This window comes from Rhodococcus wratislaviensis (assembly GCF_041228765.1).
Classification (GTDB): domain Bacteria; phylum Actinomycetota; class Actinomycetes; order Mycobacteriales; family Mycobacteriaceae; genus Rhodococcus_F; species Rhodococcus_F wratislaviensis.
Genome location: NZ_CP150488.1, coordinates 3,342,322 through 3,398,952, shown reverse-complemented (window position 1 = coordinate 3,398,952; position 56,631 = coordinate 3,342,322). Strand labels below are relative to the sequence as shown.

At 68.1% G+C, this 56,631-nt stretch carries 53 protein-coding genes and 2 tRNA genes (2 of these 55 cut by a window edge); 18 read left to right on the top strand and 37 right to left on the bottom strand.

Going from position 1 to position 56,631, the window contains the following annotated elements; translation table 11 throughout:
- The 9 genes from prmC to argS all read right to left on the bottom strand — a co-directional run.
- On the bottom strand, positions 1-474 hold the 5' portion of the coding sequence (gene prmC, locus WKC72_RS15545) for a peptide chain release factor N(5)-glutamine methyltransferase (protein ID WP_005571059.1). Its footprint begins 456 nt before the window's first position; the window shows 474 of its 930 coding nt (coding positions 1-474); the start codon lies at positions 472-474; its stop codon lies beyond the left edge, outside the window.
- A 53-nt stretch (positions 475-527) separates the two neighbouring features.
- Entirely contained in the window at positions 528-1,607 is a 1,080-nt protein-coding gene (gene prfA, locus WKC72_RS15540) for a peptide chain release factor 1 (RefSeq protein WP_037238871.1), read from the bottom strand.
- A gap of 91 nt (positions 1,608-1,698) precedes the next feature.
- Entirely contained in the window at positions 1,699-1,941 is a 243-nt protein-coding gene (gene rpmE / locus WKC72_RS15535) for a 50S ribosomal protein L31 (RefSeq protein ID WP_005252948.1), read from the bottom strand.
- 229 nt (positions 1,942-2,170) lie between these two features.
- Entirely contained in the window at positions 2,171-4,288 is a 2,118-nt protein-coding gene (gene rho / locus WKC72_RS15530) for a transcription termination factor Rho (protein WP_268789991.1), read from the bottom strand.
- A 328-nt stretch (positions 4,289-4,616) separates the two neighbouring features.
- The gene (thrB, locus tag WKC72_RS15525; RefSeq protein WP_037238901.1) at positions 4,617-5,561 is read right to left on the bottom strand and encodes a homoserine kinase; all 945 of its coding nucleotides are present in this window, start codon (positions 5,559-5,561) and stop codon (positions 4,617-4,619) included.
- A 44-nt stretch (positions 5,562-5,605) separates the two neighbouring features.
- Entirely contained in the window at positions 5,606-6,688 is a 1,083-nt protein-coding gene (gene thrC / locus WKC72_RS15520; protein WP_037238866.1) for a threonine synthase, read from the bottom strand.
- Positions 6,685-7,998: a homoserine dehydrogenase gene (locus WKC72_RS15515; protein ID WP_005252944.1), complete on the bottom strand. Its 1,314-nt coding sequence runs from the start codon at positions 7,996-7,998 to the stop codon at positions 6,685-6,687. Before WKC72_RS15515 ends, thrC begins: the two co-directional genes overlap by 4 nt.
- A complete protein-coding gene (gene lysA / locus WKC72_RS15510; protein ID WP_370183235.1) occupies positions 7,995-9,416 on the bottom strand; it encodes a diaminopimelate decarboxylase in 1,422 nt (473 codons plus the stop codon). Before lysA ends, WKC72_RS15515 begins: the two co-directional genes overlap by 4 nt.
- Entirely contained in the window at positions 9,413-11,065 is a 1,653-nt protein-coding gene (gene argS, locus WKC72_RS15505) for an arginine--tRNA ligase (RefSeq protein WP_370183233.1), read from the bottom strand. Before argS ends, lysA begins: the two co-directional genes overlap by 4 nt.
- 218 nt (positions 11,066-11,283) lie before the next feature.
- Here argS and WKC72_RS15500 point away from each other — a divergent pair, with 218 nt between their 5' ends.
- Complete coding sequence (locus WKC72_RS15500; protein ID WP_037238855.1) at positions 11,284-12,204, top strand: DUF3105 domain-containing protein; 921 nt, start codon at positions 11,284-11,286, stop codon at positions 12,202-12,204.
- On the top strand, positions 12,197-12,931 hold the full coding sequence (locus WKC72_RS15495) for a DUF305 domain-containing protein (protein ID WP_370183230.1): 735 nt from the start codon (positions 12,197-12,199) through the stop codon (positions 12,929-12,931). The genes WKC72_RS15500 and WKC72_RS15495 overlap by 8 nt, the downstream gene beginning before the upstream one ends.
- Positions 12,932-12,940: 9 nt before the next feature.
- Here WKC72_RS15495 and WKC72_RS15490 read toward each other — a convergent pair whose 3' ends face one another.
- Complete coding sequence (locus WKC72_RS15490) at positions 12,941-15,343, bottom strand: phosphoketolase (RefSeq protein ID WP_370183228.1); 2,403 nt, start codon at positions 15,341-15,343, stop codon at positions 12,941-12,943.
- Positions 15,344-15,509: 166 nt separating this feature from the next.
- Here WKC72_RS15490 and WKC72_RS15485 point away from each other — a divergent pair.
- Positions 15,510-15,585 (top strand) — tRNA-Arg (locus tag WKC72_RS15485).
- A 211-nt stretch (positions 15,586-15,796) separates the two neighbouring features.
- Positions 15,797-16,957: a N(5)-(carboxyethyl)ornithine synthase gene (locus tag WKC72_RS15480; protein ID WP_037238847.1), complete on the top strand. Its 1,161-nt coding sequence runs from the start codon at positions 15,797-15,799 to the stop codon at positions 16,955-16,957.
- Positions 16,958-17,029: 72 nt separating this feature from the next.
- Here WKC72_RS15480 and WKC72_RS15475 read toward each other — a convergent pair whose 3' ends face one another.
- The 11 genes from WKC72_RS15475 to WKC72_RS15425 are packed head-to-tail and all read right to left on the bottom strand — an operon-like array spanning position 17,030 to position 28,304.
- The gene (locus tag WKC72_RS15475) at positions 17,030-18,688 is read right to left on the bottom strand and encodes an AMP-binding protein (protein ID WP_370183225.1); all 1,659 of its coding nucleotides are present in this window, start codon (positions 18,686-18,688) and stop codon (positions 17,030-17,032) included.
- A 53-nt stretch (positions 18,689-18,741) separates the two neighbouring features.
- Entirely contained in the window at positions 18,742-19,530 is a 789-nt protein-coding gene (locus WKC72_RS15470; RefSeq protein WP_112298652.1) for a RhlG family 3-oxoacyl-ACP reductase, read from the bottom strand.
- A gap of 11 nt (positions 19,531-19,541) precedes the next feature.
- Positions 19,542-20,525 (bottom strand): NADPH:quinone oxidoreductase family protein, encoded by a 984-nt coding sequence (locus WKC72_RS15465; RefSeq protein WP_112298653.1) that lies wholly within the window; start codon positions 20,523-20,525, stop codon positions 19,542-19,544.
- 35 nt (positions 20,526-20,560) lie between these two features.
- Entirely contained in the window at positions 20,561-21,661 is a 1,101-nt protein-coding gene (locus WKC72_RS15460; protein ID WP_370183222.1) for an acyl-CoA dehydrogenase family protein, read from the bottom strand.
- Positions 21,658-22,848: an acyl-CoA dehydrogenase family protein gene (locus WKC72_RS15455; protein WP_128641818.1), complete on the bottom strand. Its 1,191-nt coding sequence runs from the start codon at positions 22,846-22,848 to the stop codon at positions 21,658-21,660. The genes WKC72_RS15460 and WKC72_RS15455 overlap by 4 nt, the downstream gene beginning before the upstream one ends.
- A 5-nt stretch (positions 22,849-22,853) precedes the next feature.
- Positions 22,854-23,615: a 3-oxoacyl-ACP reductase FabG gene (gene fabG, locus WKC72_RS15450; RefSeq protein WP_370183220.1), complete on the bottom strand. Its 762-nt coding sequence runs from the start codon at positions 23,613-23,615 to the stop codon at positions 22,854-22,856.
- A gap of 10 nt (positions 23,616-23,625) precedes the next feature.
- Complete coding sequence (locus tag WKC72_RS15445; protein WP_370183219.1) at positions 23,626-24,660, bottom strand: phosphotransferase family protein; 1,035 nt, start codon at positions 24,658-24,660, stop codon at positions 23,626-23,628.
- Positions 24,653-25,435, bottom strand: coding sequence for an SDR family oxidoreductase (locus WKC72_RS15440; RefSeq protein ID WP_370183217.1), 783 nt, complete (start codon positions 25,433-25,435; stop codon positions 24,653-24,655). The genes WKC72_RS15445 and WKC72_RS15440 overlap by 8 nt, the downstream gene beginning before the upstream one ends.
- A 1-nt stretch (position 25,436) precedes the next feature.
- The gene (locus WKC72_RS15435) at positions 25,437-26,690 is read right to left on the bottom strand and encodes an acyl-CoA dehydrogenase family protein (protein ID WP_370183216.1); all 1,254 of its coding nucleotides are present in this window, start codon (positions 26,688-26,690) and stop codon (positions 25,437-25,439) included.
- Complete coding sequence (locus WKC72_RS15430) at positions 26,677-27,489, bottom strand: enoyl-CoA hydratase-related protein (protein ID WP_370183214.1); 813 nt, start codon at positions 27,487-27,489, stop codon at positions 26,677-26,679. Before WKC72_RS15430 ends, WKC72_RS15435 begins: the two co-directional genes overlap by 14 nt.
- A complete protein-coding gene (locus WKC72_RS15425; RefSeq protein ID WP_370183213.1) occupies positions 27,486-28,304 on the bottom strand; it encodes an SDR family oxidoreductase in 819 nt (272 codons plus the stop codon). The genes WKC72_RS15430 and WKC72_RS15425 overlap by 4 nt, the downstream gene beginning before the upstream one ends.
- Before the next feature lie 162 nt (positions 28,305-28,466).
- Here WKC72_RS15425 and WKC72_RS15420 point away from each other — a divergent pair, with 162 nt between their 5' ends.
- From WKC72_RS15420 to WKC72_RS15405, 4 genes are all read left to right on the top strand, one after another.
- Complete coding sequence (locus WKC72_RS15420) at positions 28,467-28,946, top strand: MaoC family dehydratase (RefSeq protein ID WP_037238816.1); 480 nt, start codon at positions 28,467-28,469, stop codon at positions 28,944-28,946.
- Positions 28,947-28,999: 53 nt separating this feature from the next.
- Positions 29,000-30,520 carry an AMP-binding protein gene (locus WKC72_RS15415; protein WP_112298660.1) on the top strand — a complete coding sequence of 507 codons (1,521 nt, stop codon included), beginning with the start codon at positions 29,000-29,002 and terminating at the stop codon, positions 30,518-30,520.
- Positions 30,521-30,525: 5 nt separating this feature from the next.
- Complete coding sequence (locus WKC72_RS15410; protein ID WP_370183211.1) at positions 30,526-31,539, top strand: NADP-dependent oxidoreductase; 1,014 nt, start codon at positions 30,526-30,528, stop codon at positions 31,537-31,539.
- Between the two features lie 85 nt (positions 31,540-31,624).
- A complete protein-coding gene (locus WKC72_RS15405; RefSeq protein ID WP_370183210.1) occupies positions 31,625-32,608 on the top strand; it encodes a zinc-binding alcohol dehydrogenase family protein in 984 nt (327 codons plus the stop codon).
- A 53-nt stretch (positions 32,609-32,661) separates the two neighbouring features.
- Here WKC72_RS15405 and WKC72_RS15400 read toward each other — a convergent pair whose 3' ends face one another.
- Positions 32,662-34,038: an MFS transporter gene (locus tag WKC72_RS15400; protein ID WP_128641814.1), complete on the bottom strand. Its 1,377-nt coding sequence runs from the start codon at positions 34,036-34,038 to the stop codon at positions 32,662-32,664.
- A gap of 192 nt (positions 34,039-34,230) precedes the next feature.
- Here WKC72_RS15400 and WKC72_RS15395 point away from each other — a divergent pair, with 192 nt between their 5' ends.
- On the top strand, positions 34,231-34,857 hold the full coding sequence (locus WKC72_RS15395) for a TetR/AcrR family transcriptional regulator (RefSeq protein ID WP_370183208.1): 627 nt from the start codon (positions 34,231-34,233) through the stop codon (positions 34,855-34,857).
- Between the two features lie 7 nt (positions 34,858-34,864).
- Here WKC72_RS15395 and WKC72_RS15390 read toward each other — a convergent pair whose 3' ends face one another.
- The 8 genes from WKC72_RS15390 to WKC72_RS15355 form a co-directional block, all read right to left on the bottom strand.
- On the bottom strand, positions 34,865-35,503 hold the full coding sequence (locus WKC72_RS15390) for a TetR/AcrR family transcriptional regulator (RefSeq protein ID WP_009474203.1): 639 nt from the start codon (positions 35,501-35,503) through the stop codon (positions 34,865-34,867).
- 1 nt (position 35,504) lies between these two features.
- The gene (locus tag WKC72_RS15385) at positions 35,505-36,497 is read right to left on the bottom strand and encodes a phosphotriesterase (RefSeq protein ID WP_037238801.1); all 993 of its coding nucleotides are present in this window, start codon (positions 36,495-36,497) and stop codon (positions 35,505-35,507) included.
- 80 nt (positions 36,498-36,577) lie between these two features.
- Entirely contained in the window at positions 36,578-37,228 is a 651-nt protein-coding gene (locus WKC72_RS15380) for an SUMF1/EgtB/PvdO family nonheme iron enzyme (RefSeq protein ID WP_128641812.1), read from the bottom strand.
- A gap of 7 nt (positions 37,229-37,235) precedes the next feature.
- Positions 37,236-37,637, bottom strand: a complete 402-nt coding sequence (locus tag WKC72_RS15375) for a limonene-1,2-epoxide hydrolase family protein (protein WP_037238795.1) — start codon at positions 37,635-37,637, stop codon at positions 37,236-37,238.
- A complete protein-coding gene (locus WKC72_RS15370; protein WP_037238792.1) occupies positions 37,634-38,764 on the bottom strand; it encodes a 3'(2'),5'-bisphosphate nucleotidase CysQ in 1,131 nt (376 codons plus the stop codon). The genes WKC72_RS15375 and WKC72_RS15370 overlap by 4 nt, the downstream gene beginning before the upstream one ends.
- The gene (gene cysC, locus WKC72_RS15365; protein WP_370183205.1) at positions 38,754-40,604 is read right to left on the bottom strand and encodes an adenylyl-sulfate kinase; all 1,851 of its coding nucleotides are present in this window, start codon (positions 40,602-40,604) and stop codon (positions 38,754-38,756) included. The genes WKC72_RS15370 and cysC overlap by 11 nt, the downstream gene beginning before the upstream one ends.
- Positions 40,604-41,521: a sulfate adenylyltransferase subunit CysD gene (cysD, locus tag WKC72_RS15360; RefSeq protein ID WP_037238785.1), complete on the bottom strand. Its 918-nt coding sequence runs from the start codon at positions 41,519-41,521 to the stop codon at positions 40,604-40,606. Before cysD ends, cysC begins: the two co-directional genes overlap by 1 nt.
- A gap of 121 nt (positions 41,522-41,642) precedes the next feature.
- Positions 41,643-42,566, bottom strand: a complete 924-nt coding sequence (locus WKC72_RS15355) for a helix-turn-helix domain-containing protein (protein ID WP_370183203.1) — start codon at positions 42,564-42,566, stop codon at positions 41,643-41,645.
- A gap of 93 nt (positions 42,567-42,659) precedes the next feature.
- On the opposite strand from WKC72_RS15355, the gene WKC72_RS15350 reads away from it, so the two are divergent.
- From WKC72_RS15350 to WKC72_RS15340, 3 genes are read left to right on the top strand one after another with little or no spacing between them, the layout of a single operon-like run.
- Positions 42,660-43,826, top strand: a complete 1,167-nt coding sequence (locus WKC72_RS15350; RefSeq protein ID WP_370183202.1) for a hypothetical protein — start codon at positions 42,660-42,662, stop codon at positions 43,824-43,826.
- A 5-nt stretch (positions 43,827-43,831) separates the two neighbouring features.
- Positions 43,832-44,620: an SDR family oxidoreductase gene (locus tag WKC72_RS15345; protein ID WP_037238896.1), complete on the top strand. Its 789-nt coding sequence runs from the start codon at positions 43,832-43,834 to the stop codon at positions 44,618-44,620.
- Between the two features lie 19 nt (positions 44,621-44,639).
- Complete coding sequence (locus tag WKC72_RS15340; RefSeq protein WP_112298667.1) at positions 44,640-45,797, top strand: sulfotransferase; 1,158 nt, start codon at positions 44,640-44,642, stop codon at positions 45,795-45,797.
- On the opposite strand, the gene WKC72_RS15335 is transcribed toward WKC72_RS15340, so the two are convergent.
- Positions 45,781-46,467, bottom strand: coding sequence for a low molecular weight phosphatase family protein (locus WKC72_RS15335; RefSeq protein WP_370183200.1), 687 nt, complete (start codon positions 46,465-46,467; stop codon positions 45,781-45,783). The two genes, WKC72_RS15340 and WKC72_RS15335, sit on opposite strands and share 17 nt — an antisense overlap.
- A gap of 280 nt (positions 46,468-46,747) precedes the next feature.
- Between WKC72_RS15335 and WKC72_RS15330 the strand changes: the two genes are divergently transcribed.
- Together WKC72_RS15330 and WKC72_RS15325 are read left to right on the top strand one after the other, a co-directional pair.
- The gene (locus WKC72_RS15330) at positions 46,748-47,356 is read left to right on the top strand and encodes a ClpP family protease (RefSeq protein ID WP_005568279.1); all 609 of its coding nucleotides are present in this window, start codon (positions 46,748-46,750) and stop codon (positions 47,354-47,356) included.
- 4 nt (positions 47,357-47,360) lie between these two features.
- A complete protein-coding gene (locus tag WKC72_RS15325; protein ID WP_005252895.1) occupies positions 47,361-47,945 on the top strand; it encodes an ATP-dependent Clp protease proteolytic subunit in 585 nt (194 codons plus the stop codon).
- A 10-nt stretch (positions 47,946-47,955) separates the two neighbouring features.
- Here the strand turns inward: WKC72_RS15325 and WKC72_RS15320 are convergent, their stop codons facing one another.
- The 3 genes from WKC72_RS15320 to WKC72_RS15310 all read right to left on the bottom strand — a co-directional run bounded on the left by WKC72_RS15320 (position 47,956) and on the right by WKC72_RS15310 (position 51,041).
- Complete coding sequence (locus WKC72_RS15320) at positions 47,956-48,303, bottom strand: helix-turn-helix domain-containing protein (protein WP_037238771.1); 348 nt, start codon at positions 48,301-48,303, stop codon at positions 47,956-47,958.
- Between the two features lie 105 nt (positions 48,304-48,408).
- A complete protein-coding gene (locus WKC72_RS15315; protein WP_370183199.1) occupies positions 48,409-49,257 on the bottom strand; it encodes an alpha/beta fold hydrolase in 849 nt (282 codons plus the stop codon).
- Positions 49,254-51,041 carry an amidohydrolase family protein gene (locus WKC72_RS15310; RefSeq protein ID WP_370183198.1) on the bottom strand — a complete coding sequence of 596 codons (1,788 nt, stop codon included), beginning with the start codon at positions 51,039-51,041 and terminating at the stop codon, positions 49,254-49,256. The genes WKC72_RS15315 and WKC72_RS15310 overlap by 4 nt, the downstream gene beginning before the upstream one ends.
- Before the next feature lie 99 nt (positions 51,042-51,140).
- On the opposite strand from WKC72_RS15310, the gene WKC72_RS15305 reads away from it, so the two are divergent.
- Complete coding sequence (locus WKC72_RS15305) at positions 51,141-51,749, top strand: TetR/AcrR family transcriptional regulator (RefSeq protein ID WP_037238762.1); 609 nt, start codon at positions 51,141-51,143, stop codon at positions 51,747-51,749.
- Positions 51,750-51,837: 88 nt separating this feature from the next.
- Here WKC72_RS15305 and WKC72_RS15300 read toward each other — a convergent pair whose 3' ends face one another.
- Positions 51,838-52,356, bottom strand: a complete 519-nt coding sequence (locus WKC72_RS15300) for an SRPBCC domain-containing protein (RefSeq protein ID WP_037238761.1) — start codon at positions 52,354-52,356, stop codon at positions 51,838-51,840.
- Positions 52,353-52,655, bottom strand: coding sequence for a helix-turn-helix transcriptional regulator (locus WKC72_RS15295; RefSeq protein WP_037238759.1), 303 nt, complete (start codon positions 52,653-52,655; stop codon positions 52,353-52,355). The genes WKC72_RS15300 and WKC72_RS15295 overlap by 4 nt, the downstream gene beginning before the upstream one ends.
- 205 nt (positions 52,656-52,860) lie before the next feature.
- On the opposite strand from WKC72_RS15295, the gene WKC72_RS15290 reads away from it, so the two are divergent.
- Positions 52,861-54,474: a class I adenylate-forming enzyme family protein gene (locus tag WKC72_RS15290; protein WP_370184376.1), complete on the top strand. Its 1,614-nt coding sequence runs from the start codon at positions 52,861-52,863 to the stop codon at positions 54,472-54,474.
- A gap of 52 nt (positions 54,475-54,526) precedes the next feature.
- Positions 54,527-55,831 carry an MFS transporter gene (locus tag WKC72_RS15285; RefSeq protein ID WP_370183196.1) on the top strand — a complete coding sequence of 435 codons (1,305 nt, stop codon included), beginning with the start codon at positions 54,527-54,529 and terminating at the stop codon, positions 55,829-55,831.
- A gap of 47 nt (positions 55,832-55,878) precedes the next feature.
- Here WKC72_RS15285 and WKC72_RS15280 read toward each other — a convergent pair.
- A tRNA-Cys gene (locus tag WKC72_RS15280) sits at positions 55,879-55,950 on the bottom strand.
- Positions 55,951-56,044: 94 nt separating this feature from the next.
- On the opposite strand from WKC72_RS15280, the gene WKC72_RS15275 reads away from it, so the two are divergent.
- Positions 56,045-56,631 carry the 5' end (the start) of a multidrug effflux MFS transporter gene (locus WKC72_RS15275; protein WP_370183194.1) on the top strand. Its footprint extends 664 nt past the window's final position, so only the first 587 of its 1,251 coding nucleotides appear in the window; it begins with the start codon at positions 56,045-56,047; its stop codon lies beyond the right edge, outside the window.

Below are 56,631 nucleotides of genomic sequence, written 5' to 3'. Positions count from 1 at the left end.
GTTGCGCCGGGCCCATGCGAGCGCGTGCGGTTCGAGTTCGACGGCGTGCACGACGGCGTCGGGCCGGGCGTTGGCGATCGCGAGCGCGAGCGCGCCCGACCCGGTGCACAGGTCGAGCACCACCGGCGGATGCTGATCGCAGCTTCCGAGGAACGCGAGCGCCCACCCGAGCAGCAGTTCCGTCTCGGGACGCGGCACGAAGACCCCGGGGCCGACCTCGATGTCGATGTCCCCCATCGCGGCGGTACCGAGGATGTACTGCAACGGAATCCGCTTGGCGCGCTGGTCGACCATCTTCTTGTAGGCGTCGATCACCGACTCGTCGACCAGCGGGACGAGGCCGAGCCGGGTCCGTTCCACCCCCAGCAGGTGGGCCGCGAGCAGTTCGGCATCCGCACGGGAGCTACGCACCCCGGCCTCGTCGAGTTGCGCGGTTGCGTCGATCAGGGCCAGGCGAAGAGGAAGGCGACTCACAGGTACAGACTGCCACGCGGCCCGCCGTCCGGTGGCGCGGTCCCGCTTCGCGGTTACTCCGCGGCGAGCCTCGCCTCACGGTCCGACTTGCCCAGGGCGTCGAGGAGGGCGTCGAGTTCGCCGTCCAGGACCGCATCCAGGTTGTGGGACTTGAAGCCGATCCGGTGATCGGTGATGCGATTCTCCGGGAAGTTGTAGGTGCGGATGCGCTCGGAACGGTCGACGGTGCGCACCTGACTCTGCCTGCCTGCCGACGCCTCCGCATCCGCGGCTTCCTCGGCCGCCGCCTGCAGCCGCGCGGCGAGCACCTGCATGGCGCGGGCCTTGTTCTGCAGCTGAGAGCGCTCGTTCTGGCAGGTCACGACGATTCCGGTGGGCAGGTGCGTGATACGGACCGCGGAGTCGGTGGTGTTGACGCCCTGACCACCCTTGCCCGAGGAGCGGTAGACGTCGATGCGCAGATCGGTTTCATCGATCTGCACCTCCTCGACCTCTTCCGGTTCCGGGTAGATGAGGACACCGGCGGCGGACGTGTGGACGCGTCCCTGCGATTCCGTGACGGGTACGCGCTGCACGCGGTGGACACCGCCCTCGAACTTCAGTCGCGCCCAGACCCCGTCACGCACATCGCCCTTCGACTTGATCGACAGCGTCGCGTCCTTGTATCCACCGAGATCGGACACGGTCGCGTCGAGGATCTCGACACGCCAGCCGTGACGCTCGGCGTACCGGACGTACATTCGCGCCAGGTCGGAGGCGAACAGCGCGGATTCCTCGCCGCCCTCCCCCGACTTGACCTCGAGCACCACGTCGTCACCGTCGTGCGGGTCGCGGGGGGCCAGGAGGTCGGTGAGGGTCTTGTCGAGTTCGAGGACCTGCGCCTCGAGGTCGGGCACCTCGGCGGCGAAGCTGGAGTCGTCGGCGGCGAGCTCACGCGCGGCATCCAGATCGTCCTGCGCCGACTTGAGCTTGGTGTACGTCGCCATGATCGGCGCGAGCTCGGCGAATCGCTTGCCCGCCTTGCGGGCCGCGGAAGCGTCGTTGTGCAGGGCCGGGTCCGCCAACTGCTGCTCCAGGCCGGCATGTTCGGCCAGGATGTCGTCGATGGCCGAAGGCTGGGTGGTCCCTGCCATGATTCGCTCCGCTCTGCGTTCTTTCGGGAATAGGCACAAAAAAGCCGACGCCCGGCCTGCAATTATCGCAGGACGGGCGTCGGCGGAACAGCTAGGACTCTGCAGATTCCTTGGCTGCGCCCTTGCCGGCGCGCTTGCCGTAGCGAGCCTCGAAGCGGGCGACACGTCCACCGGTGTCGAGGATCTTCTGCTTGCCGGTGTAGAACGGGTGGCACTGCGAGCAGACCTCGACGTTGATACGTCCGGTCTCCTTGGTGCTGTGGGTCTCGAAGGTGTTTCCGCAACCACAGACCACGGTGGTGGCCACGTAATTGGGGTGAATGCCTGACTTCATGGTGTCCCTTTCAATGGTCGCCGGGTCGCCTTCGCCGTTCGAAGACGTGAACCGGAACCGGACTCAGCCGCTCAGTATGCCAGATCGCAGGTTCGCGATCCCAATCGGCATTTGTGCTTGCGGTGTGGTCAACGCGGGTGGTCCGCGTTTTGTTCCACGGGGGTTCCCGAGGGAAAAACAGCGGGGCCCGGCGACCGAAAAGTCGCCGGGCCCCGCTTCGGGTCGATGATCAGTCGTCGATCGCGCCCGGAGCAGTCTTCGACACCTGCATGAGGAATTCGATGTTGCTCTTGCTCTTCTTGAGGCGGTCGATCAGGAGATCGATGGCCTGGTGCGAGTCGAGACCCGAGAGCACGCGCCGGAGCTTGTGCAGCACCGCGGCCTCGTCCGGGCTGAGCAGCAGCTCGTCCTTACGTGTACCCGAGGGGTTCACGTCCACGGCCGGGAACACACGACGTTCCGCGATCTTGCGGTCGAGCTTCAGCTCGGCGTTACCGGTGCCCTTGAACTCCTCGAAGATCACGGTGTCGCCGGTGGAACCGGTCTCGACCATGGCCGTCGCGATGATCGTGAGCGAACCGCCGTTCTCGATGTTGCGCGCAGCACCGAGGAAACGCTTCGGCGGGTAGAGCGCGGTCGAGTCGACACCACCGGAGAGGATGCGTCCCGAGGCAGGCGACGAGTTGTTGTACGCACGGCCGAGGCGGGTGATCGAGTCGAGGAGGACGACGACGTCCTTGCCCGCCTCCACCAGACGCTTCGCACGCTCGATGGCCAGCTCGGCGACCGAGGTGTGGTCTCCCGGCGGACGGTCGAAGGTCGAGGAGATGACCTCGCCCTTCACCGAACGCTGCATGTCGGTGACCTCTTCGGGACGCTCGTCGACCAGCACGACCATGAGGTAGCACTCGGGGTTGTTGGTCGCGATGGCGTTGGCGATGGCCTGCAGAACGCTGGTCTTACCGGCCTTCGGCGGGCTCACGATCAGCGCACGCTGTCCCTTGCCGATCGGCATCACCAGGTCGATGACACGGGTCGTCAGGATGTTGGGCGTCGTCTCCAGACGCAGCCGCTGATTCGGGTACAGCGGCGTGAGCTTGCCGAACTCGGGGCGCTTCTTGGCCGCTTCCACGTCGCCACCGTTGACGGTGTCGATGCGGACCAGCGGGTTGAATTTCTGGCGCTGGCTGCCCTGCTCGCCCTCACGTCCGACCCGGACGGCGCCGGTGATGGCGTCGCCGCGACGGAGACCGTTCTTGCGGATCAGGTTCATCGACACGTAGACGTCGTTCGGTCCGGCCAGGTAGCCGGAGGTCCGCACGAACGCGTAGTTGTCGAGGACGTCCAGGATGCCGGCGACCGGCTGCAGGACGTCGTCCTCGCGGATCTCGGTCTCGCGGGCGTCACCGCCGCCGCCTTCGCCGCGGTCGCGTCCACGACGACGTTCGCGGAAGCGGCGTCCGCGGCGTCCGCGACCGCCTTCCTCGTCGTCGCCCGGACGGTTGTCGTTGTTGCGCGGGCCGTTGTTGCCCTGGCTGCGGTCGCCCCGGTTGTCCCGATCGCCCCGGTCACCGCGGTCACCACGGGTGTCGCCGCGGTCACCACGGGTGTCGCCGCGGTCACCACGGGTGTCGCCACGGTCACCGCGGTCGCCGCCCCGCTCACGTCGGTTGCGGTCGCCGCCCTGTTCGCCGGAGCCGTCCTGCTTGGCCGGCTTCTCGGCGGAATCCTGACGATCGTCGGCCTGCTTGCGCTCGGCCTGCTGCGTGTCCGCGGCATTCGCCGAGACGGTGTCCTGAGCGTTGCCGCCCTGGTCACCCTGCTCGGGTGCGCCTGCCCGACGCGCGGATCCGCGGCGCTGACGCCCGCGACGGCCGCCTTCGGCGGTGTCGGTGTCGGCGGCTGCGCCGTCGCCCGTCGGGGGTTCGGCCGTCTTGGGCTCGGCGGCCTTCTCGGTGGTCTCCGCCTGGGGAGTCACTTCGAGTTCGGTCTGAGCGGACTGTTCGCGCTTTGCGCGCGTCGCCCGGGTCCGGGGAGCGGCTTCGGTCGCCGCAGCGGCCGGAGCGGAAGAGCCGCCCTGACGCTCCTTGATCGCGGCGATCAGGTCGCCCTTGCGCATCCCCGAGATGCCCTTGATGCCCAGCTCACCTGCGAGAGTGCGGAGCTCGGTGAGCACCATTCCGGACAGCCCGGCACCCCGGCGCGCCTCGGCGCGCTTGGTGGAGGCTGTCACGGCACCGGTGCCGGGTGCGGTCGATGACGCCTGTGAAGAGTCGCCTGCCTGCGCGCCAACGGTATCCACCGAGGAGGCGCGCACAGGAGCGGCGATGAGGTCCGTATCGGTCACGGAGGTCCTTTCCTTCCCTCACTCGCGCTGCGCAGAGTCGAGGGTTCGTCCCGTAATTCGGTTTCGAATACCGAATTCGGATGTGCCGTACGTAGTTGCATGTGAAGAACTGCCGGCTTGCCCGCCATCACATCACCTTTGAAACAGGCGCGTACTCGCAATCCCTACACGACAGATAGTGCGGAGGATCGTGCCAGGAGCCGTCAACCCCGATTGACCTGGAGTAATTGCCCTGGTGAAGCACCGGCGTCTGATGCGCACGATGTACGGACATTGCCCAGGATAGCTGTGAACGACCGTAGGGGCAAGGAGAAGCCCCTACGGCGTGTCAGCTGGTCCGGACGCCGTCCGCCACGTCCAGTTCGAGAACCTGCAACCCCTCGGCCTCGGCCTGCGTTCGAAGATCCACGGGGAAAGGCTCCGTGGTCAATGCGAGGACGGTCGGTCCGGCTCCGGAGACGGTGGCGGCGATACCCGCCTTGCGGAGGACGGCGATCCATCGCGTCGTGAGCGGAAGCGCCGGAGCGCGCTGCGTCTGATGCAGTCGGTCCTCGGTGGCCGCCATCAGGAGGTCGGGACGCTCTGTGAGCGCCACCACAGCGAGGGCTCCGCGACTGACGTTGAAGGCCGCGTCCCGGTGGGGAACCGTCTCGGGCAACAGACCCCGTGTGTGGGCGGTCGACGAGCGCTCCCCCGGCACCAGCGCGACGACGCGGATCGCGGGATGGACCTTCAACGCGACGGCCGAGTAGATGTCGGTGGCCGCGGGAGCTCCGTCGGTCTGCTCGCCCGCGCAACTCCACGACACCACGGCGCCGCCGAGCACGCTCGCCGACGCGTTGTCGGGGTGCCCTTCGAATTCGGACGACAGCTGGACGAGCTGATCGAGCGACAGCCCGAGTTCGGGGTCGAGCTTGATCGCCAGACCGTTGGCGGCCGCCAGTCCCCCGACGACGGCGGAGGCCGACGAACCCAGGCCCCGCGAATGGGGTATCGCGTTGCGGCACACCACATCCAGGCCGTCGGCCCACACACCCGCCGATTCCAGTCCACGTTCGATGGCCCGGACCACGAGATGGGACGGACCCCACGGCACGTCGTCGGCACCCTCGCCCTCGACCCGGATCTTCAGCCCCGAACCCGTGGTGGTCACGGTGATCTCGTCGTACAGTCCGAGCGCGATGCCCAGCGTGTCGAAGCCGGGACCGAGGTTGGCGCTCGACGCAGGCACGCGGGCGGTCACGGTGAGGCCCGTGGGGAGGGTCTGTGTCATGGCAGCGGTGTGGTCCTGCGGCGTGGTGGGCGTGGGCGCCACCACTACGCCAGCTCGAGGGCCGACGCGACAGCGACAGGATCGACCGGGATCGGTTGAACCTCAGGCATACCCGCCAACGCCGTGTCGGGGTCCTTGAGACCGTTTCCGGTGACCGTGCAGACGACGGTCAGCCCCGAGTCCAGCCAGCCCTCCTTGCGGGCGGCGAGCAGACCGGCGACGCTCGCGGCCGAGGCGGGCTCGACGAACACCCCTTCGGTCCTGGCGATCAGCCGGTACGCCTCGAGGATCTCGTCGTCGGTCGCCGCCCGGAAGGCGCCGTGCGACTCTTCCTTGGCGTTGACGGCACCGTTCCAGGACGCGGGCGAGCCGATGCGGATCGCGGTGGCGATCGTCTCCGGGTCCTTCACCGGTGCGCCGTGGACGAGCGGTGCGGCGCCGGCGGCCTGGACGCCGAGCATACGGGGCTTCACGCTGGTGAGTCCGTCGGCGTAGTACTCGGAGTACCCGCGCCAGTACGCGGTGATGTTGCCTGCGTTGCCGACCGGGAGCGCGTGCACGTCGGGGGCCTTGCCCAGCGCGTCGCAGATCTCGAATGCCGCGGTCTTCTGGCCCTCGATGCGGACCGGGTTGACCGAGTTCACGAGCCCGATCGTCGGGAACTCCGCAGTGGTCTTGCGGGCCAGTTCGAGGCAGTCGTCGAAGTTGCCCTGCACCTGGATGATCCGCGCGCCGTGCATGACGGCCTGCGCGAGCTTGCCCATCGCGATCTTGCCCTGCGGAACCAGCACGGCGCAGGTCATCTTCGCCTTGGCGGCGTACGCGGCGGCGGAAGCGGACGTGTTGCCCGTGGACGCGCACAGGACGGCCTGCTGACCGCGGGCCAGCGCGTCGGTGACGGCCATCGTCATGCCGCGGTCCTTGAACGAACCGGTCGGGTTGAGCCCCTCGACCTTCAGGTAGACGTCGCATCCGGTGAGCTCCGAGAGGTGCCCGGCGGGCAGCAGCGGGGTGCCGCCCTCGCGCAAGGTGACCGTCTTCCAGTTCGGTCCGATGGCGAGGCGGTCGCGGTAAGCCTCGATCAGCCCCGGCCAGGGGGTGTGAACGGGGTTACGGGTGCCGGTCATTGTTCGGTGCCTTCCAGTCGCAGCACGCTGGTCACAGCGGTGACGAATTCGAGTTTGCTCAGTGCCTCAACGGTTTCCGACAGAGCAGAATCCGTCGCGACGTGGGTGACGACGACGAGGCGGGCACCGTCGCCGGCGCCTTCCTGCCGCACGGTGGAGATGCTGACGCCGTGCTGCGAGAATTCGGCAGCCACTGCCGACAGGACCCCGGCCTTGTCCGTCACCTGCATGTTGACGTAGTAGCGCGTGGGGATGTCGCCGATCGGCGCGATCTTCAGTTTGGCGTACTTGGACTCGCGGGGTCCGCGGCCACCGTTCACCTTGTTGCGCGCGGCCATCACCAGGTCGCCCATCACGGCCGACGCGGTGGGGGCGCCGCCTGCGCCCTGCCCGTAGAACATCAGGCGTCCGGCGTTCTCCGCCTCGACGACGACGGCGTTGAACGCACCGTTGACCGAGGCCAGCGGATGTTCCAGCGGCACGAGCGCCGGGTAGACCCGCGCGGAGATCCGCTCCTTGCCCTCGGGGGTGGTGATCCGCTCGCAGATGGACAGCAGCTTGATCGTGCAGTCGAGTGCGCGGGCCGACGTCAGGTCGGCGGCGGTGATCTTGGAGATCCCCTCGCGGTACACGTCGGCGGCCGTGACCCGGGTGTGGAACGCGATCGACGCGAGGATGGCCGCCTTGGCCGCGGCGTCGTAGCCCTCCACGTCGGCGGTCGGATCGGCCTCGGCGTATCCCAGGCGTCCGGCCTCGGCGAGGGTCGCGGCGTAGTCCGCGCCGGTCTCGTCCATCGCCGACAGGATGAAGTTGGTGGTTCCGTTCACGATTCCGGCGACCTTGTTCACCCGGTCACCCGCGAGGGACTGGATCAGCGGGCGGATCACGGGGATTGCGCCGGCGACGGCGGCCTCGAAGTAGAGGTCGACGTTGTGCAGTTCCGCGGCCTCGGCCAGTTCACCGGTGTGATCGGCGAGCAGCGCCTTGTTGGCGGTGACGACGGACTTGCCGGAGTTGAGGGCCGAGAGGATCAGCTTGCGGGGCAGGTCCATGCCGCCGATCACCTCGACGACGAGGTCGACGTCGTCGCGGGCCACGAGTGACTCCGCGTCGGTGGTCTGCAACTCCTCGGGAATTCCGCGGTCCTTGCCGGGGCGGCGCACGGCCACTCCACGCAGTTCCAGCGGGGCACCGACGCGAGCCTCGAGGTCTTCGCTGTGCTCCCGCAGGATGCGCACGACCTCGCTCCCGACGTTGCCGAGGCCGAGGACGGCCACACCGATAGCGCGATGCGCCGATTCGCTCGTCACTCCTGTACCTCCAAGCTCAGCAGGTCTTCCACGGTTTCCCTCCGGAGGATCACGCGCGACTGTCCGTCGCGCACCGCCACCACGGCAGGGCGGGCGAGCAGGTTGTACCTGCTCGACATCGAATAGCAGTATGCACCTGTGGCCGCGACGGCGAGCAAATCGCCGGCGTCGATGTCCTCGGGCATCCAGGTGTCGCGGATCACGACGTCGCCGGACTCGCAGTGCTTGCCGACGACGCGGGACACCACCGGCGCCGCGTCGCTGACCCGCGAGACCAGTTTGGCCTCGTACTCCGCCTGGTACAGCGCGGTACGGATGTTGTCGCTCATTCCGCCGTCGACGCTGACGTACCGGCGGGTGAGGTTGCTGCCGACGGTGACGTCCTTGATGGTGCCGACCTCGTACAGCGTCACCGTGCCGGGTCCGGCGATCGCGCGTCCGGGTTCGACGGCCAGCGTCGGCTCCGGCAGACCGGCGAGCGCCGACTCGTTGCGTACGATGTCGCCGAGTTTGGCGGCGAGCTGGTCGACCGGCGGCGGGTCGTCGGTGGGGACGTAGGAGATTCCCATGCCGCCTCCGAGGTCGACGATCGAGATCTGGGCGGTCTTCTCCACACCGAACTCCACGACGACGTCCCGCAGGAGCCCGATCACGCGGTGCGCGGCCAACTCGAAGCCGTCGACGTCGAAGATCTGCGAGCCGATGTGGCTGTGGAGTCCCACCAGCCGCAGGTTGCCGGCGGCGAAGACCCGGCGGACCGCGTCGATAGCCTTTCCGCCCGCGAGCGAGAACCCGAACTTCTGGTCCTCGTGGGCCGTGGAGATGAACTCGTGGGTGTGCGCCTCGACTCCGACCGTCACGCGGATCAGAACGTCCTGCACCACACCGGCTTCGGCGGCAACCTTGTCGAGGCGGTCGATCTCCGTGGCAGAGTCGAGCACGATGTGCCCGACCCCGGCCGACACGGCGGCGTTCAGCTCGGCGACCGATTTGTTGTTGCCGTGCATGGCAATTCGCTCCGCCGGGAATCCGGCGTGCAGGGCGACCGCCAGTTCGCCGCCCGATGCGACGTCCAGGGACAGGCCCTCGTCGGCGACCCAGCGGGCGATCTCGCCGCACAGGAACGCCTTGGACGCGTAGTGCACCTTGGCGGTGGGCCCGAACGCACGAGCCATGTCGCGGCACCGGGACCGGAAATCGTCCTCGTCGACCACGAACAGTGGGGTGCCGTACTTCTCGGCCAGTTCGGTGACCGGGATGCCTGCCAGGCTCACGACTCCGTCCGCGCCGCGGTGGGCGTTGCGGGGCCACACCTCGGGAGAGAGTGCGGCGAACGCGGCCGCGTCGGCGGGACGTTCGGGCAGACCGGGTGCGTGCAGCTGTTCGGCGTGCTTGGGACCTGCGGGGTGCGCGTTCACATCTGCTCCGGTGCGCTGACGCCGAGCAGGACGAGCCCGTTGGACAGGACCTGACGGGACGCGTCGCACAACGCCAGTCGCGCGATGTGCAGCGGGCCGACCTCCTCGTCGCCCTGGGGCAGGATCCGGCAGGCGCCGTAGAACCGGTGGTAGGCACCGGCCAGCTCCTCGAGATACCGCGCAATGCGGTGCGGCTCACGCAGATTCGCGGCACTGGTGACGACGCGCGGGTACTCGCCGAGGGTGCGGATGAGATCGCCCTCCTGCTCCGAGACGAGCAGCGAGAAGTCGGGATCCGTGACGGCGATGCCGAGGTCGGCGGCGTTGCGGGCGATCGCCGACAGTCGGGCGTGCGCGTATTGCACGTAGTACACCGGGTTCTCGTTGCCGGTGCTCGTCCACAGTTCGAGGTCGATGTCGATGCTCGAATCCACCGACGACCGGATCATCGCGTACCGCGACGCGTCGACGCCGATCGCCTCGACCAGGTCGTCGAGGGTGATGACCGTACCGGCGCGCTTGCTCATCTTCACGGCCACACCGTCTCGAACCAGATTCACCATCTGGCCGATCAGCACCTCGACGGTGTCGGGGTCGTCGCCGAATGCGGCCGCGGCCGCCTTGAGCCGGCCGATGTACCCGTGGTGGTCGGCACCGAGCATGTAGATGCACAGGTCGAAGCCGCGGGAACGCTTGTCCTGGAAGTAAGCGATGTCACCGGCGATGTACGCCGCGTTGCCGTCGCTCTTGATGACGACGCGGTCCTTGTCGTCGCCGAAGTCGGTGCTCTTGAGCCACCAGGCGCCGTCTTCCTGGAAGAGGTTGCCGGAATCCTTGAGCGTCTCGACGGCCTTCTCCACCGCACCGGACTCGAACAGCGAGTTCTCGTGGAAGTAGACGTCGAAATCCACGCCGAACTCGTGCAGGGTGCGCTTGATGTGGGCGAACATCAGGTCGACGCCGATGGCGCGGAAGACTTCCTGCTGCTCGCCCGCGGGCAGTTCCAGGACGTCGGGGCGCTGCTGCTGCACCTGGGCCGCGATGTCGGCGATGTAAGCGCCCGCGTAGCCGTCCTCGGGGGCGGGGTCGCCCTTGGCGGCCGCGATCAGCGAGCGGGAGAACCGGTCGATCTGGGCGCCGTGGTCGTTGAAGTAGTACTCGCGGGTGACCGCCGCGCCCTGGGTGGACAGGATCCGGCCCAGTGCGTCGCCCACGGCGGCCCAGCGCGTTCCACCGAGGTGGATGGGTCCGGTCGGGTTGGCGGAGACGAACTCGAGGTTGATCTTCTTGCCGTCGAGCGTGTGGCCGGACCCGAAGGCGGCACCCTCGTCGAGAATCTTCGCGACGATCGCGCCCTGCGCGTCGGCGGCGAGGCGGATGTTGAGGAAGCCCGGGCCCGCGATGTCGGCGCTGTCGATGCCCTCGGCCGCGGTCAGCGCCTCGGCGAGCCAGCCGGCCAGCTCACGCGGGTTGGTACCGACCTTCTTGGCCACCTGCATCGCGACGTTGGTGGCGTAATCGCCGTGCTCGGGATTGCGCGGACGCTCGACCGTGAGAGTTTCGGGAAGCACGGACACGTCGAGTCCGCGTTCGACGAGCACTTTCGCGGCGGTTCCGCGGAGCAGTTCGGCAAGGTCAGCTGGAGTCACAGGTATCTATCCTATGGCCAACGCGTCCCGAGCGGTGATCCGCCTTGCCGCGAGTGCCGCCGCGGGCCCGGCGACCGCCGGCGAGCGTGGCCGCGGCCACTCTCCCAGGTTGCGCTCAGGGTGGGAAAGTACAGTGGTATCGCCCTGAGTCCCGGCCCTCAGCTTCCGGTTTCCGGGGGTCGAGCGCCCGTAACCCACACACCGAAAGATCACAATCGATGCCAAGCGGTTCGGAAAGTCGCGGTCCCGATAAGAACTCGGGCGCGAAGTCGGCGAAGGCCATCAAGGCCGCCAAGAAGAAGAGCGGCGGCGCGAAAGTCAAGGGTGGCGCGTCCGCTCCGCGGAACATCCCCTGGCTGACGATCGGCGCCGGAGCTGTCGTTCTCGCACTCGTGGCGATCCTCGCGATCAACCTGGTCCCCAAGTACCAGGCCAAGGAAGAAGCCGCGAAGTACGCGCCGAGCGCCGAGAATCCCGACCCGTCGGTCAACATCGACGGCGTCGTCAAGGTCGACTACCCGGCCGGCATCCACATCCAGCCGACGCAGCGCGTCGCGTACGACCAGTCGCCCCCGTTCGGCGGCCCGCACGACGCCATCTGGGCGACGTGCACCGGCACGGTCTACCCGAACGCGATCCGCACCGAGAACGCCGTGCATTCGCTCGAGCACGGCGCCGTATGGATCGCCTACAACCCGGACGAGCTGTCCGCCGACCAGGTCGAGACGCTGAAGGACAAGGTGGACGGCGAGACGTACACGCTGCTGTCGCCGTACCCGGGCCTCGACAGCCCGGTCTCGCTGCAGTCGTGGGGCCACCAGCTGAAGCTGGACAGCGTCGACGACGAGCGCATCGACCAGTTCATCACCGCGCTGCGGATCAACAAGAACACCTACCCGGAGGTCGGCGCGAGCTGCTCGTCCATCCCGGGCTCCGGTTTCGACCCGGACAACCCGCCGCCGTTCGACCCGAGCGCGCCGGGCGCGGACGCGGTCCCGATGGACGGCGGCGGCATCAGCCCCGACCAGTCGGAATCCGGTGGCGCGGGAGCGCAGCTGCCCAGCGGCATGCAGCTCCCGAGCGACCTGCAGCTGCCGTCCGATCTGCAGCAGGCTCCGGCCGAGGGCAGCAATGGCTAGTTCTGCCGAACCCGGGTACGGACCCGAGACCGACTCCGCCGACGATCCGGCCCCGTCCCGACCCAGTCAGCGCACAGCGCTCCTGGTCATCGGGTTGATCGGCGCCATCGCCCTCGGATTCGCGCTCGGGTTCCTCGCCCGGCTTCCGCTCGAGGACTCCGGTGCCCCGGTTCCGGAGGCCGGTTCCGTCGATGTCGGATTCGCGCAGGACATGAGCGTGCATCACAGCCAGGCGGTGGAGATGTCGGCGATCGCGCTGGCGGGCGCCACCGACCCGGCGGTGCGCGGGCTCGCGTACGACATCCTCACCACACAGCAGAACCAGCTCGGGCAGATGCAGGGCTGGCTCGCCCTGTGGGATCAGCCGGCGCTGCCGTCCGGCGGCTACATGGGCTGGATGGAATCCGAGCACTCCGACGGTCACGACCACGGAACCGCCGACAGCGGGCACATGGGTTCGATGTCGAAGATGCCGGGCATGGCGTCGTCGGAGGACATGGCCGCGTTGCGTCAGGCCACCGGTCCGGCCGAGGACGTCCTGTACCTCCAGCTGATGCTGCGTCACCACCAGGGCGGACTCCCGATGATGGAATATGCGGCTCAGCACGCGTCGGAAGACGCGGTGCGCTCTCTCGCGCAGACGATGGTGGACACGCAGCAGAGCGAGGCGACGGTGATGACGAACATGCTCACCGCGAAGGGCGCCGCTCCCCTCCCGATGAACTGACCTCCGGCTTCACGACCACGTCCAGTCGCGCACCTCGGGCATGTCCTCGAGGTGCGCGACGACGTATTCGCCGTGCCGTTCGAGTTGCCGGAGGCAGAAGTCGGCCAGTTCGACGGCACCGGCCGGTTCTCTCCGCGTACGTCGCAATGCCTCGAGGACCAGGTGATAGCGGCTCATCCTGTTCAGCACGACCATGTCGAACGGTGTGGTCGTGGTGCCCTGTTCGCTGAAGCCGCGGACATGGAACCGGTCCGGGGCAGGGCGCCCGTGGATCAGCTCGTGGATGGCGCGCGAGTATCCGTGGAACGCGAACACCACGTCCGTGTCCGCGGTGAACAGGTCCAGGAACATCCGTGCGTCGAATCCGTGCGGGTGCTCGGTGGGTGTGAGCAACCCCATCAGGTCGACGACGTTGACCACCCGGGTGACCAGGTCCGGCGTGTGTTCGCGCAGCAACTGCGCCGCGGCGAGGATCTCCTGGGTCGGTACGTCCCCGGCGGCCGCGAGCACGACGTCCGGGTCGGCGCCCGCCGCGGCCTCCGTCCCCGCCCACTCCCACACCGAGGCCCCGGCGGCGCAGTGCGCGTGGGCGTCCTCGAGGGTCAGGTACTGCAGGTGCGGCTGCTTGTCGACGACGATGAGATTGACGTGGTCGGTGCTGCGGAGACAGTGGTCGGAGATGGACAGCAGGGTGTTCGAGTCCGGTGGCAGCCAGATCCGGACGACGTCCGGCGCCAGCGGGATGACGGCGTCGATCATGCCCGGCCCCTGATGACTGAAACCGTTGTGATCGTTGCGCCAGCAGGTGCTGGTCAACAGGACGTTCAGCGACGCCACCGGCGCCCGCCACGGCAGGTCCACCGCATGCTGCAGCCACTTCGTGTGCTGGACGAGCATCGACACGCTCACCATCGCGAACGCCTCGTAGCTGGCGAACAGCCCGTGCCGGCCCGACAGCAGATACCCCTCGAGCCATCCCTCGCAGAGGTGCTCGCTGAGCACTTCCATCACCCGGCCGCGGGCCGACAGCCCGTCGTCGTAGTCGGTGACCGGCAGCTGCCAGCAGCGGTCGGTCACCTCGAACACGGCGCCCAACCGGTTGCTGGACGTTTCGTCCGGGCAGAACAGCCGGAAGTATCCACCGCCGTCGGGTGTGGTGGTGGCGGCGTACAGGTCGCGGAGCAGTTCCCCGAGCACCCGAGTGGTTTCGTGGTGGGTGGTGCCGGGTTTCTCGATGGTGAGCGCGTACTTCTCCAGCGGCGGCACGGGAAGATCCGCACGCAGGCGGCCGCCGTTCGCGTACGGCGACGAACCCATCCGCTTGTCACCCTGCGGCGCCAGTCGCTCGAGGTCCGGGACGAGTGCGCCGGCAGAGTCGAACAGTTCGCCCGGGCCGTACGACCGCATCCACTCCTCCAGCTGAAGCAGGTGCGCCTCGTTGGTCCGCACGCCCGACAGCGGAACCTGATGGGCCCGGTGGGTGCCCTCGACGAGCACGCCGTCGACGGTGCGCGGACCGGTCCAGCCCTTCGGGGTCCGCAGGACGATCGCCGGCCACTTCGCGGCGCCACGCCGGCCGGCCCGTGCCTCCCGCTGTAGGTCGGAGATCGCGGTGTGCGCTTCGGTGAGGGCTCGATGCAGCGCCGGGAAGACCTGCCGCGGGTCGTCGCCGGAGACGACGGTCGGCGCCCACCCCTGACCGCCGAGGAACGCCTCGACGTCCGCGTCGCTGCTGCGGCCGTAGACGGTCGGCCCGGCGATCTTCGCTCCGTTGACGTGCAGGATCGGCAGCACCGCTCCGTCGCGTTCCGGGTTGAGGAAGGCGGGGAGTTTCCACGAACCGGACAGGGGCCCCGTCTCGGCCTCACCATCTCCGATCACGCACGCCACCAACAGATTCGGGTGATCGAACGCCGCCCCGGCGGCATGCGCGAGAGCGTAGCCGAGCTCGCCGCCCTCGTGGATGCTGCCCGGCGTCTGCACACTGACGTGACTCGGGATGCCACCCGGCGTCGAGAACTGCCGGCACAGCCGGTGGATACCCGCGGCATCGCGGGACACGCCCGGATACACCTCCGAGTACGTCCCCTCCAGGTACGTGGCGGCGACGAGCGCGGGACCACCGTGCCCGGGACCCGTCACATAGAGACAGTCGGTGTCGGTCCGGCGGATGAGACGGTTCAGCAGGGCGTAGATCATCGACAGACCCGGGCTCGTTCCCCAGTGCCCGAGCAGCCGGGGTTTGATGTGTTCGGGGCGCAGCGGCTCCCGCAGAAGCGTGTTGTCCTGCAGGTAGATCTGCGCGACCGTCAGATAGTTGGCCGCCGCCCACCACCGCAGGTCCAGCTCGAGGTCGGAATCGGAATAGTGCCCGTCGGGGTCCTTCGACCCCACCTGCCGTCCATCGGTCATCCTCGACCCCTCCCCGAGAGTTCGCGAGCGTCCACGTCCTCCCGACACTAGGCGTGTTCGGGCCGCTACCGGGGCGAGTCCACGAAGAAGGGGGACCGATTTGGTCGATCCCACTACCCATGCGCTACGATTGGCCAGCCCAATCGGCACACCGGTTTTCCGGTGCGCCCCCGTAGCTCAGGGGATAGAGCGTTCGCCTCCGGAGCGAAAGGTCGCAGGTTCGAATCCTGCCGGGGGCACCACGAGAAACTGCGTCGCCTGTCGCGGCGCAGCCTTTCTCTCTGGTGCTACCAGTCTTCCCCGAGTGATCTCCTCGGGCTTTGTCGAGAGCTGCAGCCGCGCCGGCAGATGCCGCGCCCATCGATCGAACGCTGGCCTCCTCCAATGCGGGTTCCGCGGCAACAACTCTCTGCCGAAGACTCTCTCCGGCAGTGTCGACCAAGGGACGCCCCTGTGCAGCAACACCGCTCTCATCCACTCACCCTCGGCGTCGTCGCGCGTTCGAGTAAGACCGACGAACGCCGGCTCCCGATCCATCCGCTCCACTTCGACCGGATCGACCCCGATCTCCGTGGCCGCATCCATCTCGAGTACGGCTACGGCGAGCCATTCGGTGTCTCCGACGAGCAGCTGGCCCTGTCGGTGGGCGGTCTGCGCACCCGGGAGCAGCTGATCGAGCAGTCCGACGTCCTGCTGCTGCCCAAACCTCTCGCGAAGGATCTGGCGGATCTGCGTGACGGCCAGATCCTGTGGGGGTGGCCGCACTGCGTCCAGGACACGGAGCTCACCCAGGTGGCCGTCGATCGCCACCTCACGTTGATCGCGTTCGAGGCCATGAACCACTGGAGCGTCGAGGGGTCGTTCCAGCTGCATGTCTTCCACAAGAACAACGAGCTCGCCGGATACAGCTCGGTGCTGCACGCCCTGTCGATCGCGGGTTCGACCGGCGACTACGGCCGCCGCCTCCGCGCCGTGGTCCTCGGCTTCGGTGCCACCGCCCGCGGCGCCGTCACCGCGCTGAACGCCCTGGGCATCCACGACGTCCACGTCGTCACCCAGCGCGGGGTCACCGCGGTGAGCTCCCCGATCCACTCCGCGGAGATCGTGCAGTTCGATCACGACGACGCCGATCCGCGCCGCAGCCACGTCACCACGGACGAGGGCCGGGTGCCGCTGGCCGGGTTCCTCGCCCGGCACGACATCATCGTCAACTGCGTCCTGCAGGACACGGAATCGCCGCTGACATTCCTGATCGACTCGGACGTCGAGACCCTCCTGCCCGGCAGCCTCGTCGTCGACGTGTCCTGCGACGAGGGAATGGGCTTCAGCTGGGCCCGGCCCACGTCGTTCGCCGATCCGACGTTCATGATCGGCGAGAACGTCCGCTACTACGCGGTCGATCACAGCCCGTCCTACCTGTGGAATTCGGCGACCTGGGAGATCAGCGAGGCCCTGCTCCCCCATCTGGGGACGGTCCTGGACGGACCCGCGGCCTGGGACCGCAGCGACACGATCCGGCGGGCCGTGGAGATCCGCGACGGAGTCGTGCAGAACCCCCGGATCCTGTCGTTCCAGCACCGCGCGGCGGACTACCCGCACCCGGTCGTCGCCTGATTGTCGGAACGAACGGGACGCTCGTTCGATCTGACGGAACGAGCGTCCCGTTCGTCCGGGACGGTGGCGGGTTCAGGCCGGGGTGCTGCGGCGCATTTCGCGTCGGAGGATCTTCCCGCTGGCCGTCTTGGGCAGTTCGTCGACGATCACGACCCGCCTCGGGGCCTTGTAGCTGGCCAGCCGCTCCCGGCAGTAGTCGACGAGGTCGTCCGTCTCGACCGTCTGCCCGGGCCGGAGGCTGACGAACGCGGCGACGGTCTCGCCGCGGTAGCTGTCCGGCTCGCCGACGACGGCGGCCTCCCGGACCGCCGGGTGCCGGTAGAGCACGTCCTCGACCTCGCGGGGCCAGACCTTGAACCCGGACGCGTTGATCATGTCCTTCTTGCGATCGACGACGTACACCCAGCCCTGGGCGTCCATGAATCCCACGTCGCCGGTGAGCAACGTGCCGCCGGGCAGCGACTGTGCCGTGGCGTCCGGCTTGTTCCAGTAGGCGGGCACGACCATCGGTCCGTCGACGGCGATCTCCCCGACCTCGAGGGCGTCCAGGTCGTGCCCGTCCTCGCCGACGATCCGGATCACGGCGGAGGGAAGGGGCAGGCCGATCGCCAGCGTGCCCGACGACGGGTCGACCGGCGCTTCCAGGTTCGGCGGGACGACGACGCACGGCGCGCTGGTCTCGGTGAGCCCGTAGCCGTTGCGGATGTACTTTCCGGTCAGCTCCCGGAACCGTTCGACGATGGCGGGGGGCAGCGGGGCGCCACCGGACATCACGGCCTCCAGCGAGGCGAAGCGCTCACCGGAGAAGTCGGGGTGGGCCATCAGCGCCATGTAGGCGGTGGACGGGCCGACCATGAACACCGGCCGCTCCCGTTCGAGGGCGTCGAGCACGACCCCTGCGTCGAAGCGGTACGCGAGGATCAGCGGCGATGCCAGGTCGATCGCGGTGAGCAACTGGCACACCATGCCCGTGATGTGGAACAGCGGTGCGAGCGCGAAGATCGGCGAACCGGCGGGCTTGCTCTCGTACAGGCGCAGGATGGAACTGTTGACGGTGAGATTCCGGTGGGTGTTGGTCGCTCCCTTGGGGACTCCACTCGTTCCGGACGTGTAGGACACGAGCGCGATGTCGTCGGGGACCAGACCGGGATCGGGCACGTCGGCGCCCGCGCGCGCCCGGGCCACCTCGAGCAGGTCCGGCACGCCCTCGGCGCGCACCCGGGTCACTCCCCCGAACACCCGTGCGTCGTCCGACGTCTGGATGTCGAGTTCACTCGCGGTCAGCGCGATCCGCACACCCGCGGCGGATGCCCGCTCCGCCACCCGATCGGCCCACGCGTTCTCGCTGCACACGATCGCGGTGACTCCGGCGTCGGTGAGGATGTGGGAGAGCTCGCCCCGGTACATCGGGTTCAGCGGGACGACGACACCGCCCGCCTTCCACGTGCCGAGCAACGCCAGCACGAACTGCGGGATGTTCTGCAGGTAGATCGCGAGCCGGTCGCCCTTCCTGAATCCGTTCTCCGCGAGGTAGGCGGCCACACCGTCGCTGAGTTCGTCGACCTCGCGGTAGTCGAGGGTGCCGCCGAGGTAGCGGATGGCCGGCCCGTCCGGGGCGGATTCGACCGCGGTCGAGAACATGTCGAGCGCTGTCCGCGCCGGAATCTCCCCTACGGAACGCGTGCTCTCGTCGTACCGGTCCATCCAGGGCCTGTCGTCGTACCAGCTCATCGCCGCCGTACCGCCTCTCGCTCGTTCGGTGTCCCGACTGTCTGACGTGTTGTTCAGCGTGTTCCCGAGATCCCGCCGTCGACGGGAACGACGGTGCCGGTGAGGTAGGCCCCGGCACGCGAGGAGAGGAAGATGGCGGTGCCCGCGACATCTTCCGGTGTGCCGACCCGGCCGAGCGGCACCGATCCCTCGACCGCATCCTTGCGCTCCGGGTCGTCGAGGATGAATGCCATCATCTTGCTCGGAAACGGTCCGGGGGCAATGGCATTGACGGTGATCCGCTCGGCGGCCAGCGTCGCTGCGAGCTTGCGGGTGAGCATGTGGACCGCGGCCTTGCTCGCCCCGTACGAGAAGTTCTCGCTACCCGACACCACGAGTCCGTCGATCGATCCGATGTTGATCACCCGGGCGGGGTCATCGTCCGTCGCCGCGGCCCGCAGACTCGGCAGCAACGCCTGCGTGAGCATGAACACGCCCTTGACGTTGATGTCGAAGATCTTGTCGAAACCGGCTGCGGGGAAATCGTCGACCGGCGCACCCCACGTCGCTCCGGCGTTGTTCACCAGGACGTCCAGCCGGGGCGATACCTCGGCGACCCGCGCCACGAGGCTCTCGATCCCCTCGTCGGTGGACAGGTCGGCGGGGTGTGCGTGACACGTCCCCGGCCCGGTGGCGGACAGTTCGGCCGCGGCCTTCTCGCACGCCTCGGCCTTGCGGGCTGAGATGATCACGGTCGCCCCGGCCTCGACGAATCCCTGCGCGATCATCCGGCCGATTCCCCGCGAACCTCCGGTGACCACCACGGTCTTGCCTGCGACGTCGAACAGTGAACCCATGTCCATGTGCGTTCCCTTCAGGGTTGGAAGACGAGGCGGCCGACGGTGCTGCCGTCACCGAGCCGGCCGATGCCGTCGGCCACGTCCGCGAGCGAGAGCCGCTCGCTGATGAGCGGTTTGATCGCACCGGAGTCGGCGAGGCGGGTCAGCTCCTGGTGGCAGTCGGCGATCGCCTGCTGGTTGTACTGCTTGTACAGACCCCAGTGCAGTCCGATGATCGAGTAGTTCTTGATCAGGGCGTGATTGAGGCCGGGTGTCGGGATGGTGCCGCCTGCGAAGCCGATGATCAGGATCCGGCCTTCGAAAGCGATGCACTTGGTGGACTTCGCGTAGGCGTCGCCGCCGACCGGGTCGTAGACGACGTCCGCGCCGTGTCCGCCGGTGAATTCCTTGACCAGCGGAACGAAATCGTCGGTGTGCCGGTCGATCACCAGATCCGCCCCCAGCCGGCGGCAGTACTCGACCTTGTCGGCGCCTCCGACGACGCCGATCACCTTCGCTCCGGCAGCCTTGCCCAATTGCACTGCGGCGCTGCCCACTCCGCCCGCGGCGGCATGGACGAGCAGCGTCTCCCCCGGCTTCAGCTGGGTGCGCCGGTGCAGTGCGAACCAGCTCGTCTGGTAGCCGATGCTCAACGCCGACGCCTCGGCGTCGTCGAGCGTGGACGGGGCGGCGAACGTGTTGGCCTCGTCCATCACGGCCAGCTGGGCGAATCCGCCGCCGGGCAGGTTGGGGTTGCCGATCACCCGGTCGCCGACGGCGAAGCGGGTCACGCCGTCCCCGGCCGCCACCACTTCGCCGCACAGCTCGACTCCGGGTGTGAACGGCAGCGGCGGCTTGATCTGGTACTCGCCGCGGCACAGCAGCACGTCGGGGAAGTTCGCCGGTGCGGCGAGAACCTTCACCAGCACCTGGCCGGGGCCTGCCGTCGGGTCCGGGACCTCCTCGAGTTGCAGCGCGGTGCGCGGCTCGCCGAGTTCGTGGACACGCCATGCCTTCATGGATTGCTTCCTGACTGTCGGTGATGGAGCTCGGGTTACGCGGGCAGGTCGATCAGGTCGGCCAGGCGCGCACGGTGACGGTAGGCGGTGCCGAACGCGAGCTGATCGCTCTTTGCCCTCTTCAGATACAGGTGTGCGGGGTATTCCCACGTCATACCGATCCCGCCGTGCAATTGGACGCACTCCTCGGCGGCGTGGACGGCGACGTCGCTGCAGTACGCCTGCGCGACGGCAGCCGCGACCTCGGCGTCCGCGTCGCCCCGGGCTGCGGTGTCCGCGGCGTAGCGGGCGGCGGCGGCCGCGGAGGTGACCTCGAGCCACAGGTCGGCGAGGCGGTGCTTGATCGCCTGGAACGAGCCGACGGCGCGGCCGAATTGGGTTCGCTCCTTGACGTACGCCAGGGTCGTCTCGAAGCACCACTGCGCGAGTCCGAGTTGCTCGGAGGCGAGAAGTGCGGCACCGACGACGAGGGCCTCACGGACCGCCGCCGCGGCGTTGCGGTCGTCGATGCGGGTGGACGCGGCGGCGTCGAACACGACATCCGACAGCGGCCGGGTCATGTCGAGCGCGAGCACGGGCGTGACCGTGACGCCCGCGGTGCCGGCGGGCACCGTGTGCAGTTCGAGTCCACCGGGACCCTCCACGGGCACGATCAGGATGTCGGCCTCCGAGACGCCCGCGACACTGGTCACGGTGCCGGTCAGGGTGTCGCGCGCCCGGCGCACGGTCGGGGTGAACCGCCCCGGTGCGGTCGCGAGCCCGACCGTGAGTGCACCGGTGGTCGTCCCGTCGGCGAGTGCTCCGACCGTTCGTGTGTCTCCCGCCTTCAGCAGGGCGACCGTCGCGAGCACGGCGCTGGAAAGGTACGGGACGGGCGCGACGGCACGTCCGATCTCCTCCATGACCACTCCGGCCTCACGTGCGCCGGCGCCGGCGCCGCCCAGGTCCTCGGGGACGAGCAGGCCCGCGAGTCCGAGTTCGACGGCGAGGGATTTCCATACTCCGGAGAAGTCGGCGGGTGCCCGGTCGTACGCCCCGACCACCAGTTCCGGTGGGCAGCGGTCCGCGAGGAGGCGGCGGACGGAGTCGCGCAGGGCGTCTTCCGTGTCGGAATACAGCAGATCTGCGGTGCTCATCGGGGCAGGTCCTTCCAGGCGATGTCCTTGTCGACGCGGTGCTCCGGCGGGAGGCCGAGGACGCGTTCTGCGATGACGTTGCGCAGGATCTCGGACGTGCCGCCCTCGATCGAGTTGCCTTTCGCGCGCAGGTACCGGTAGCCGGGTTCACGGCCGGTGAAGTCGACCTTGTCGGGTCGGCGCATGGTCCAGTCGTCGTACCGCAGCCCGGCCTCGCCGTGGAGTTCGATGTCGAAACCCGAAATGGTCTGCGCGAGCCGGGCGAAGGCCAGCTTCAGGCCGGATCCCTCCGGGCCGGGTTGCCCGGCCTCGAGTTGCTGCCGCAGGCGTTCCCCGGTCAGCCGGGCGACCTCCGCTTCGACCCACAGCCGGAGCAGTTCGTCGTGCATCGCGGGGTCGCGGAGTTCGGGTTGCTCGCGCCAGGCCTGGGCGACCGGTCCGATCATGCCGCTCTCGCGGGCGGCGGCGGAACCGCCGATCGCGACGCGCTCGTTGTTGAGGGTCGCGGTGGCCACCCGCCAGCCCTGCCCCTCGTCACCGAGCCGATCGGCATCGGGAATGTGGACGTCGGTGAGGAACACTTCGTTGAACTCGGCCTCACCGGTGATCTGCCGCAACGGCCGGACGTCGATACCGGGATCGCTCATGTCGCACAGGAAGTAGGTGAGCCCCGCGTGCTTGGGCACCGTCGGATCCGTCCGGGCCACGAGGATCGCCATCTGCGCGTTCTGCGCCCCCGACGTCCACACCTTCTGCCCGTTGACCGTCCAGCCGTCACCCTCACGGACGGCTCGCGTCGCGACCGCGGCCAGGTCGGAGCCCGCCCCCGGTTCGCTGAACAACTGGCAGTAGATGTGCTCGCTGGTGAAGATCGGCCGAAGGTACTTCTGCTGTTGTTCCTCGGTACCGAACGCGGCGATGGTCGGCGCGGCCATGCCCAATCCGATCCCGTTGCGGCCCTTCGCCGGACCGGGCGCTCCGGCGGCCGCGAGTTCGGCGTCGACCTGCGCCTGGAAGCTCTGCGGCAGACCGAGTCCGCCGCGTCCCGGCGGGAAGTGGACCCACGCGAGGCCGGCGTCGAATCGAGCTCCGAGGAACCCGGCCGGATCCGACAGGTCGTTCCGTTCGACGAGGGTCGCGACGCGATCGCTGAGGTCGCGTGCGATCGCCTGTTCGTCAGTGGTCATGTTCCTCAGTCCTTCGGTCCGCCGGCCACGTAGATCACTTGCCCGGACACGAATCCGGCTCCCTCACTCGCCAGGAACGACGCCGTGTTGGCGATGTCCTCGGGCTGTCCGACGCGGTTCACCGGGATCTGCGACGCCGCCGCCTTCTTGAAGTCCTCGAAGCCGACACCCACCCGCTCGGCGGTGGCGGCGGTCATCTCGGTCTCGATGAAGCCGGGTGCGATCGCGTTCGCGGTGACACCGAACTTGCCCAGTTCGATGGCGAGTGTCTTGGTGAAGCCCTGCATGCCGGCCTTGGCGGCCGAGTAGTTGACCTGCCCGCGGTTACCGAGCGCCGAGGTGCTGGACAGGTTCACGATGCGCCCGAACCCGGCGTCGACCATGTGCTGCTGCACGGCCCGCGACATCAGGAACGCACCGCGCAGGTGCACGTTCATGACCGCGTCCCAGTCGTCGACGGTCATCTTGAACAGCAGGTTGTCGCGGGTGATTCCGGCGTTGTTGATCAGGATCGTCGGGGCACCGAGTTCGTTCGCCACCCGCTCGACTGCCGCAGTCACCGATGCCTCGTCGGCGACGTTCGCGCCCACGGCGAGTGCCCGGCCCCCGGTGGACTCGATGGCGTCGACGGTTGCCGCGCAGGCGGACTCGTCGAGGTCGAGCACCGCCACAAAGTACCCGTCGCTCGCCAGTTTTTTCGCCACCGCGGCACCGATGCCCCGTGCCGCGCCGGTGACGATTGCCGTTCTCTTCATGAAGTTCTCCATCGTCGTTCGATCAGATTCCGGCCCGGGCGGCGATGTCGCACGCCTTGGCCACGAGGTCGTCGATGCGCTCGACGGTCGGGGTGCCGGCCGCCGCCTTGTTCTGCGGTTCGTCCCGTGCACGGCGCATGACACCCTCCGCGATGACCGCGACCTTCCACAAGCCGAGGACGTGCCAGAACGCCAGGGCTTGCGGGTCGCGCCCGGTTTCGTCGAGGTACACCCCGGCGATCTCCACCCGGTCCGGGAAACCGTCGAGGGTGGACGCGGGGAAGTCGCCGCCGGTGGTCTCGCCCGGCTCCGGCCAGTACGCAAGCAGGCTGCCGACGTCGGCGAGCGGGTCGCCGAGGGTGCACAACTCCCAGTCCAGGGCCGCGGTCACCTCCCCGGTCTCGTGGGACGTGATGACATTGCGGAGGTGGAAGTCGCCGTGCACCAGTGTCAGTTCCCGCTGCTCCGGGACCGAGGCGGCGAGCCGCCGTGTCAGGTCGTCGAGGGCGGGCAGCTCGCGGGTCTTCGATTTCTCCCATTGACCCGACCACCGTTTGAGCTGACGTTGCGCGTACTGCTTGTGGCTGGCCAGGTCGGTCAACCCGGTCCGGTCGAGGTCCACCGCGTGGATCTTCGCCAGCGTTCGCGGCAGCGACAGACCGATCGCCCGGCGACGTTCCGGGGTCAGGGACTCCGCGATCGACATGCGGTCGACGACCTGGCCGTCGACGAACTCCATCAGGAGCAGCGGTACCTCGGTCACCCCCGGGTCGTCGGTGAGCCCGAAGACCCGAGGGGTGGGCACCGCGGTGTCCTCGAGGGCGGAGAGGATCCGCGCCTCGCGGGCGACGTCGTGGGCCGACGCCAGCAGGTGTCCGAGGGGTGGGCGCCGGAGCACCCATCTGCCACCCGCCCGGTCCTGGACCAGGTAGGTGAGGTTCGACTGGCCGAGGCCGATCCGGTCGAAGGTCAACGGTCCGGCACTGTCGATGCCGAGCGTGCCGAACCAGCGGCCCACGGCCTCGGTGTCGATGCCGACGACGTCCACGCTAGACACCGAGCTGGGCCCCCTGCCGGAACGGGACGGCGTCGCCGAGCAGTTGACCGCCGTCGATCACCATGGTCTCGCCGGTGATCCAGCTCGCGGCGTCGGAGACGAGGAACGCGACCGCGGACGCGATGTCCTCGGGTTCGCCGATCCGCCCCATCGCCGTGGACGCCGACACGGACTGCTCGTGTTCCTTCCAGAGCGCCTCGGCGAGCTTGGTCCGCACCACACCCGGGGCGACGGCGTTGACCCGCACCTTCGGTGAGAGTTCCAGTGCCAGTTGCTTGGTGACGTGGATCAGGGCGGCTTTGGACGCGTTGTACAGGCCGATGTTCGCCTCGAACGCCATGCCGCCGATGGAGGCGGTGTTGACCACGGCTCCGCCGTGCTCACCCATCCACGCCTTCGTGGCGAGTCCCGTCCACAGCACCGGCGCCCACAGGTTCACGTCGAAGGTCTTGGCGAATCGCGCGTGGTCCTGGTCGATGATCGGCCCGAACGAAGGGTTCGTTCCCGCATTGTTGACCAGGATGTCCAGGCTGCCGAAACGCTTGAGGGTGACGTCGACGCAGCGCCGGGCGGCCTCTTCGTCGACGGCGTGGGCGGCGACTCCGATCGCGGTGCCCCCGACCTGGGCCGCGGCGGCGTCGGCCGATTCCTGCGACCGTGAGGTGAGCACCACGTTGCCGCCGGCGGCCGCGATGGCCTGGGCGACGGCCAGGCCGATGCCCCGCGAGGCGCCGGTGACGATCGCGGTGCGTCCGGTGAGGTCGAGTCCGGCCATGTCAGCTCACCGCAACCTTGTGTCCGTTGGTGGAGGCGCTGACGGCGGTGACGGGGTACTGCCGGAGTTCCTGCCGCGCGATGGCGCGCTTGTGGACCTCGTCGGGACCGTCCGCCAGGCGCAGCGTGCGCAGGTGCGCCCAGGCCATGGCGAGGGGGAAGTCGTCGGTGACGCCGGCCCCACCGTGCACCTGAATCGCCCGATCCACAATCTTCAACGCAATATTCGGAGCCGCCACCTTGATCGCCGCGATCTCCGTCCGCGCCTCCTTGTTGCCCACCGTATCCATCAGATACGCCGCCTTCAGCGTCAACAACCGGATCATCTCGATCTCGATCCGCGCCTCCGCAATCCAATCCTGAACATTCGCATTCTCACTGACCGGCTTGCCGAACGTCACCCGCGACGACGCCCGACGACACATCAACTCCAACGCACGCTCCGCCATCCCGATCGCCCGCATGCAGTGGTGAATCCGCCCCGGACCCAACCGCGCCTGCGAAATCGCGAAACCCTCCCCCTCCCCCTTCAGCACATCCGCCACCGGCACCCGCACATCCGCGAAATCGATCTCCGCATGCCCCTCACGATCCTGATACCCGAACACCGGCAACCCCCGCATCACCGTCACCCCCGGCGCATCGATCGGCACCACCATCATCGACTGCTGCCGATGCGGCGCCGCCGACGGATCCGTCTTCCCCATCACGATCAACACCCGACAGTTCCGGTGCAACGCATTCGACGCGAACCACTTCCGGCCGTTGAGCACATACTCCTCACCGTCCCGCACCATCGACAACTCCACATTCGTCGCATCCGAACTCGCCACCGCCGGCTCCGTCATCGCGAACGCCGACGCCATCGTCCCCTCCAGCAACGGCCTCAGATACTTCTCCTTGTGCTCGGCCGTACCGAACAACTCGAGCACCTCCATGTTGCCCGTATCCGGCGCATTGCAATTACACGCCTCCGACGCAATATGACTGCGCCCCATGATCTCCGCCAACGGCGCATACTCGAGATTCGTCAACCCCGCACCCGTCCCCGGATGCGGATGGAACAAATTCCACAACCCCCGGCGCCGCGCCTCCGCCTTCAACTCCTCCAACACCGGCGGCTGGAAATGCGGATCACCCGACTCCCGCATCTGCTCCTCGTACACCGCCTCCGCCGGATACACATGCGAATCCATGAACTCCAGCAGATCGGTCTGCAACTGCTGGGCGCGATCCGAGATGTCAAACAGGGACATAGGAACTCCTGACGGGTAGTGAGGGAAACGTGGGTGTGCGCTTGTCGAGGTGACTCTGTACGCCCTCGACGAGATCGGCCCCGCGGAACGCCTGCAACATCAGGCCTTCCGCCCGGGCCACGGACTCGGCGTAGGTGCCGTCCGCGTCGTTCTGTATTTGGTCCTTGATGACGGCCATCGACGTCGGGGAGCAGTGCGTCGACAACTGCTCCGCATAGGCGACCGCGGCGTCGACGACCGAACCGTCCGGCGCGAGGTGGTCGACGAGTCCGATGCGCAGTGCCTCCTCGGCGTCCACCATGCGGCTCGACAGCAGCAGGTCGGTGGCCCGGCTGCGTCCCACGAGCCGGGGCAGCAGCCAGGAGATGCCGTATTCGGCGATCAGCCCGCGCTTGGCGAAGGCGGTCGTGAACCGGGCGGACGCGGAGGCGAACCGGACGTCGCAGTAGAGGGCCTCCACCATTCCGAGCCCGGCGGCGACCCCGTTGATCGCCCCGATCAGCGGCTTGTGCAGCGTCGCGGGAAGGTCGCGGGGGCGCGGCCAGAGGAGGTCCGCTTCGGAGACGTCACCGACGGCCTGCAGGCGTCCGAGGTCGGCGCCGGCGCAGAATCCGCGCCCGGCTCCGGTCACGACGATCGCGCGTACGCCGGGGTCGTCCTCGGCGTCGTTCAGCAGCGTGAAGTACCGGTCCTCGAGGTCGTCGGTCCAGGCGTTCAGCTTGTCCGGCCGGTTGAAAGTCAGCACCAGGACCGGTCCGCGCCGCTCGGCGAGGACCAGGTCCGCGTGCTCGGGTGTCACGCGTGCTCCAGCAGCGAACTCTGGTAGCGGCGCATCCCGCGCAGCCAGCGGTCGTAGTCGGACCCCTTCTGCCGGTACATGGCGAGGACGCTCTCGTGGGGCAGGATCAGGAACGTCTCCCGGTCCACGGCGTCGAGCACGATGTCGGCGACCTGCTCCGGCTGCAGCACGTCGCCTGCCGAGACGACGGCCCGGGTGGCAGCGACACCGAGTGGATCACCCGAGTTCTCGCCGGAGCGCATCAACTTCGTCTCGACTCCCATCGGACAGAGGCAGCTGACCCGGACTCCGTTGTCCCCGTAGGTGACCGACAGCCACTCGGAGAACGCGACGGCCGCATGCTTGGTGACCGCGTAGGTGGCCGAGCCGATCTGGGTGAGGAGCCCGGCCGCGGACGCGGTCGACACGAAGTATCCCTCGCCCCGCTCGACCCACTTCGGCACGAGTTGCCGGGCGGCGCGGACGTGGGCGCGGACGTTGACGTCGATCGCGAGATCCCAGCCGGCGTCGTCGGCGTCGAGACCGGGTGCTCCCGCGATGCCGGCGTTGGCGAAGTAGAGATCGACCGGGCCGAACTCGGTCTCGGCGCGGTCGATGATGCGCCGGATCTGGTCGGTGTCCGCGACATCGGCGCCTTCGGCGAGGGCAGTTCCGGGGTGGCGTGCGTTGATTCCGTCCGCAACCGCGGCGGCTGCGTTCGGGTCGAGATCGGCGACCAGCACCTTGGCGCCCTCGTCGGCGAGACGGTCCGCGATCGCCCCGCCGATACCGCCTCCACCGCCGGTCACGATGGCGACCTTCTGTGCAACCTTCACGAGGTGTCCTCTCCTTCGCCGTGCGTTGTGACTCGCGTCTCTCTTTTGTATAGTTGAATCCGTCGTCAAGTTCAAGTGTTGGAGTTCGACGAACACCTCGAAGTTCGATGCAGCCAACGTGACACATCCAGGCCCTGCACCACCCGGAATTGAGGGAGACAGATGACCGACACCACCGCACTGCCCGTTCGCCCCGCGAGCTTCGACGAGCTCACGGCGTTGATCGGCAAGGAGCTGGGCCCCACCGACTGGCACGACGTCACCCAGGAACGCGTCAACGCCTTCGCCGATGCGACCGGCGACCACCAGTGGATCCACATCGATCCCGAGCGCGCCGCCGCCAGCCCACTCGGCGGCACCATCGCGCACGGGTTGTACAGCCTGTCCCTCGGACCGGCGCTGTCGTCGACCCTGCTGCGGTTCGACGGGTTCGCCCACAGCCTGAACTACGGCTACAACAAGGTCCGATTCCCCGCGCCGGTGCCGGTGGGTTCACGCATCCGGATGCGTGCCACCGTGCAGTCCGCGGAACAGGTCGGAGGCGGCATCCAGGTGACCATGAGCCAGGTCGTCGAGCGCGAGGGCTCCGACAAGCCGGTGGTCGTGTCCGAATCCGTCGCCCGCGTCGTCGAGGCCGGATAACCGCCCGTGCCGTCGAGGCCGGAAAAACCTGTACCGCGTCGGAGGTTGACGACATGGCAAATGTGATCGATCCGGTGTCCCGCCACGCGGACGCCACTCCCGACAACATCGCATTGCGGGGCGCGGAGAGCACCCTGACGTACGGGCAGTTGCGCGACGCAAGCACCCGGTATGCGGGGGCACTCACCGAAGCGGGCCTGTCCCCCGGCGACAGAATCCTCCTGGCCGCACCCTCCGTGCCCGAGTTCGTGGTGGCGTATCTGGGAATTCAGGCGGCGGGGTGCGTCGTGGTCCCGGTGAACACGATGTCCACCCGGCCCGAGACCGAGTACGTCCTCGCCGACGCCGGCGCCGCGCTCGCCATCGTGTGGCACGAGCTCGGGCCGGCGATCGGCGACGCCGCGTCAGGGTTGGGCATCCCCGTCTGGGCGCTCGCACCCGACGCCGCGGCATCGGACGCCGAGCCGGTCCCCGTCGCCGCACGGGACCGCGACGACACCGCCGCGATCCTCTACACGTCCGGCACCACCGGGCGGCCGAAGGGCGCGGAACTGACGGTCGGGAACCTACTGTCCGGCGGTGAGATCGGCGCCGAATGCAGTCGCGGTTCGAGTGACGACCGGACGGGCACCGGGCTTCCGCTGTTCCACGTCTTCGGTCAGGCCTCGGTCATGATGGCGACGTTCACGGGCGGCGGGTCGTTGTCGCTGCTGGCGAGGTTCGACCCGGCCGCGATGCTCGCACTCCTGCGACGCGACCGGCTCACGATCATGGCCGGCGTGCCGACGATGTGGAACGCGATGCTGCACGCCGCGGACGGCGCCGACTCGCAGGACTTCACGCAGCTCCGCATCGCCATCTCCGGAGGCGCATCGTTGCCGGGCGAAGTGGCCCGCGAATTCGAGTCCCGCTTCGGGTGCACCATCCTCGAGGGATACGGGCTCACCGAGACCACCGCATTCGGGACGTTCAACGACATCGACCGCGGCGGCAAGATCGGCTACACCGGGCGCGCGGTGCCACGGCTGGAGGTCCAGGTGCGGGACCACGACAACGTCGCCTGCCCTCCCGGCACCGTCGGCGAGGTGTTCGTGAAGGGGGCGACCGTGATGAAGGGCTACTGGAACCGGCCGTCCGACACCGCGGCCGTCCTGGACCCGGACGGGTGGCTGCGTACCGGGGATCTGGGCGAGATCGACGCGGACGGGGACCTCCGCATCGTCGATCGGGTGAAGGACCTCATCATCCGCGGCGGCTACAACGTGTACCCGAGTGAAGTCGAGGAGGTGCTGTACACACACCCCGACATCCTCGAGGCCGCCGTCGTGGGTGTTCCCGACGATCACTACGGCGAGGAGGTGGCCGCAGTGGTGGCCACCGTCCCCGGTTCCGGTCTGGACGGCGGCGAGCTGACCAGCTGGGCGCGGGAACGACTGTCCGCATACAAGATTCCCCGGATCGTCGCGATCGTCGACTCCCTCCCGAAGGGGTCGACGGGAAAGATCCTCAAGCGGTCGATCGACCGGACAGCACTGAAGAACGACGCACTGACCGCAGAAGTACCCGAAAGGTGAACACCGTGACATCCGTGAACAGGCAGGTCCGGCTGGCGGAGCGCCCGGTCGGCCGACCCGACGACTCCACCTGGGAGATCACGTCGGAACCGATCCCCGAACCCGCGGACGGCGAATTCACCGTGAAGGTGGGCTACGTGTCCCTCGATCCCGCGATGCGCGGATGGCTCGACGACGTGAAGTCGTACGTGCCGCCGGTGGCGATCGGTGAGGTGATGCGCACCCACGCCGTCGGCCGGGTGGTGGCGTCGAAGAACGCGAAGTTCCCGGAGGGACAGCTCGTCTCCGGGCAGTTCGGCGTGCAGGAGTTCGCGATCTCCGACGGCCGCGGCGCTCTCGCCGTGGACGAGTCGCTCGCCCCGGCGCCGACGTGGCTGGGCGCGCTCGGGTTCCCCGGAATGACTGCCTACTTCGGCCTGACGGACGTCGGCAAGCTGGAGAAGGGCGACACCGTGCTCATCTCGGGAGCGGCGGGGGCGGTCGGGAGCATCGCCGGGCAGATCGCCAAGCTGAAGGGCGCCACGGTGATCGGCATCGCCGGCGGGCCCGAGAAGTGCGCGTGGCTGACCGAGGATCTGGGTTTCGACGCGGCGATCGACTACAAGGCGGGATCGGTCGGTAAGGCCCTGCGCGCCGCCGCACCGGACGGAATCGACATCTACTTCGACAACGTCGGCGGCGAGATCCTCGACGCCGCACTCGGCCGGCTCCGCAAGAACGCCCGGGTCGCGCTGTGCGGCGCGATCTCCGGATACAACGCCACCGACCCGCAGCCCGGCCCGTCCCGGTACCTGTCGCTACTGGTCAACCGGGCGTCGATGACCGGGTTCATCGTGTTCGACTACCTCGACCGGTTCCCCGAGGGCATGGAGGCGATGTCGGAGTGGATCCGCGACGGTGAGATCGTGACCCGCGAACAGGTCGAGACCGGGGGCGTCGAAGCCTTCGGCCGCACACTCAATCTGCTGTTCGACGGCGCCAACACCGGAAAACTCGTGCTGGAGATCGGCAACCACTGACAGCACTCCCGGAGGGCTCGATGCGGCCGTCACCGTACTACGGTGGCGGCCGTACCCGTGCGACGACGAGATGACGAGGTAGGCCATGCGCGCGATCACCATTTCACGCTTCGGCGAGGTTGACGTCCTGGAGACGGCAGACCTCCCTGTCCCCGATCCGGGGCCCGGCCAGGTGAGTATCGACGTCTCGCACGCCGCGGTCGGGTTGGCGGACGTCCTCATGCGTCGTGGTGAGTTCGGCGGGGCACCACCGATCGTGCCGGGCCTCGAGGTGGCGGGAACGGTGCGGGAAGTCGGTGCCGGAGTGCATCATCTGCGGGTCGGCCAGCCCGTGGTGACGCTCTCTCGCCCCACCGCGGGCGGCTATGCGGAGGTGTCGGTGGCCGATGCGGCCATCACGATCCCGCTCGATGCCGTCGACCCTCGCCTCGATGCCGCCGAGGCGGTGGCGGTGGTCCCGAACACCACCACGGCGCTGCTGTCACTGGAACTCGTGGGCAACGTCGGTCCGGGAAGCCAGGTGCTGATCCACGGCGCCGCAGGGGCCCTCTCGGGCATCACCGCACAGGTGGCCCGTCATCTCGGCGCCGCGCAGGTGCTGGGCACGGTTCGGTCCTCCCGGCGTGCGGCGGAGGCCGAGCGGTACGGATACGACCTCGTGGTGTCGAGCAACGGATTTCGCAGCGCGCTGTCGGACGCGGGCATCGATTCGGTGGACATCGTGGTGGACCCGGTCGGCGGCCGGTTGCGTGCCGAGAGCCTCGAGGTGCTCGCGCCGCTGGGCCGGCTTCTCGCCGTGGGCAATGCGAGTGGAGAGGACGACGTGCGGATCGGTGCCAACGAGTTGTGGCTCGCCAACCGCGCCGTCCTGGGTTTCAACGTCGGCGGACTGCTGATGCAGGATCCGACCGCCGCGGAGGCCGCCGCGCGCCGCGCGATCGAATGGGCGGCCGCAGGCACGGTGAGCATGCCGCACACCACGCTGCCGCTGGCGCAGGCCGCCGAGGCGCACCGCCTGCTCGAATCCGGGGACTGCGAGGGCCGGATCGTGCTGACGGTGCCGAACTGACAGCTGTGGGGTGGCTGGATCCCAGCCACCCCACGCCGCCCGGTGGAGTTTGGCTAGTAGAACTGGGCGCCGGGTACGGCGGTGGGATCGCTCCGGACTTCGGCGGTGTTGGTCTCGCGGAGTTTCCACGCGCAGAGGAACGTGACCAGTCCCATCAGTGCGACGAAGACGGCGACGAACGTGGTGGTTCCGGTCTTGGCGATCAGCGCCGTCATGATGAACGGCGTGCCGCCGCTGACCGTGATCGCCGCCAGCTGGTATGCGAGCGACGCGGCCGAGTACCGGACGTTGGGAGCGAACAGTTCACCCATGTACGCGGCGATCGGGCCATAGGTCATCGACTGGAAGACGCTGCCGACCGTCACGGCGATGAAGAACAGCAGCAGGTTCCGGGTGTTGATCAGCCAGAAGTACGGGAACGCCCACACGATGATCATCGCCGCGCCGATCAGGATCATCGGCCTGCGCCCGATCTTGTCGGACATGTGCCCGGACCACAGCACGACACCGACCGTGAGCGCGGCGCTGAGCAGCGAGATCGCGAGCAGGTCGTTCCGCTTCATACCCAGTTCCGCGGTGCCGTAGCTGAGCACGCCGGCAATGGAGATGTAGAACAGGGAGTTGGTGGCCGCCAGCAGGCCGCAGCCGAGCAGGATCTTGCGCCAGTGTTCCTGGATCGCCTGAGTCAGCGGTGCGCGGACGACGGTCTTGTTCTTCTTCTGCGCCTCCTCCTGCAGGTCCCGGAATTCGGGGGTGTCCTCGACCTTGGTCTGGATGTACAGCACGACCGGGAACAGGAGTGCGCTCGCGAAGAACGGGATCCGCCAGCCCCAGTCGAGGAACGCCTCGTTCGAGATCGCCGCGGTGGCGCCGAGGAACACGAGGTTGCCGAGCAGGACGCCGAAGGAGACGCCCATCTGGCCGAAGGTCCCGGAGAATCCCCTGCGCTTCGGGCTCGCCGATTCGGTCAGCAGGAGGACGATCCCACCCCATTGACCACCGCACGCGAGGCCCTGGACGAACCGCAGGGTCACCAGCAGGATCGGGGCCGCGACGCCGATGGTCGCGGCGCCCGGAAGGCAGCCGATGAGGAACGTCGCCAGTCCCATGAACAGCAGACAGGTGACGACGGCCGGCTTGCGGCCGTACTTGTCACCGAAGTGACCGGCGACGAGGCCGCCGAGTGGACGTGCGACGAAGCCCGCCCAGAAGGTGCTGAACGAAAGCAGGGTGCCCATCAACGCCGACGAGTCGGGGAAGAAGACGTGCGGAAAGACCAGTGCCGCAGCGGTTCCGTACAGGAAGAAGTCGTACCACTCGATCGAGCTGCCGACGAGCCCCGCCGCAAGCAGTTTCCGATGCGCACGCGTGCGCGAGACGGCTGTGTCGCCGGCTGCGTCCTTACTCGGCTGCACCGCGGATGTAGTCATCCGATCACTCCTCGAGATAGGTCTTCGTATGGGTGTGGGAATGAGATTTTTCAGAACATGACGCCAACTTCAAGTCAGTGAGCGCTTGCTTAGTGTGTTTGAATAGCTGTGTGATGTCAATCACTCGAGGGGATTGATCTTGCCGAATCCCGCCGGTGCGGACGAAGCTCGAAACGGCGGAGAGGACGACCGATGACTGAACTGCGAGACGACGTGTCCGCGGCCGAGGAGCCGAGCCCGGGTCCGCCGACATCCGAGGAACGCCTACTCCGCGCGGCGACGACACTGTTCTCCGACAAGGGTTTCGAAGCCACCCGCACCAGGGACATCTCCACCATGGCCGGGATGAGCCCCTCCGCGATGTACGTGCACTTCCCCTCCAAGGAGGATCTGCTGTTCCAGCTCGTCCGCCGGTCGAACGAGCGAGCGCTCGAGCTGGTGCTGAACGCCGTGGCGCCGTTCACCGAACCCATCGACCGCGTCCGGGCACTGGTCCGCGAATTCAGCATCATGCACGCCCGGAACTTCCGGCGCGCGCGCATCGCCCAGTACGAGAGCAGGCATCTCGCCCCCGACCACCGCGAGGTGGTCGCCGAGACCCGGCTCCAGATCCGGGTCGCGGCGATCCGAGAGGTGCAGAACGGGATCGATCAGGGGGTGTTCCTGATCCCCGACCCCCGCGTCGCGGTCCTGGCGATCATGTCGCTAGCGGTGGACATCTGCCGGTGGTACAGCCCCGACGGCGAATTCACACCGGAAGAGCTGGGCGACATCAACGCCGACCTCGTTCTGCGCATCCTCCACGCACCCGGCTACTGACAGCTCCTCACACGCGGTCGGGGACGCGCAGCGCGTTCGTCCACATCCGCGCGAGTCCGGCGGTCAACTGCTCGAAGGTGAGCGATCGCCGCTCGCTCGGCGGTCCGACGAAATAGCTGTAGGCCATCCTTCCGACCATGGCGGACAACGCCTTCGACGTCAGCATCGGATCGAGCGACGCGTCGGCGAGACCGCGGTCCTGCAGATCGGCGATCGCCCGCGCGTTGCGGCGGTAGAACGTCTCGTCCCGCGAGCGTTCGAGTTCACGGAAGGCGGGGTCGACGTGCGCGACCTGCTCGAGCAGGGCAAGTAGTCGCGCATTCCGGCGGCACGCGTGCAGGTAGGCCCGAATGCTCGCCTCCACGACCGCGTGCACGTCGCCTTCGTCCGCGACCCGTCCCATGCCGGGATGCAGCAGGTCGTTCTGCGTGACCTCGACGACCGCCGCGAACACCTCCTCCTTGTTCGTGAAGTAGGTGTAGAACGATCCGGTCGAGAGTCCGGCCTCCTTGCTGATGTCGACGAGACGGGCGTCGAGGTACCCCTCGCGCTCGAACACCACCCGGGCCGCGGCGACGAGACGATCGCGGGTGCGGACGCCCCGGGCCGTGACCGGCGGCGTGGGTGCGATTCGCGGGCGCGACATGTCAGTAGGTGTCGACGTTCTCGAAGTATCGCCGAGGCACTTCGACGAGCATCTCGGTGATCATCTTCTCGGTGACACCCCGCTCGCGGACGTACGGCAGCACGTCGTTCTCGATGTGCAGGTAGTGCCACTGCGGGAGTGCGGCCATCAGGTTGGGGTCGATCCAGTCGATGTAGCAGGAGGCGTCCTGCGACAGGACCATCTGCCCCGCGAATCCCCGGCGGCACATCTCGACGAGCGTGTCGGCGCGGGCCTCGAACGTCGTCTCGAGATTGATCCCGAACCGGTCCATCCCGAGGACGAAGCCCGCCTCGGCAAGGCTGGTCAGATGCTCGACATCGGTGCTGTCTCCGCTGTGCCCGAGCACGATCCGGTCCGGCCGCACCCCCTCCTCGTCGCACATCACGCGTCTGACGTGCAATCCGGCCTCGCTGCCGGGGTGGGTGTGCACGGTGATGGGCACGCCGGTGCGGCGATGCGCCTTCGCGACGGCCCGCATCACCCGCTCGACACCGGGCGTGAGCCCCTGGTGGTCGATCGCGCACTTGAGCAGTCCCGCACGGACCCCGGTGTCGGCGATCCCCACTTCGATGTCCTTCACGAACATGTCCACCATCGGGTCGGGGACCTCGGCCCCCACGATCGCATCCAGCGCCGGACCGCGGTAGTGGAAGAAGAACGGCACGTCGTCGTAGGTGTACAGCCCGGTTGCCGCAACGATATTCAGCTCGGGAAGCTGTTCCGCGACCCGCTGGATGCGCGGAATGTACCGGCCGAGGCCGACGACGGTGGGGTCGACGATGGTCCGGACGCCCTGCCCCGCGAGCGCGCGCAGCTTGGTGACGGCGTCGGCGACCCGCTCGTCCTCGCTCCCCCACTCGTCCGGGTAGTTCTGCTGCACGTCGGGCGTCAGCACGAACACGTGCTCGTGCATGTACGTGCGTCCGAGTTCGGCGCTGTCGATCGGTCCGCGGACCGTGTTGATCTGGCTCATGCAGACTCGCCCTCTCCGGGTGTGACCGTCGTCATACTCCCGAGCTCAGCGTAGAGCTAACTTGAACCTGACGTCAATATTTAGTTGGGTGCGAATACCCCGCGGGCGAGGCGAAATCCCACGTCGTCGATGCGATAGGTCGGGTGACTGCGACGCCGCACGGACGCACGACAACTCCAGTGCTCGTCGAACCATCCACCGCCGCGCAGTACCCGGTACGTGCCGTACACCTCGGGGTCGTACAGATCCCAGCACCACTCCCACACATTGCCCAGGGTGTCGTGCAGACCCCATGCGTTCGGCTGCTTGCCGCCCACGTCTCGCGACCGGCCGTCGGAGTTGCCGCGATACCACGCGATCGCGTCGAGCGGGCCGTACCGCGGACCCGTGGTGCCCGCCCGGCAGGCGCGCTCCCATTCGGCCTCGGCCGGAAGCCGGTACCCGTCAGCTGCGGTGTCCCACATGACGTCGTCGCCGGCCACGCGATAGGCGGCGGTAAGCCCGGCGCGCTCGGACAGGGTGTTGCAGAACAAGATCGCGTCCCGCCACGACACTCCGTCGACAGGCAGGCGCGCCCCCCGAATCGTGCCCGGCCACTCGCCGGTGATCTCGGCGTACTCTCCCTGCGTCACCGGGTGGACGGCGACCTCGAAGGCACCCAGATCGACGCTCCAGCTGCGGGTGGTTCGCCGGTCCGACAGCGTCACCTGCCCGGCGGGGACGGCGATCATGGAAGCGCTATCCACCGCCGGCAGCAGCCTGGATCGGCGCCATGTCGAAGTAGTCGCGCCAGGTGGTGATCTTGCCGTCCGTGATCTCGAAGACCCCGACGACGGGCAGTTCGACGACGTTGCCGTTCAGCGTGAACACGTCGATCCGCTCGTTCATCACCACACCGCTCGACTCCTCGGCGTTGGGGCTCTGCCCGCCGTCGGTGACCTGCCGGTGAACCCGGAAGTCGATGCCGCCGAAAGCCGCCGTGAACCCTGCGACGAATTCGCGAATCGCGTCCCGCCCGATGACAGGTTCCATCGGAATGTTGTGGTAGACGGCGTCTTCCGCGAAGTACTCCGCGATCTTCGCCGGATCGGGTTCGATCCACTCGGCGCAGAATTGGGTGACCAGTTGATCCGGGGTCATCGGTTCTCCCTTTCGATCGCGGACGGTTCGATGATGGCCATGACGGACTGGATCGCCCCGGCCGGGATGTCGAAGTGTTCCGTGATCCGGACGGACGTCACCTCGGTGGGCGTGGCCCCGAGATCGAGCACGAACCTGGCCACCACATTGTCGCCCCACTCGTGGAAGGAGAGTTCGCGCACGGCCTGGATGGCCTGATACTGCAGGCCGTTCTCGAGTTCGTCCCGGATGAAGGCCCCCGATTCGCCCGTATGCTGCCCGTTCTCCACCCGCCATGCGTTGTCCGCGAGACGCACCTTGGTGGCGTCGTGGCTGACCAGCGCATCGATGTAGGCCCTGGCCATCGCGACCCGGCCACTGTCGGCCGTGTCGGTGGCGTGTGTCGCGATCGCGGCGAGCAGGGGCCGGGCCAGCTCCGGCCGGCAGATCAGGAGGTCGGGCAGGTACGGGTGAGACTCGTTGTAGTCCAACGGGGTTCCGTCGATCCGCGAGCAGTGCAGGCCCGCTGCCGCGGCGACGCCGACGGGTGCGGCCGAGTCCCATTCCCACTGCCCGCCCGCATGGATGTAGGCGTCCACGTCTCCACGGAGCACGGCCATCGCCTTCGCTCCGGCCGAACCCATGGTGGTGACCTCGGCGCCGATCTCCGTCGCGACGGCGTCGACGAACACGGGGGGCCTGCTGGCGGACACGACGATCCGTGGTCGTGCCGGGAGTTGCTCGGCATGCACGGCGTGACTGTCGTCGTCACTGGCATACACGGCGCCCAGCGCCGGTTGCGCGACTGCTGCCGCCGTGATGCCGCGACCGCGTTCCCACAGCGCGACGTGCACGGCCCAGTCCGAGTGCCCGGGCAGTCCGTACTCCTTGGAACCGTCGAGCGGGTCGATGATCCACACCCGCGAACGCTCCAGCCGCGACCGGTCGTCGGCCGACTCCTCGGAGAGGATCGCGTCGTCGGGTCGCTCCGCCGAGAGCTTGCCGAGAATGAAGGCGTCGGCGGCGACGTCGCCGCGCCTGCCCAGTTCACGACCGTCCGCCGATCCGAGTCCCGCGGTGCGGATGTCCAGCAGCAGGGCACCGGCACCGGAGGCGATGTCGGCCGCGAGTCGTGCGTCAGTGATCACGTCTCAACAATTCCATAATTCTCTCGGCTTGTTCGGTCGGCGTGCCGTCCCCGGGCCGGAGGACGAGTTCGGCGTTCTCCGGGGCCTCGTACGGGTCGTCGACCCCGGTGAATCCGGTGATCTCCCCCGCGCGGGCTTTCGCGTACATGCCCTTGGGGTCCCGCGCCTCGCACTGCTCCACCGGCGTGTCGACGAACACCTCGACGAAGTCGAGCCCGGCAGCCCGATGCTGCTCCCGGACCAGGTCCCGGTCGGCGCGGTACGGGCTGATCAGCGACGCGATCGCGACCACCCCGGAGTCGGCGAGCAGTTGCGCCACGGCGCCGACGCGACGCACGTTCTCGGCGCGGTCCTCCGCACTGAAACCGAGGTCGGCGTTGAGACCGTGACGCAGGTTGTCGCCGTCGAGACGGTAGGCAGGCACCCCGGCCGCGACGAGGCGCCGCTCGAGTTCCACCGCCACCGTCGACTTCCCCGACGCCGACAGTCCGGTCAGCCACACCGTGCGACCCCGGGTCGCCCGCTCCTCCCGCGAGACGGCCGCGGCGTGCCACACCACCTTGGACCGGGACAAAGTCGGCCCGGTGATCATGCCCGCGGCGACGGTGTTCCGGGTCGACTCGTCGACGAGGATGAAACTGCCCGTCACGTGGTTGCGGCGGTACGGGTCGAACATCAGCGGCTGCGACGTCCTCAACTGGATACGGCCGATCTCGTTGAGCGAGAGCGACTGTGCGGACTCGTCGCGGTGCAGGGTGTTCACGTCGAGGCGGTAGTCGAGCCGCACGACGGACGCCCTGGTTGCGCGGGTGGTGTGCAGCAGCGTGTACCGCGCATCCGGCGTCAGCGACGACTGTTCGCTGAACCAGCAGACCATCGCGTCGAGTTCCTGCCCGACCAGCGGACGGTTGTTGGGGCGGCACAGCACGTCTCCGCGGCTCACGTCCAGCTGGTCCGCGAGCTGCACGCACACCGCCGACGGTGCGAACGCCTCGTCGAGGCGGGTTCCGCCGGGACCCCAGATGGCGCTGACGGTGGAGGTGAATCCGGATGGCAGTGCCACCACCTCGTCGCCCGGCTTGAACACCCCGCTGGCGACCGTGCCTGCGTACCCACGGAAATCGTCCAGCGCGGAATCGGTCCGGCGCTGCGGCCGGACTACATACTGCACCGGGAACCGCGCGTCGATGAGGTTGCGGTCGGAGGCCACGTGCACCTGCTCGAGATAGTGCAGCAGCGACCCTCCCTCGTACCAGGGCATGTTGACGGTGCGTTGCGCGATGTTGTCGCCGCGCAGTGCCGACACCGGGATGAACGTGAGGTCGTGGACCTCCAGCTTGATCGCGAACTGCCGGAATTCCTCCTTGATCTCCTCGAACCGGTCCTCGGACCACCCGACGAGATCCATCTTGTTGACGCACAGCACGAGGTGCGGGATTCCGAGGAGGCTGGCGATGAAGGCGTGGCGGCGCGTCTGCTCGAGGATCCCCTTGCGGGCGTCGACGAGGATCAGGGCCAGGTCGGCGGTAGACGCGCCGGTCACCATGTTCCGGGTGTACTGCTCGTGTCCGGGGGTGTCCGCGATGATGAACTTGCGGTGCGGTGTGGCGAAGTAGCGGTGCGCGACGTCGATGGTGATGCCCTGCTCGCGTTCGGCGCGCAGACCGTCGGTGAGCAGTGCCAGGTCGGCGTGCTCGTCGCCCCGTTCGCGGCTGGTGCGTTCGACCGCCTCGAGCTGATCCTCGAAGATCGCCTTCGAGTCGTACAGCAGCCGGCCGATGAGGGTGGACTTGCCGTCGTCGACGCTGCCTGCGGTCGCGACCCGGAGTAGCTGCGGCATCAGAAGTACCCTTCCTTCTTGCGGTCTTCCATGCCGGCCTCGGAGATCCGGTCGTCTGCCCGGGTGGCCCCGCGCTCGGTCAGCCTGCTCGCGGCGACCTCGGTGACCACCGCCTCGGCGGTGGTTGCCGACGACTCGACGCAGCCCGTGCACGTGGCGTCGCCGACGGTCCGGAATCGGACGAGGGCCTCGTATGGCTCGTCACCGGGAAGCAGGGTGAGGAACCGGGTGTGCGCCAACAGCATTCCGTCGCGGGGCACGACCTCCCTGCGGTGCGCGTAATACAGGGGCGGTAGTTCGATCTTCTCCCCGCTGATGTACTGCCAGATGTCGAGTTCGGTCCAGTTGGACAGCGGGAACACCCGGATGTGCTCCCCCTTGCGGTGCCTGCCGTTGTAGAGGCTCCACAGCTCCGGGCGTTGCGCCCGCGGATCCCACTGCCCGAACTCGTCGCGGAAGCTGAACACCCGTTCCTTCGCGCGGGCCTTCTCCTCGTCGCGGCGGGCGCCGCCGAAGATGGCGTCGAAACCGTTGTCCCGGATCCCACGCAGCAGCGCGGTGGTCTGGAGCCGGTTGCGGCTGGCCCGCGGACCCGTCTCCTCGCTGACGCGGCCTGCGTCGATGTCGTCCTGCACGCTGGACACCACCATGCGCAGGTCGAGGCGTTCGACGGTCCGGTCGCGGAACTCGATGACCTCGTCGAAGTTGTGACCGGTGTCGACGTGCATGACGGCGAACGGGAGAGGCGCGGGCCAGAACGCCTTGGCGGCCACGTGGAGCATCACCACCGAGTCCTTGCCGCCGGAGAACAGCAGAACCGGACGCTCGAACGTGGCGGCCACTTCTCGGAAGATGTGCACGGCTTCGGCTTCGAGCGCGCCGAGGTGGGACAACTCGTACACGGGCGGTGCGGTCATGGGCGACTCCTCGTCGCGAGTGCCTTACCGGCCACTGGTCCATATTTGGACCAGCCCGGTCGAAAAGAGAATGCACCTCCGAGAATAGAACGTGTTTCAGATTGCGGTCAATGCCCGTCCGTCACCCCGGCCTGCGGCCGCCCACCTCCGTCGTGATCGCGTCCGCGGCCGCGGCGAGAGCCTTGCCCCGCCGGGCGATGTCGGACGGCGCGAGTTCGGCGCCCACATAGAGCGTCAGGACCATGGCCTGATGCCCCTCGGCGTCGTACGTCGGCGCGGCGATGAGACTGACGGGGTGCGGCGCGGCGGGGTCCGCGTGTTCGGCGTCCAGGTACACCCGCTCCCCCAGGCTGGACACCATCTCACCGAGCACGTCGCGCAACTCCGGCGGCAGGTCGTGTGCGGCGACCCCGGCCATGAGCGTGTGCAGGCGCTGACCGACCGGAGTGAGCGTCTCCACGAGATACCCGGTGCGGGAGCACTCGTCCACCACGGTGCGCAACCGGTCGCGGTCGAGGCGCACCGGCAGGGTCGGCTCCCGCCGCAACCACGACTGCAGCGCGTCGTCGCCGTCCCACAGCACGTACATCAGGCCGACGGGCGGCGCGAACGGGTACATCTCCCCCACCTTGGCGGCCGCTCGCACACCCGGTGGACTGGTCAGCTCCAGGACGGCGATGCGGTCGCCGACCACCGCCGACGCCGTGCACGTGGTCCGGAACTCCTCGCTGAGCACGGCGAGATGCCTGCGCGCCACCGGCCCGGCCGCGAAACCTTGCTGTGCCGCGCGACCGGCCGCGATGAGTGCGGGCCCGAGGCCGTAGGTCTTCGTGGCGGGGTCCCGGACGAGGTAGCCGCCGCGGGCCAGTTCGGTGAGGATTCCCAGACAGGTGGGCTTGCTGATGTCGAGTTGCCGGGCCAGCTCCGACAGCCCGAAGCGGTGCTCCTTGCGCGCCACCAGGAAGTCGAGCACCTGCACCACACGTTCGGTGGGCGGCGACCGCCGGCCCTGCGCCCTGTCCGGCGCCTCGTCCTCGTGTCCCATTGACCACTCCTTAGAACACGTTCTATTGTCGGTTCATCAACGTTCTACCACGCAGGTACATATTTGTACCACCCCCATCGTGAGGAGCACGGTGTGCTGACCGACCCATTCGCCGACGCCATGGCCGAGGCCGAGAAACTGATCGAGAGCGCCCCCCACATCCGCACCGAACAGGATCTGCTGGAGGGCTACCAATACCTCGCCGGCGGCATTCTCGCCACGACGCACGCGGCCTGGGCCACCGAACGGTCGCACCCGACGTTCATCTCGGGCACCGGCCCGTACATGAAGATGGGCCTAGACAACCCCGACACCCTGTACTTCGGCGCGCGGATCGACGACGACGTCGAATACGTGGTCACCGGGCGGCGCGGCACCACCGCGGACCTGAGCTTCCAGGTGCTGAGCGGAAACTACACGGCCGCACACGTTCCCGGCAGCGTCACCGCGTTCGACGACCGGGAGATCGACATCGCCCCCGACGGCTCGTTCGAGGTGCGTTTCGGCCCCGACGACAGCGCCGGCAGGCGCAACTACTTCACCCTCGCACCGGGTTCGTCGCAACTGGTGGTCCGAGAGGTCTACAGCGACTGGAGCCAGCAGCGCGGCACCATCCGCATCGCCAGGGCGGATGCGACGGGTACGGCTCCGGGTCCGCTCACGCGGGAAGCCGTCGAGAAGCGTTACGCCCGTGCGGGCAGAGCCCTGGTCTCCCGGGTCAAGACCTGGCTGCAGTTCCCGGAGTGGTTCTACCTGAACCTGCCGGTGAACACGATGACCGAACCGCGGCTGACACCGGGCGGCCTCGCCACGCAGTACTCGTCCGTCGGGCACTACGAACTCGCCGACGACGAGGCCATCATCATCACCGTCCCGAAAGCCGATGTGCCCTACCAGGGTTTTCAGCTGGGCAGCATGTGGTACATCTCCCTCGACTACGTCAACCACCAGACCTCGCTGAATGTCGCGCAGTCCCAGGTGGATCCCGACGACCACATCAGGCTCGTCGTCAGCGAGCGCAATCCCGGCGTCGCCAACTGGATCGCCACCGTCGGGCACCTCCGCGGGTACCTGCAATTCCGCTGGCAGCGCGTCTCCCGCGAACTGACGCCGGACGACGGTCCCCGCATCGAGGTCGTGAAGTTCGACGAGATCCACCAGAGGCTGCCGCACTACGACTCCAACAAGATCTCGCCCGAGGACTTCGCCGAACGCATCGCCGCACGCCAGGCCGCGGTCGCAGACCGGATGCTGGGGTGACGGCCATGACTACTCCACAACTCCTGCAGGACAAGGTGGTCGTCATCTCCGGCGTCGGACCGGCCCTGGGCCGAACCCTCGCCGTCCGCTGCGCCGACGCCGGCGCGGACGTGGTGCTGGCCGCCCGCACCGCGTCGCGCCTCGACGAAGTGGCCAAGGAGATCATCGCCGTCGGACGCCGCGCGGTGACCGTCCCGACCGACATCACGGATCAGGCATCGGCCGAGAATCTGGTGTCCGCGGCCGTCGACGCGTACGGCACAGTCGACGTGCTGATCAACAACGCGTTCTCGGTTCCGTCGATGAAACCGCTGGCCCGCACGGAATTCGACCACATACGCAGCAGTTTCGAGCTGACCGTGCTCGGGGCACTGCGGCTGACCCAGTTGTTCACCCCCGCGCTCGCCGAGGCGAACGGGGCGGTGGTGAACATCAACTCGATGGTGCTCCGGCACTCCCAGGAGCGGTACGGCAGCTACAAGATGGCCAAATCCGCCCTGCTCGCGACGTCGCAGTCGCTCGCCACGGAACTGGGACCACAGGGAATCCGCGTCAATTCCGTTGCTCCCGGCTATATCTGGGGAGACACGCTGAAGCAGTACTTCACGCACCAGGCCGAGAAGTACGGGACGACCGTCGAGCAGATCTACGAACACACCGCCGCGAACACCGATCTGAAGAGGCTCCCCACGACCGAGGAAGTGGCCGACGCCGTGATCTTCCTGGCCTCACCGTTGGCGAGCGCCGTGACCGGCCAGTGCCTCGACGTCAACTGCGGCGAATTCCATCACTAGCGACGAGAACCGGAGCATCATGAGCGAGCGCACCACCGTCGGCACGGTCGAGGACCTTCACGCCTCGGCCACCCGCCTGACCGGCCTCACCGACTTCGGCGTGGACGACTACACCGAGGCCCTCGGCGTCCTGCTGGACTCGTATCACGTCGACGAGCAGCTGACCCCGCTCGGCAGCAAGGTGTCCCGGGTGTTCCTCCGCGGCGCCCTGGTGGCGCGGCTGCTGAGCGAGGCGGCCTGGAAGCAGAACCCCGAGCACGCGGACGTGCGGATCGAACGGCCGATCTTCGTCACCGGTCTTCCCCGCACGGGGACGACGGCGCTGCACCGGCTGCTCACCGCGGACCCGTCGCATCAGGGCCTCGAGATGTGGCTGACCGAGATGCCTCAGCCCCGGCCGCCGCGCGAGACGTGGGAATCGAATCCCGTGTTCCAGAAGATCGAGGAGGGTTTCAGCCGCCACCACATCGAACGCCCCGAATTCATGGGCGTGCACTACATGTCGGCGAGCGAAGTCGAGGAGTGCTGGCAACTGCTGCGGCAGACGTTCAAATCGATCTCCTACGAGTGCCTGGCGTCCCTCCCGACGTACTCCCACTGGCTCGAAGGCCAGGACTGGACCAACGCCTACCAGCGGCACAAGAAGAACCTGCAGCTGATCGGGCTTCCCGATCGGGACCGCCGCTGGGTGCTGAAGAACCCGAGCCACCTGTTCGCGCTCGACGAGTTGCTCGCCGTCTATCCGGACGCACTGATCGTCCAGACCCACCGGCCGCCGCGCACGATCGTCCCGTCGGTGTGCAGCCTGGCGGAGCAGGCGACGGAAGGGTGGTCGGAGAAGTTCCGGGGCAGCGTCATCGGGGAGAGCCAGCTCGAGCTGTGGGCCCGGGGTCTCGAGCAGTTCACCGCGGCCCGCGCCCGGCACGACCCCGCTCAGTTCATCGACGTCGACTACCAGGATTTCGTGGCCGATCCACTCGGCACCGTCGAAGGGGTCTACACGCACTTCGGGCTCGATCTCGGTTCCACCGCCCAGGCGGCGATGGAGGCGATGCACGCCGAAAGTCGCAGCGGAGACCGCCGCCCCTCGCACAAGTACACGCTCGAGGAATTCGGGCTGACGGCCGAGCAGGTGGACGAGAGATTCGCCAACTACCAGTTCAGCGCGACCAGCTGACGGGATAGTCGAGGATCGACGACGCCGCACGCGCCGCGATCAACGGCCTGGGCGATAGCGGCAGGTGGATGACCGGGGACGGCGGCGGTTCGGGATCGGGCCCGGCCTCGGGTAGGGGTTCGGCCTCGGGTTCGGGTTCCCGTTTCGTGCCGCTGCCGAGGTCGAGCGCGTCGAGCAGCGGCATCAGCTCGGCGGCGATCCGATCCCCCACCTGCGTGAACGCCGCCTCGCCGAGGCCGACGGGGTCGCTGATGTTCGCGTAATCGATCTCCCCGTACTCCCTCCGGGCGACGGCGAGTTCGGCGACGGTGCGGGCACCGGTGTCGGTGGCGATCCGGCGGGCCTCGCGAAGCGTGAACGTGCAGTGGCTCGTCCCGAGGAGCAGTTCCATCGAACGGTCCCGGATCTGCTCGGTCATCGCGAGGACCAGGTCGGCGCGTTTGATCATCTCGGGCCGCAGGCGACGCGCCCGGAAACCGTCAGCGCTCGCGCCGAGGCCTTCGATGACGCGGGCGGCGACGGGCTCGATCGGAAAGCCCACGAGGGCGCGGACACCGGCGCTCTCCGCCGTGAGGTGCGGCAGGTCGTGGGCGTGCGCGTACGCGTGTGTCAGCCGCTCTGCTATCGGTGAGCGGCAGACGTTCCCGCTACAGACGAACAGAACGTGCATGAGGGAACCCTAACCAGCGACTTCGCCCTCGCGCGCGGACAATTCCACTGTCCGAGCGGTCTGTTTCCGACGTTCATCTGCCCGTGGCGAGTCGTTCATCCCCTGGATTCCTCGTGGTCACCTCGAATCACGAACGCCCAGCTCACGCCCGTGAGAATCGCGCACCGCCACGTGTGCGATCTGCGTCACTTTCCAGGAGTCCGGGCCTTCCGGACCCGGGGCGTCTGCCCACAGCAGACAATTGCCGGTACGGTGCCGGCGCGGCGGTAGTAATGGAGGCATGACCACAGCCGCACTACCCGACCTGAACTACCGCGACCTGTTGGCGGACAGACTGTTTCGCCAGCGCACGATTCTCCTCACCGGCGAGGTGGACGACGCCATGGCCGAGCGGGCCTGCTCCGAACTGGTTCTGCTCGCGGCCGCCGACCCCAAACGCGACATCGTGCTGTACATCAATTCACCGGGCGGTTCCGTCTTCGCCGGTCTGGCCATCTACGACACGATGAAGCTCGTTCCCAACGACGTGGTGACCGTCGCCATGGGTTTCGCCGCGAGCATGGGCCAGGTATTGCTGTGCTCGGGCACCCACGGCAAGCGGATCAGCCTGGCGCACAGCCGCATCATGATGCATCAGCCCTCGGCGGGCATCGGCGGCACCGCCGTCGACATCGCCATTCAGGCCGAGAGCCTCGAACGGATGAAACGACAGTCGCAGGAGATCCTCGCCGCCGAGACGGGGCATCCGGTCGAGCAGATCGCCGAGGACAGCGATCGGGACCGGTGGTTCACCGCCGACGAGGCTCGCGACTACGGGATCGTCGACCGCGTCGTGTCCTCGTTCGCCGAGATCGCCCCGCACACCACCGCCCCGAGAATTGGATTGTGAAGCCATGTCCCAATACACCATTCCCCACGTCATCGAACGCACCCCGGCAGGCGAGCGGTCGTTCGACATCTTCAGCCGACTGCTGAACGAGCGGATCGTCTTCCTGGGCACCGAGATCGACGACGGTGTCGCCAATGTCGTGATGGCGCAGCTGCTCCACCTCCAGGCGGACAGTTCCGATCAGGAAATTGGGCTGTACATCAATTCCCCCGGCGGCTCCACGACCGCGATGCTCGCGATCTACGACACGATGCAGTTCCTCCGCCCGACCATCGCCACGTACTGCATGGGGCAGGCCGCGTCCGCCGCCGCCGTGCTCCTGGCGGCGGGAACCAAGGGACACCGCCACGTCCTGGCGCATTCCCGGACACTGCTGCACCAGCCGTCCACGCAGGGCAACGGCACGATCTCCGACCTCGCGCTCCAGGCCGCGGAGATCATGAGGGTCCGTTCGCAGACCGAGGCGATTCTGAGCAAACACACCGGCCAGACCGTCGAGCGCCTGCGGCGGGACACTGACCGGGATCGCATCTTCACAGCCGAGGAGGCCATCGACTACGGCCTGGCCGACACGCTCGTCGCGGCCTGACCGGAGGACGCTAGGCGGCGAGCAGGGTGGGCACCTGCCGGTTCGAGCTCCTGGCCGCCGAGTTCCGGTTCGCCGCGCCGAGCCGGCGCCCGGACCGGAACAGCAGGTGTTCCACCGGCAGACCGAGCGCGCCGCACACTGCGCGCAGCATTTCCGACGAAGGCTCCTTCTTCCCGCGTTCGATCTCGGAGAGGTACTGCTTCGACATGCCGACGGCGGCCGCGACGTCCTCGAGACTCCGATCCTGGTCCCGGCGCGCCTCGCGGAGCACTCGCCCGTACAGCTCACGCACCAGCGGCTCCTCCCGTGATTGCTCGGGAGCGGCCGTCACCAGCGTCAGTCTGCGCTGAGCTTCCATACCTCCGGAGTCTTCCAGACGACGCTCCCGGGCGCCTCGCCGTTCACCGACAGCGGACAGCCGATCAGTACCGCCCGGCGAGGGGCACGGACGGACCGATCGGCGTCACGACTGATCGAGCAGGTGGTTGCCGAGTAGTTCGTCGACGCGCACGGCCGCCTCGTCCGGGATCCAGTGGCTCACGCCGTGGAGCACCTCGTAGGTGTACGGGCCGTCGACGAATCGCGAGGTCAGCGCCGGCCCCACCGGACCGATCGCCGTGTCGCCGTCGCTCCACACGAGGAGCGTGGGCACCCGAACCTTCCGGGAGGCCGATCGGGGTGCGGTGAACGGCATGGCCCGATACCAGTTCAGGGCGCCCCGAGCCCGCGTCCGGTCGCGCATGGACTCCAGGTCGCGCTTCGCCTCGCCCGCGGACTGACCGCTGGCGCGCAGGGCGCGGTAGCCGAAACGGTCCGAGGCGATCACCCGCTCCGGAATCCACGGCAGCTGGAACGCGAACATGTACCAGGACTTCAGGATCTGGCGACTGGTGAACATTGCCCGCACGAATGCCGCAGGGTGCGGAACCGACAGTGCCGTGAGCGTGCGGACCCGGTCGGGCCGTTCCGCCGCGACACCCCAGGCCACCGCCGCGCCCCAGTCGTGCCCGACGACATGCGCCGGGCCGAGACCTGCCTGGTCGATGAGCGCGACGACGTCTGCGACCAGTTCCGACGTGCGGTACGCCCAGCGGGCGCGGGGCCGGGCCCCGGCCGAATAGCCGCGCTGGTCCGGCGCGAGGGTGCGGAAACCCCGCCGGTGCAGCAACGGCGCCAGTGCGTCCCACGACCGCGAGTCCTGCGGAAATCCGTGCAACAGCACTACCGGCGTGCCGTCGATCGGACCCTCGTCGCGGACGTCGAACACGAGCCCGTCACGGGTGAACGTGCCGATCCGCTCCGTGCCGCTCATCGGACGGCCGTCTCACGCTCGCTGCGGTCTGCGGCCGACGCACCGGCACGGAGGAACCGTCCCGTCTTGGTGACGCCGAACCCGCCGGTGAACTCTCCGTCGCGATACACGAGTCTGCCGTTGATCACCGTCGCGACCGCCGCGCCGTCGCTGCGGTTCACCATCCGGCGCAGACCGCCGTATTCGGGGACCTCGGCCTCGAACAATCCGTCCACGGTGGCGTCGAGGCCTGCCGGATCGATGACGACGAGATCGGCGCGGTCCCCTTCACGCAGGTGTCCGGCGTCGAGGCCGTACCAGTCGGCCAGCTCTCCCGTCAGCCGGTGGACGGCACGCTCGACGGACAGGAACGGCTTGCGGTCGGACTGCGCGTCGTTGACCTTCTTCAGCAACCGGATCGGATAGTTGTAGAACGCCATGTTGCGCAGGTGCGCACCCGCGTCGCCGAATCCCATCTGCACGCCGGAGCTGGCCGCGAGCTTCTTCGCGAACTTGGGACGATGGTTGGCGATGGTGGTCCGCCACCGCAGGTCGGTGCCGTACTTCACGACGAGATCGAGGTACGCGTCGACCGGGTGCACGCCACGCAGGTCGCCCACCGCGCCGAACGTCTTGCCGATCAGCGTCTCGTCGGGGCACCCGACGATCACCGCGTCGTAGAAGTTGCGGTGCCAGATGCGGGGGCTGAACTTGTTGTCGTAGTCCTGGCGGAACCGACGTCGGTAGGACTCGTCCTGCAGCAGGGCGTTTCGCTCCACCTGGTCCCTGAGATGCAGTGCCGCCGCGCCGGCACCGAACTCCTCGAACACCACGAGGTCGATTCCATCCGCGTAGACGGTGAACGGCACCGGGAGGTGCTGCCACTTGAAGTCGGTCTTGGCGAAGCGATTCAGCAGCGGCGCAGCGGCGAGCATGAAGTACACGATCGGCGGGTAGGCCTTCGAGTCCGCGGCCGACAGCAGCGACGTCTTGAGGGGTTTGCGTCGTCCCAGACCCGAACTCTCCGCGAAGAATCCCGCGATGTTGGGGTGCAGGTTGATCGTCGGCGCGCTCTGCAGGATCTTGCCGCGCTCGCGCAGGATGCGGTTGAGGAAGCGGAACTCCTTCCACCGCGCATACGTGGACGGCAATGAGCGCGAACGGTATTGGTCGCCGTCGATCTTGTCGAGCGCATTGGTCATCGAGGACAGTCCGAGGAAGCCGGCGTCCACGGCCTCGGTGAGCAGCGCGCCCATCCGCTCGAGTTCGCGAGCACTCGGCTTGGTCCGCTTGTCGGTGCCCCGGCCGAGGCCGAGCACGTGGGTGCGGATGTCGGAGTGTCCGATGAAACCGGCGATGTTGGGGCCGAGCGGAAGCGACTCGAGTGCCTCGACATACTCCGCCGGGCTCTGCCAGATCTTGTTCTCCTCCAGGATCCTGAGCACGGAGTCGTGTGGCACGGCCTCGACCCGGCTGAACAGGTCGGCGCACTCGCGCGGCGTCGAGTACACAGTGGACAGGGAGCAGTTTCCGAGGACGACGGTGGTCACGCCGTGACGCACCGACTCCGGCAGTCCTGGGCTGACGAGCACCTCGGCGTCGTAGTGGGTGTGCACGTCCACGAACCCGGGGACCACCCATTTGCCTGCCGCATCGATGATCTCGGTGTCGGGTCCGACGGGCAGCGGACGGATCGATGCGCGGACGACGACGCCGTCGCGGATGCCGAGATTGCGCCGCCGGGGCGCGGATCCGGTTCCGTCGAACCACAGCCCACCATTGACGACGACATCGAAATCCGACATTGTTGCGCTCCTCACACTCGGTATGTGTAACCCGAGGTTACGTATCCCGTTGAGTAAAAGTCAATGGACGGTTCGAGGGTTCCTCAATAGAGTGCAGGGGTGGCTGCCGCACCCCGCTCTCCCGAAGATCGGCGCGCGCAGATCCTCGACGTGGCCGTCCATCTGCTCGAAACGGTGCCGTTCGACGACCTGTCGATGGACCAGGTGGCGGCCGAGGCGGGCGTCTCCCCGCCCCTGCTGTTCCACTACTTCAAGAACAAGCAGGGTTTTCGCAACGCCGTCCTCGAGGCCTCGGCGTCCGAACTGCAACGCCGGATGACACCCGACGCGACACTCCCCGTGTCGGGACAGCTCCGAGCCGGCGTCGAGACGTTCGCGGACGCGGTGATCGAGCACCCCACCATCTACCTGGCGGTCATGCGGATGGCCGGTAGCGGCGACGAGCGGATGCGGCAGATCTACCGCGGCATGCGGCGGACGTTCACCCGCTGGATAGGTGCGTCGCTCGCCGAATCCGGGGTGCCGACGACACCCGCACTCGAGGCCGCGATCTCGGGCTGGCAGGCGTTCATGGAAGAGATCGTGCTGTCGTGGCTCGACGAGCCGACCATGGACCGCACGGACATGATCGACCTCTGCGAACGCGCTTTCTATCACCTGCTTCCGGCCGCAGGCGTCGACGTCGACGCACTCGACATGACACCCTGATCCAGACCCGGCAGCGTCGCCTACCTCCACTACCGCGTCGCGAACGAGGAATTCGGCGCTCGTCGGTGCCCCCAGGGCCTACGGGATGTCATTGGCCGGCGCGCTGAGCCTCCAGGAAGCGTCGACCCGGCGTCGGGTCGACGCCGAAGCGCTCGGCGTAGCGCTCGTGGAGTTCCTCCCACCGGTCCCACGACCCGTGCGCCTCCGCCTCGGAGAGGAACCCGCCGGCGAGATGAGGCTCGAGCCGCGCGAAGTAGGTCTCCCAGCCGGCCGCGGTCTGCGCTGCGGTCGCACGGTCGCCGAAGACATGGATGAAGATCAACCGGCACCCGTCTCCCTCAGCGGCCAGATCGAAGCTGTACCGCTCACCGCCGAAGGTCCACGCCAGCCGATGGGGTGCATCGACCTCGGTCACTTCGCCGGTCGCGCCGTAGGCCTCGAAGGTCTCCCCTGTCGCCGGTGTCCACTCGGCGGCGGCGGGAAACCAGCGCTCGAGCTCTGCCGGCACGCTGACCGCCCGCCACACGCGCTCGACCGAGTGGGCGAGCGTGCGCTCGAAGCGCAGCGCCGGGCGACCGTCGATCGTCTCCAGGGTTCCGTCGGTCATGGGTTCTCCTCCAGGTGTCGTTCGAGGGCGTCGAGGCGCCTCGACCAGTACGCGCGATACGGCTCCAGCCACTGGTCGACCTCGGCGAGGGGTTCTGGCCGCAGCGCGTACAGGCGTTGCTTGCCATCCGCGCGTACCACGACGAGCCCGGCCTCGCGCAACACCTTGAGGTGCTTGGACACGCCGGGCTGACTGAGCGCGATGCGCTCCACCAGTTCTCCGGCGGGCCGCTCACCCTCACGCAGCAGGTCGAGAATCTGTCTGCGGTGCGGCTCGGCCAGGGCGGCGTAGGCGCTCATATCTTCATATTGCCAGACGGAAATATGAGCCGCAACCGCCACGCGGTCGCGACGGAAGCAGCAGCCCTCCGGACGCCGGGAGAAGGCACCGACTTGACACACCTCGTGTGACACACAACACTTGCCCACACCGACCGAGCGAGTGATCGGTCGGCCGCTCGAATTCGGACATCCCGTTCCGACCGAGCCGGAGAAAGGACATGCGGTGTCGTCGACGTTCATCAACGACGGAATCCAGGAGCCACCCGTCGCGACCACCCTCGACGCGTGGCGGTCGCGAGTGCAGACGCATCCCGATCACCCCGCCGTGGCCTATTTCGATGGCGCCCTCACGGCACGCGAGCTCGACGACCTGTCGGACGCCCTCGCCGTCGCGCTGGACGACTGGGGTGTCGGGCGCGGTGACCGGGTGGGCATCTACCTGCAGAATGTGCCGCAGTACGCCCTCGCTCTGCTGGCGCTGTGGAAGGTCGGCGCAGCGGCGCTGGTGCTCAATCCGATGTACCGCGGAAACGAACTCCGCCGCCTCGTCGACGATGCCGAACCGATCGGCATCATCTGCGAAGACGTGAGCGCCGCGGCCACGGCCGAGACCCTGCGCGGCAGCAGCGTGCGATTCTCGATCAGCACCAGTGCCCTCGACTTCCAGACCCGCAACGATCCGCGGGTGTTCGAGTCCACCACGCGCGCCGCGCCGGCAGCCGACGGCGACCTCGTCGAACTGCTCACGCGCTTTCGCGGCAGGCGGCCTCCCCTCGTCCAACTCGGCGGCGGCGACCTCGCTCTGCTCACCTACACCTCCGGGACCACCGGCCCACCGAAGGGCGCGCTCAACTCCCACGCGAACGTGCTGGCCACCGCACTCGACTTCGGTGACTGCGCCGGCGTCGTCGACGGGGACGTCGTGTTCGCTGTCGCTCCCCTGTTCCACATCACCGGGGCCGTGCTCAATGCCGGTGTGGCCCTCGTCCGGGACTGTGTGCTCGTCTTCGCGAATCGGTTCAACGCGGCCGTCGCACTGGAGACGTTCGTGGAGCACCGGGTGACCTACACGATCGGTTCGATCACCGTGTTCAACGCCCTGTCCGAGGTGCCGGGTGTGAGCGCGGACCACTTCGCCTCGGTCAAGACCCTCTACTCGGGCGGCGCGCCTATCCCGCCTGCCACGGTGGAGAAGTTCGAAGCCAGGTTCGGCAAGTACATCCACAACGCGTACGGGATGACCGAGACCACGGCCGGAGTGATCGCGGTGCCACCCGGCCTGCGGGCGCCGGTCGACCCGTCGAGCGGCTCACTGTCCATCGGTCTCCCGCTGCCCCGCGTGGACATCCGGGCCGTCGACCCGAATGGCGACCCCGTTCCGCCCCACACCGCAGGCGAACTGGAAATCGCCGGACCGCAGGTTGTTTCGGGTTACTGGCGCAACCCGGACGCCTCCCGGGACACGCTGCCCGGCGGACGGCTGCGCACCGGGGACGTCGCGATCATCGACGAGGCGGGGTGGGTGTACCTCGTCGACCGGCTCAAGGATCAGATCAACGTGTCCGGCTACAAGGTGTGGCCCCGTGAGGTCGAGGACACCCTCTACGAGCACCCGGCCGTGCACGAGGCCGCCGTCGTCGGGCAACCCGACGACTACCAGGGCGAGTCGGTGGTCGCCTACGTCTCGCTCCGCAAGGGTGCGACCGCCACCGAGGACGAACTCGTCGCGTTCGCCCGCGACCGGCTCGCCGCGTACAAGCGGCCGCGGCTGGTGCACATCATCTCCGACCTCCCGAAGACGCAGACGGGCAAGATCCGTCGCAGCGACCTGCGTTGACGGCACCTCCCTCGACATTTCGACTCCGCGACCCCGACGAAAGTGACTGCACGTGAACGTCGACCTCACTCGCCAGGCGCAGCCTGACACAAATTCCGGCACCACCCTCGCCTCCCGCAAGAAATCGCTCCTCGCCAGTTCGGTCGGCAACGTCCTCGAGTGGTACGAGTGGAGCGCGTATGCGGTGTTCGCCCCGTTCATCGCGGCCGCGATGTTCAGCAACTCGGACCCGGTCTCGGCCCTGCTGTCCACGCTCGCCGTGTTCGCGGTGGGCTTCCTGATGCGCCCGCTCGGCGGGATCATCTTCGGCCGGATCGCCGACAAGCGCGGACGCAAGTTCGTCCTCGTCACGACCATGCTGATGATGGCCACCGGCAGCCTGATCATCGGAGTGATGCCCACCTACTCGGCCATCGGCGCGTGGGCGTCCCTGATCCTGCTCGCGGCACGCGTGATGCAGGGCTTCGCGCACGGCGGCGAGTCCGCGACCGCGTATTCCTACGTCGGTGAGATCGCGCCGCCGCACCGGCGCGGCATGTGGGGCAGCGTCGCGTTCATCGCGATCTTCGGCGGTTCGGTGCTGGCCTACACCGTCGGCGGCGTCGTCACCTCCTCGCTGTCCGACACCGCGGTCGGTCAATGGGGTTGGCGTATCCCGTTCCTCATCGGCGCGCTCCTGGCACTGTTCGCCCTGTACCTGCGCCGCAGCATGGAGGAGAGCGACGTCTTCGACGCCGCGCAGAAGGAGGACGATCAGCCGAGCATCCCCCGGCGCGCCGTCGTCCGGGCGATCCTCCTGATGATCGGGATGACCTCGGGCATCACGGCCGCGCACTACACGTGGACCTCGTACATCTCCACGTACGCGATCACCCAGCAGGGTATGAATCCCGACACCGCGTATTGGATGCTGGTGATCGCTCAGCTGATCGCTCTGGTCTCGCTGCCATTCCTCGGGTTGCTCTCCGACAAGATCGGCCGGCGGCCCATGCTGGGGGCCTTCGCGGTTCTGATGTTCGTCCTGCAGTTGCCGCTCACGATGATGATCACGTCCGACGGGTGGACCCTGCTCATCGCCACCACCGCCGCCCTGCTGATCGTCGCGGTCCCGGCGTCGATTCTGTCGTCCACACTGTCGGAGAGCTTCCCGACGCGACTACGCACCCAGGCGATCGGATTCGCGTACTCGTTCTCCGTCGCGGTGTTCGGTGGCACCGCCCCGTATCTGAACCAGCTTCTCCTCGGACTCGACCTCGGCTGGGTATTCGGCGTCTACATCATGGTGCTGGCCGTCCTCACCGGTGTCGCATGCCTGTTCATGAAGGAGACCAAGGGCATTCGCCTCGAAGACGTGTGAACACGCGAAAGAGAACCGGCAGGTGCATCACCTGCCGGTTCTCGTCGAGCGAGTGACGGGATTCGAACCCGTGTGAACGGCTTTGCAGGCCGGTACCTCAACCACTCAGTCACACCCGCATCGATGATTACTGTGCCCCGGCCGGTGCCCCGGGCGCGAGGGTTGCGCTCACGGTGATTCTGAAACCGACACGCCGGGGCGGGAACAAACCACGTGCCCTCGTTGCTGTGTTGCTTCGTGACCGATACCGAAGAACGCACCGCCCCGACCGGCGACCGGACAACCACCCGTCCCAGCCTTCGGGTAATCCTCGTACTCGGCGCGATGGTGGCCCTCGGCCCCTTCACCATCGACATGTACCTGCCCGCGCTTCCGGACATCGGAACCGACCTCGGCGCATCCTCGTCCGCGGTCCAGCTGACCATCACCGGCACTCTGCTCGGCCTCGCGCTGGGCCAGTTGATCGTCGGACCGCTCTCGGACAGCCTCGGACGCAGGCGACCCCTCATCGCCGGCATCGGTGTCCACGTCACCGCTTCGGTGCTCGCGGTGTTCGCGCCGACCGTGGCGGTGCTGGGTGCGCTCCGCGTCTTCCAGGGCATCGGGGCAGCCGCAGCAGCGGTGGTCGCGCTCGCTGTCGTGCGCGACCTGTTCTCGGGGAACACCGTGGCCGTCGTGATGTCGCGACTGATGCTCGTGCTCGGTGTCGCACCCGTCCTCGCCCCGAGTATCGGAGGGGCGCTCCTCATCGCCGTCGACTGGCGCGGGATCTTCGTCGTCCTCGCCGTGATCGGCATACT

What these genes read in the sequence shown, in the direction of transcription:
- prfA (WP_037238871.1), bottom strand. Translation starts at nt 1,607, where the DNA reads ATGGCAGGGACCACCCAGCCTTCGGCCATCGACGACATCCTGGCCGAA.
- rpmE (WP_005252948.1), bottom strand. Translation starts at nt 1,941, where the DNA reads ATGAAGTCAGGCATTCACCCCAATTACGTGGCCACCACCGTGGTCTGT.
- thrB (WP_037238901.1), bottom strand. Translation starts at nt 5,561, where the DNA reads ATGACACAGACCCTCCCCACGGGCCTCACCGTGACCGCCCGCGTGCCT.
- thrC (WP_037238866.1), bottom strand. Translation starts at nt 6,688, where the DNA reads ATGACCGGCACCCGTAACCCCGTTCACACCCCCTGGCCGGGGCTGATC.
- WKC72_RS15500 (WP_037238855.1), top strand. Translation starts at nt 11,284, where the DNA reads ATGCCAAGCGGTTCGGAAAGTCGCGGTCCCGATAAGAACTCGGGCGCG.
- WKC72_RS15495 (WP_370183230.1), top strand. Translation starts at nt 12,197, where the DNA reads ATGGCTAGTTCTGCCGAACCCGGGTACGGACCCGAGACCGACTCCGCC.
- WKC72_RS15490 (WP_370183228.1), bottom strand. Translation starts at nt 15,343, where the DNA reads ATGACCGATGGACGGCAGGTGGGGTCGAAGGACCCCGACGGGCACTAT.
- WKC72_RS15475 (WP_370183225.1), bottom strand. Translation starts at nt 18,688, where the DNA reads ATGAGCTGGTACGACGACAGGCCCTGGATGGACCGGTACGACGAGAGC.
- WKC72_RS15470 (WP_112298652.1), bottom strand. Translation starts at nt 19,530, where the DNA reads ATGGACATGGGTTCACTGTTCGACGTCGCAGGCAAGACCGTGGTGGTC.
- WKC72_RS15465 (WP_112298653.1), bottom strand. Translation starts at nt 20,525, where the DNA reads ATGAAGGCATGGCGTGTCCACGAACTCGGCGAGCCGCGCACCGCGCTG.
- WKC72_RS15460 (WP_370183222.1), bottom strand. Translation starts at nt 21,661, where the DNA reads ATGAGCACCGCAGATCTGCTGTATTCCGACACGGAAGACGCCCTGCGC.
- WKC72_RS15455 (WP_128641818.1), bottom strand. Translation starts at nt 22,848, where the DNA reads ATGACCACTGACGAACAGGCGATCGCACGCGACCTCAGCGATCGCGTC.
- fabG (WP_370183220.1), bottom strand. Translation starts at nt 23,615, where the DNA reads ATGGAGAACTTCATGAAGAGAACGGCAATCGTCACCGGCGCGGCACGG.
- WKC72_RS15440 (WP_370183217.1), bottom strand. Translation starts at nt 25,435, where the DNA reads ATGGCCGGACTCGACCTCACCGGACGCACCGCGATCGTCACCGGCGCC.
- WKC72_RS15435 (WP_370183216.1), bottom strand. Translation starts at nt 26,690, where the DNA reads ATGTCCCTGTTTGACATCTCGGATCGCGCCCAGCAGTTGCAGACCGAT.
- WKC72_RS15420 (WP_037238816.1), top strand. Translation starts at nt 28,467, where the DNA reads ATGACCGACACCACCGCACTGCCCGTTCGCCCCGCGAGCTTCGACGAG.
- WKC72_RS15415 (WP_112298660.1), top strand. Translation starts at nt 29,000, where the DNA reads ATGGCAAATGTGATCGATCCGGTGTCCCGCCACGCGGACGCCACTCCC.
- WKC72_RS15405 (WP_370183210.1), top strand. Translation starts at nt 31,625, where the DNA reads ATGCGCGCGATCACCATTTCACGCTTCGGCGAGGTTGACGTCCTGGAG.
- WKC72_RS15400 (WP_128641814.1), bottom strand. Translation starts at nt 34,038, where the DNA reads ATGACTACATCCGCGGTGCAGCCGAGTAAGGACGCAGCCGGCGACACA.
- WKC72_RS15395 (WP_370183208.1), top strand. Translation starts at nt 34,231, where the DNA reads ATGACTGAACTGCGAGACGACGTGTCCGCGGCCGAGGAGCCGAGCCCG.
- WKC72_RS15390 (WP_009474203.1), bottom strand. Translation starts at nt 35,503, where the DNA reads ATGTCGCGCCCGCGAATCGCACCCACGCCGCCGGTCACGGCCCGGGGC.
- WKC72_RS15385 (WP_037238801.1), bottom strand. Translation starts at nt 36,497, where the DNA reads ATGAGCCAGATCAACACGGTCCGCGGACCGATCGACAGCGCCGAACTC.
- WKC72_RS15380 (WP_128641812.1), bottom strand. Translation starts at nt 37,228, where the DNA reads ATGATCGCCGTCCCCGCCGGGCAGGTGACGCTGTCGGACCGGCGAACC.
- WKC72_RS15375 (WP_037238795.1), bottom strand. Translation starts at nt 37,637, where the DNA reads ATGACCCCGGATCAACTGGTCACCCAATTCTGCGCCGAGTGGATCGAA.
- cysC (WP_370183205.1), bottom strand. Translation starts at nt 40,604, where the DNA reads ATGCCGCAGCTACTCCGGGTCGCGACCGCAGGCAGCGTCGACGACGGC.
- cysD (WP_037238785.1), bottom strand. Translation starts at nt 41,521, where the DNA reads ATGACCGCACCGCCCGTGTACGAGTTGTCCCACCTCGGCGCGCTCGAA.
- WKC72_RS15355 (WP_370183203.1), bottom strand. Translation starts at nt 42,566, where the DNA reads ATGGGACACGAGGACGAGGCGCCGGACAGGGCGCAGGGCCGGCGGTCG.
- WKC72_RS15345 (WP_037238896.1), top strand. Translation starts at nt 43,832, where the DNA reads ATGACTACTCCACAACTCCTGCAGGACAAGGTGGTCGTCATCTCCGGC.
- WKC72_RS15340 (WP_112298667.1), top strand. Translation starts at nt 44,640, where the DNA reads ATGAGCGAGCGCACCACCGTCGGCACGGTCGAGGACCTTCACGCCTCG.
- WKC72_RS15335 (WP_370183200.1), bottom strand. Translation starts at nt 46,467, where the DNA reads ATGCACGTTCTGTTCGTCTGTAGCGGGAACGTCTGCCGCTCACCGATA.
- WKC72_RS15330 (WP_005568279.1), top strand. Translation starts at nt 46,748, where the DNA reads ATGACCACAGCCGCACTACCCGACCTGAACTACCGCGACCTGTTGGCG.
- WKC72_RS15325 (WP_005252895.1), top strand. Translation starts at nt 47,361, where the DNA reads ATGTCCCAATACACCATTCCCCACGTCATCGAACGCACCCCGGCAGGC.
- WKC72_RS15320 (WP_037238771.1), bottom strand. Translation starts at nt 48,303, where the DNA reads ATGGAAGCTCAGCGCAGACTGACGCTGGTGACGGCCGCTCCCGAGCAA.
- WKC72_RS15315 (WP_370183199.1), bottom strand. Translation starts at nt 49,257, where the DNA reads ATGAGCGGCACGGAGCGGATCGGCACGTTCACCCGTGACGGGCTCGTG.
- WKC72_RS15310 (WP_370183198.1), bottom strand. Translation starts at nt 51,041, where the DNA reads ATGTCGGATTTCGATGTCGTCGTCAATGGTGGGCTGTGGTTCGACGGA.
- WKC72_RS15300 (WP_037238761.1), bottom strand. Translation starts at nt 52,356, where the DNA reads ATGACCGACGGAACCCTGGAGACGATCGACGGTCGCCCGGCGCTGCGC.
- WKC72_RS15295 (WP_037238759.1), bottom strand. Translation starts at nt 52,655, where the DNA reads ATGAGCGCCTACGCCGCCCTGGCCGAGCCGCACCGCAGACAGATTCTC.